The following is a 57671-nucleotide window of genomic DNA, read 5'->3' as shown; positions in this document are numbered from 1 at the left end:
CACGAATTTCACGACGGCCTTGAGCATCGACGCCAAACTCAAGCACGACATGACAGTCGCCGGTTTGGACACCCGCTTCTTCGGCAAGACGTGGCAGCTTATCAAGCGCTACCAAGCCTTCGATTCGTTCGTGGCGGGCTGCGAGCTTATAAGGCTCCACCCGACTGGGGAGTTGTGAGGTCAACATAGGCGCGCAATGATAGGCACTCCCCCTGCTGGTGTCAAAGCTGACGGTATATTTTTCATAGTCTCCTCAATAAATAAACAAAGCAGGCCTCCATAAACAGCCAACATAGGCACGTTTAGCAGCTTTCGCTACACTCTACTCCTTTGATGTTGCACTAGCGTAACCACGTAGCCAGGAGTTTTACTGTGACCCCATCATCCATGACCGAGCCATCGAGCACCCAGTCATCAACTGCTCAGTTATCAACTACTCAGTCATCAACTACAGGACTGGTGCTTGCCTCCAGTTCACGCTGGCGTCGCGAGCTGCTGGATCGCCTGCAACTTCCCTATCAATGCCATTCACCGGATATTGATGAAACGCCCCATAGTGGCGAAACGCCCCACGCCCTGGTGCATCGTCTAGCGCTTGGCAAAGCCAACGCCGTTGCGCACCAATTTCCCAACCACTGCATTATAGGCTCTGACCAGGTGGCGGTATTTGAAGGCGACATTCTTGGCAAACCGCATAGCGCCGAAAGAGCGTGCGCCAATCTTGCTCGTTTCTCTGGTCAGCGCGTCACCTTTCTGACCGGTTTAGCGCTACTGGATACTCGTCAGCAACGCCATCAAGTGCACGTCGAACCCTTCGAGGTAGTGTTTCGTACTCTCAGCACGCAAGAGATCGAAAACTATGTCGCCAAAGAACAGCCGCTAGATAGCGCAGGCAGTTTTCGAATGGAAGGCCTAGGCATTGCGCTGTTTGAAAAACTGGAAGGCCGTGATCCCAACGCCTTGATTGGACTTCCGCTAATTGCGCTCTGCGATATGCTTCGCCAAGCAGGCCTAGACCCGCTTGGCACCTCTTTATGATCAATGGCGGCATGAGGGCTCATCTGAAAAGACAGCAAGCGTAGGCAGGCTAGTTTTCAGGTATAGCCTAAAAGCGCAGCGGGGTATTGGGCGCATTCACGCCCATCACCTCGGCGACAACCTGGGTAAAACGCCTTGTGAAGCGCTCAAACGGATCAAGGCTCGGCGTATAGTCCACCCAGTGAGTGCCGCCTACCTGGTCGCGAGCCAACTGTTCAAGGCTACCCAACTGATCGACCAAGCCTAGCTCGATGCTCTGCTCGCCACTCCAGATCAGGCCGGAGAAAATTTCAGAGCTATCGCTGAGCCTTTCACCGCGACCGGCGCGCACATCATCGATAAACTGGCGATGGGTTTGACTCAGCACACCCTGCCAAAACTGCTCATCTTCGTCATCCAGCGGCTGGAATGGATCTAAAAACGCTTTATTCTCCCCTGCCGTAAGCACACGGCGCTCAACGCCGATACGCTCTAACGCCTCTTCAAAACCAAAACCTGCGTAGATAACACCAATCGAGCCCACCAGGCTCACCGGCGACGCAACAATCTCGTCCGCCGCCGCCGCGATATAATAAGCACCGCTGGCACCGACATCTTCAATCACCGCGATAATCGGTTTATCGCCCTGCCCGCGCAGGCGCATGATTTCCGCATAAATCCGCTGAGACTGCACCGGACTACCACCAGGACTATTAATATGCAGCACCACAGCAGCAGCGCTTTCCGCCTCCCAGGCACGATTTAACCCTAGGATGATGCGCTCCGCATTGGCTGGCGAATCGCTAGCAATCACCCCATTAACCTCAACGATGCCTAAGTGACGCTGAGTGGGTGCTGTGGCACTCGGCGAACCCCAGAACAGACTATAAAGCGCGGCAAACAGCGCAACCAACACAACAGCAAGAAACATCAAGCGGAAAAACAGCTTCCAGCGACGGTTACGTCGTTGTTCGGTTAAGACGCCACCTATCCAGTGATCCATCATTTCTAACTGTGCTAGCCGCTGGCGTTCGCGCAGGGTTTCAGCATCGTCGCCTAGCGCCCCAGATGATTGCTGAGCCCCCTTACCGGGCGGCAGCTCTGACCCCTCGGTCCATGGATCTTTGTTTAACTCGTTGCGCTGGTCGCCATTAACCGAGTCATTACGGTCAGCGTCGTTACGACGGTAGCCATCGGCCAGGCCGTCATGACCATCTTGAGTACCGCCTGGGCGGGTTGGATCGTCACTCATAAAATATCCTTATAACCGATCAAAAAGCTCGTCGATGCTATCGGCAATCCACTTCGGGCGGCTCAATGCCAAGCGTTCCGGCGCGTGAACCCCGTAACTGACTCCCACGCGATCCATACCGATTGCACGAGCCATTTCAAGGTCGTACTCGGTATCGCCGACCATCACCGCCCTCTCTACGGGCACTTCAAGCTCTATTAACAGTTCAGAAAGCATTTGCGGGTGAGGCTTTGAGCGGGTTTCATCCGCAGTACGGCTGGCATGAAACCACCCACCGCTGCCTGTTTCAGCAAAAATGCGATCCAAACCACGGCGGCTTTTGCCTGTCGCCACCGCTAAACGCTGCTGCTCACGCCCACGCAAACGCGCAATTTGCGCTTCAACACCGCCAAAAAAAGCCATCGGTGTGGCGTCAGCCTGCACAAAGTGGTGCGCGTAACGCTCACGAAGCCGCTCAGCCTGGGCAGGTAAAATACCTGGGCAAAGTTGTGCAATCGCCTCGGGCAGCCCCAGGCCAATAATATCTTCCACCTCAGCCGCTGAAAGCTCGCCCCACTCGGATTCCACAGCGGCCGCCTGCATGCAGGACACAATACGTGGCACGGAATCCATTAGGGTGCCGTCCCAATCAAATATAATCAGCTCGTACTGCATGGCAACTCCTTGCTCAAGGACACGTTGTTGAAGGACTCTCTTTATAAGGCCATATCAGCGAAGGGCATTTTGGCGGGCACGCTTAAGCGTCTCCTCCAAGGCCTCTGGCAGTGGCGCTTTAACGGTGACTGGACGTCCATTACCAGGCTCTGGAAAGGTCAACGCCCGCGCATGCAAAAACAACCGACCCAAGCCCAGCTGCTTGGTGAGAAAACCGCTTTCGCGGGTAGCGTACTTGTCGTCACCTAACAGAGCATGCCCGGCGTGGGCAGCATGAACGCGAATTTGGTGTGTTCGCCCGGTGACCGGCTCAGCCTCTATCAGCGTTACTTTTTCGAAGGTTTCGACCACCGAAAAATGGGTACGCGACACTTTACCATTAGGATCCACCCTTACCCGCCGCTCACCATTGCCCGCATCAAAGCGATCCAAACGCGCACTTTCATAGGTTTTACGCGCTGGCCAACGCCCGCTAACCAGGGCCAGATAACGCTTATCCATGCCATGCTTTTTCAGCGACTCGTTAAGGGTCACCAACGCATCGCGAGATTTGGCGAGCAGTAAACAGCCAGACGTATCGCGATCCAAGCGGTGAACCAGCTCTAGGAAGCTCAGATCATCGCGCACCTGGCGCAGCGCTTCTATTAAACCAATTTTAACCCCGCTGCCACCATGCACCGCCAAACCAGAGGGTTTGTTAAGCACCATCCAATCAGGGCCTTCCATAATAACGCTACCTACCAGCAGGTCGCGCAAATTATCACTGACTTCCTTCACCGCTTCGCGAGGCGCCAAACGCAGCGGCGGAACGCGTACTAAATCGCCAGCCTGCAAACGATAATCGACCTTCACACGCTTTTTATTAACGCGCACTTCTCCTTTACGCACGATGCGATAGATAAGCGCGCGAGGCGCACCTTTAAGACGCGTCATGAGAAAATTATCAATTCGCTGCCCTGCTTGCTCCGGGGCGATATCCACCCACTGCACTTCACGCCCTTCGGACATTACCGCTTACTCCTGCTGTGATTCTGTGACATCAGCTTAAAAACGGCATTCTAGCGTAGACCCAAGGGCATTGCGTCAATTGCTGGTCGTTGTCTTTACTGTTATATTCGAGATTGTTCACCAGCTAAGCGCAGAAAGCTTTCTCGTCTAGCGCTAGTGACTAGCTGATCGATAGCTAATTAATTAAATTTGTTAGCAGAGAGCATCACCGCTGAGCTTGGTTAATGCGCCTGCCCGTCTAACACGCAGGCCTGAACACAAAAACGGCACCAGTGTACGCATTGCCCGTTTTTCCAGTATCGAAAGCTGATCTGAAAAATGCAGTATCTCTGCCGCCCGTTTTATATGCCGGCAGATGAAAGTAAGCCTAGCCCTCAACGGCAGGCAGTAACTAAACAACGCCACGCCCTGAGCAGCTCCTCCTTATTCGTCACAAGGTGCTGACTGACTCCGGGCGAAAAGTTCAACGCTGTGCCGGTGGCCGGCGTTGGTGAATCGATGAATGCCAGGTGTTGGCGGTGTCAGCAGGGCCGGATGGACGTGACAGCCACCGGAACACGTCCTGCCTCCGCCACGTACTCAACGCCCTATTAGCCGGGTTGGCGATCACGCCTTCCCGGCTTGACGCGTCAGCATTGCAATGCGCCGAGCACAAGCACGCAGCACCCAGCGATTCGCCTACGTCACCCAATAGGCAGTTCGCCGGCACGCAACGCTATGCGAGACACTATGAAACGGATGCTTATCAATGCGACCCAGCCCGAAGAGCTGCGCGTCGCTTTAGTTGATGGACAACGCCTTTACGATTTAGATATCGAATCCGGCGCAAGAGAACAGAAAAAAGCCAACATCTATCGCGGCAAAATCACCCGTGTTGAGCCCTCTCTGGAAGCCGCTTTTGTCGATTACGGTGCGGATCGCCACGGTTTCTTGCCCCTTAAAGAAATTTCCCGCGAGTACTTTGTCAAAGACGTTTCCGGGCGCCCGAGCATTAAAGAAGTGCTTAAAGAGGGCCAAGAGGTCATCGTCCAGGTCGATAAAGAGGAGCGAGGCAATAAAGGCGCCGCGCTGACCACTTTCGTTAGCTTGGCTGGCCGCTTTTTGGTATTGATGCCCAATAATCCGCGTGCGGGAGGCATTTCGCGCCGCATTGAAGGCGATGAACGCAGCCAGCTCAAAGATGCCATGGGTCAACTGACCGTACCGGATAAAATGGGCTTGATCGTGCGCACTGCTGGCATCGGCCGTAACCCGGAAGAGCTGCAGTGGGACTTGGATTATCTGGTTCAAGTGTGGGAGTCGATTACTACCGAAGCCGCCAAGCGCCCTGCTCCGTTCCTGATCTATCGTGAATCTAATGTCATCATCCGCGCGATGCGCGACTATCTACGCCAGGACATTGGCGAAGTATTGATCGATAGCCCTGAGATTCATGCCGAAGCGCTGGCGTTTATCCGTCAAGTAATGCCTTCGTATCAGCAAAAGATCAAACTCTACGCGGACGAAGTACCGCTGTTCTCGCGCTTCCAGATCGAATCGCAAATCGAAACCGCCTATCAGCGCGAAGTGAAGTTACCTTCTGGCGGCTCGATTGTGATCGATCACACCGAAGCGCTAGTCTCTATCGATATCAACTCCGCCCGCGCCACACGCGGCAGCGACATTGAAGAGACTGCACTACAGACTAACTCCGAAGCCGCCGACGAAATTGCTCGCCAGCTACGCCTGCGCGATATCGGCGGCCTGGTGGTGATCGACTTTATCGACATGGGCCCGGCGCGCAACCAGCGTGAAGTTGAAAACCGCATGCGAGATGCCCTAAAGCTGGATCGTGCGCGGGTACAGATTGGCCGTATCTCACGCTTCGGCCTGATGGAGATGTCCCGTCAGCGCCTGCGCCCCTCGCTGGGTGAAACCAGTGGTGTGGTTTGCCCGCGCTGTAATGGTCAGGGCACCATTCGTGACGTGCGCTCGCTGTCGCTCTCTATCATGCGCCTGATCGAAGAAGAGGCCATGAAAGAGAATAGCTCCCAAATTCGCGCCATTCTGCCGGTGCCGGTGGCCACTTACCTGCTCAATGAAAAGCGCAGCGTGTTAGCTGATCTTGAGTCGCGTCAGAACGTTCGCGTCGTGCTGCTGCCTAATCCTGAAATGGATACGCCCCACTACGACGTCCAACGCCTGCGCGATGACCATTTGGACGAGGATGACACCCAAAACCTATCGAGCTTTGAACTGTCGACCGATACCGAAGTAGGCAAAGAGCCGACACCCAGCTTTGTGCCGCCCGCTATGCGAGCAGAAGCGGCCGTAAAAAGCGTCACCCATAACGCCCCAGCACCGGCTTCGCTGCAAACTGAAGAGAAAGCGCCTGACGCTGCTCCAGCCCCCGTGGCCAAAGCAGCACCGGCGACCAGCGAGCAACCCAGCGTCATTGGTCGCTTTATGCGTGGTTTCGCCAAGCTACTAGGTAGCGACGAAAGCAGTGCCGAAGCCACGCCTGAGCCCAAGGTTGAAACCCCGGCGCCACGCAAGCCGAGCGAGCGCAAAACCCATCAGCGCAGCAACGAGTCGCGGCAGAAGTCGTCGCGTGGCGACAGCAACGCCAGAACTGAACAAAAAGGCGAACAAAAAGCTGACCAAAAAACCGAGCAGCGCAGCAGTACGGCGCGCCCTGCCAGTGACGACAATAGCGATAAGCGCAACGGCCCCAGTCGTACCCGCAACCGCCGTCGCCACCCCCAGCAAGACGATGCAAACGGGCAAGAACCAGCCAACAAAGCTTCTCGCAAAGAGTCCCAGACTGATAGCCCTGGCAAAGATAGCGCGTTAAAAGACGCCTCTAAAGAGAGCAACAACGGCAAAAATGCAGCAAAGAAAGAACCCCGTCGCGATAGCGGTGGTGAAAAAAGCAGCGACAGTCAGCGCGATGAAGCGGCCAAGAACTCTGAGACTAAAAACTCTGAGACTAAGCAAGACGACGGCAAGCCGAAGCGCACGCGTAACAACCCGCGTAACCGCACACGCACCCAGGCGATTAATCCCCAGGCAGAAGCTGAGCAGTTAAAACTGCAGGCTGAAGTTCAGGATGAAGCGCCAGCAGCAACTCAAGAGCCGAGCGAAGCTCCTGCCACAGAAGAGCAGGCACAGGTGGCTAAAGCAGCGACAAGTGACGCACTGACTGCCCCAGAATCGGCATCGGACAGTCACACCGCTGCGCCAGCGCCGCCAGCCGATGCGCCTGAGCCCAACGCTAAGAGTGAGCCCGAGACTAAGCCGGAGCCAGAGCAAGCGGACGACGCAACGACCGCCGACCAGCCCGTGGCAGAGAACGCTAAAGCGAGCAAGTCAACGCACCAGCGCCGTCAGCCTAAAGCGGCACCAGAGGCAGCACAAGAAACAGCTATTGATAGCGCGGAGCAGACAGCACCAGCCGCTGATGCGAATCTGGCTGAAACGACCGAGGTGGAAACGACAGAGGGGGAAACAACCGGGCCCCAATCAGATGAGCGCGTGGCCAAACCAGCGCCAACTGATGTGACACCAGAAGCATCCGAGGCCAACTCAGAGCCTGCCAAGGCTGAGCAAACTGACGATAGTCAGTCCAGTGCCATCGAACTGCCTGTGGCCGATGCTGTCGATCCAGCAGCAACTGTAGAAGAGGCCGCCTCCCCTGCGCCTTTCAATAATGCTGATACGGATCAAAGCAGCGACGAGCGTCAGCCTGAAGCGTCAACTAACGCCCAGGAGACTGGCCAGGAAGCAGCAATTCCAAGCGTCTCTGAGAATGTCGCCGCAGACCCTTCATCTGAAGAGCAGTCCAGCAGCGAGAAGAAGCAAGACGCAGCAGAAAAAGGTGATGAGCCAAAGAGCGTTGAAGAGAGTAGCGCTGAAGCGAATAGCGCTGAAAAGAATAGCGGCGATCTAGGAGCGACTGAAGCCCCTTCGGCTGAAGCAGAGCCTCAGCCAGTCACCAGCGAAGCGCCAACTGAAGATATTGCAACTGAAGAAGCGCCCAAACCGCGTCGTCGTCGTACAAGAGCTCACAATGACCCGCGTGAGAAGCGCAAACAGGCTCAGCAAGACACCCACTCCGAGTAATTCGGTCGCGTGTTGCAAGCACAAAAAACCCCGCTTCGGCGGGGTTTTTGCGTTAGTGATACTAGGGATTAACTAACCTCGGTTCAGGTTCTAACCGTACCCCAAAGCGTGTGTCTACTTGGGCTGCAATATAGTTGGCTGTTTTCATCAGCCCCTGGCGATCACCGCCACCAAAGTGCACCAGTACCAGCGCTTGATGCTGGTGTACCCCGAAGGCGCCATCGCGCATCCCTTTCAAGCCACACTGGTCGATTAACCAACCCGCCGCCAGCTTTGTTTGCCCTCCCCTCTGGGGGAAATGGGGCATCGCGGGATATTGATGCAGCAACTCCGCTGCCTGCGCATCAGCCACCAGGGGATTCTTGAAGAAGCTCCCCGCATTGGCAAGCACCTGCGGGTCGGGCAACTTCTCGCGCCGAATTGCGCATACCGCTTCGGCGACGGCCAAGGGCGTGGGCGTGGGCGTGAGAGAAGAGCTCGCTAATCGTGCGGCGAGATCGCCGTAGCCAAGCCGAGGCGCTGGCGTGCGCGACAAACGCAACACCAACTGAGTGATCACCACACTACCCGCCAATGCGCCTTTAAATATACTGTCACGGTAACCAAAAGCGCACTGCTGGGCGTTTAACCACTCAACCCTCCCTGTGGCAAGCTCCATTACCTGCACCGCTAGCAGCGTATCGGCAAGTTCAACGCCGTAGGCGCCAATATTCTGCACCGGCGCGGCACCACAACTGCCGGGGATCAGCGCCAGATTTTCAATGCCCCACAGGCCACGTGCAGCAGTCGCCATTACCAGGGCGTGCCAACTAACCCCCGCTCCCACATGGGCAAACACTTGCTCTTGCTGCCCACCTAACTGATCAGTGAACAGCCACCACTGGTTCAACGCAGGCCGCACCACCAGCCCTGGGAGCGTTTCCGGCAGCAACACATTACTACCGCCACCCAGCAGTGTGACCGGCCACTCCTCGCAGCAAGCCTGCGCTAGTGTTTGGCGTAAGGCTGTTAATGTCGTGGGCGCCGCAAAGCGCTCTGCCTGGCAGGGAAGCCGAAGCGTGTTTGCGCAAGATAAGTCGACATTGCTGATAATATTCATCTTTACAGCCACACCATCAGCCCCATTACAACTCTCGCTTGAGTTGTCGAATCAGCCCTTCTGATGCAGCTTCAATCATATTCAGCACGTTCTCAAACCCCTCATCACCACCATAGTAAGGATCTGGCACTTCAGCACCGGGGGTACCAGCAAAATCCAAAAACAGCCCAACATGCGCCTGGCTATTGGCGGGTTTCAGGTCGCGCATGGCGCGTAAATTGTCTTGATCCATGCCCAGCACGTAGTCGAATTCACGGAAATCCTGCTCGTTTAGCTGGCGGGCACGCAGTCCGCTTAAATCGATACCGCGAAGCAGGGCTGCCTGCTGGGCTCGCGCGTCCGGCGCTTTGCCCACATGCCAACTGCCGACGCCGCAGGAGTCTATTTCAACCTCATCGGCCATCCCAGCTTGCTCAAGAGCACGACGAAAGACACCTTCGGCGGTGGGTGAGCGGCAAATATTTCCTAAACATACAAATAATACTTTCACAGCAGCGCTCCTTAACGACTCATTAGCGTCACTCGTCATTAGCGACTGGGCTAGGCCAGCAGCGCCCGCACCCGCGCTAGATCTTCGGCCGTATCAACACCGGTAGGGTTTACTTCGCAGGCCAACGCCACCTGAATCACGTGGCCGTTCTGCAGCGCACGCAGCTGTTCGAGCTGTTCAAGCTGCTCAAGGCTTGAGGCCGGCCAGTCACGGTAGGCCGCTAGAAAACCGGCACGATACGCATACAGGCCGATATGGCGCAGCCAGGCATCAGTTGCCAGCATGGTCGGCGGCACTTTGAACTCCTCACGATCCCAGGGTATCGGTGCCCGTGAGAAATATAGCGCTCGCCCCTGTAGCGTACGCACCACCTTAACCACGTTGGGATTAAACAGCGTGTCCACATCATTGATAGGCTCCGCAAGCGTTGCTATCGATGCATCGGGGTCATCGGCTAAGCGCAGAGCCACCTGGTCGATTAGCGCTGGGGGAATCAGCGGCTCGTCGCCCTGCACATTCACCAGCAGCGCATCATCCGTCAACGCCAAAATATCAGCTACCTCGGCTAAGCGGTCAGTGCCCGATGGGTGATCGTCGCGGGTCATGATCACTTCGGCGCCGTAAGGCAGCATAGCATCACAAATGCGACTATCGTCTGTCGCTATGACCACTCGGCTGGCGTGGCTTTGGCAAGCGCGACGCCATACGTGAGCAACCATCGGCTCTCCAGCAATCTCAAGTAGCGGCTTGCCGGGTAACCGGGTGGAGCCATAGCGCGCGGGAACGACGACTGTGAAGTCAGGCACCTTGAAATCTGCCATGTCATCAAAGACGGCCATTAAGCGTCTCCTGAACGCTCTTGAGAACGTCCTGGAGAGCGCCCTGGTGACGTGTGCAGTTTTTCATCGGCATCCATGACGCGAGCCTCTTCCGGCAACATCACCGGAATGCCCTCTTGGATCGGATAGGCCAAGCCATCATAGTGGCAGCGCAGCTCTTGAGCTTCGCGATCATATTTCAGCTTGCCGTTACACAACGGGCAGACCAGCATTGCCAGCAGCTCCTTATCCATGCGCGTATCTCCTTTAGGAAAGTGCCGACAGCCGCGCTGCCAGCCAGTGCTCAAATTCGGGAGGAAGGGTCGCTTCCACGTCTAATACCCAGCTGTTAGGCGGCGCCAAGGCGTAACACTTAACGGCATCTTTGGCGGTCATAATTACTGGGCGGGTATCTGCAAAGCTTAGCGCGTCCGCATTAAAGTGCTGGTGATCGGCTAACGGGTGCCACTCACCTTCAACACCCAACGCGGAAAGTGTTTGAAAAAAACGCTCGGGATGTCCGATACCGGCCACCGCGTGCACAGGCAACGTAAACGGCAGTGGCGCTAGCGGAAAACGCGCACCATCTTCAAGGCGTCGCCAGCACAGCGGCGCTAGCTGCATTATGGTGGCTGACTGCATAATAGTCGAAACTGAAAGCGACGGCTGAAAGTCACCGTTGACGATCACCGCATCAACCCGCTGCAACCGATTGGGCGACTCGCGCAGCGGCCCCGCAGGCAGGCAGCGCCCGTTACCCAGCCCTCGGGCGCCATCAATGACGACCAGTTCAATATCCCGGGCCAGTACCAGGTGCTGCAGACCGTCGTCGCTAAGGATAATATCGCAGCCCGCCGATACCAATGCCTGAACACCGCGCACACGCTGGGGATCCGCCACCACCGGCAGCCCTGTCTGCTGTGCCAGCATCAGCGGCTCATCGCCGGCTTCGGCAACGTTAGTGTCGGCGGTGACCAGTAGCGGATAACGCGGCGCTTTTCCACCATAGCCGCGGCTAACGATGCCTGGCGACCAGCCTCGGGCCACCAGCCAGCTAGCTAGCCACGCCACCAGCGGCGATTTACCTGTTCCTCCCAAGGTGATATTACCTACCACAATAACGGGCACCGGCGCCTTCCAGGTGGCTTTATTACCCGTTCGGTACGCCTGTTCTCGGCGAACCATAGCCCACTGGTACAACGCCCCTAACGGCCTTAGCGGCGATAGCCAGGGGCTTCCCTGGTAAGCGCCTTGCAGCCAGCGTTCTGCCAGCGTTCTTTTGGCTAAGCTCATATCAGTAGGCTCATGGCGCTTCTTGAAACTGTAGTTGATGCAGGGCCGTGTAGGCGCCATCGGCTTCCAGCAATGCCTGATGCGAGCCCTCTTCGATAATGCGCCCCTGGTCTATCACCACAATCCGGTCGGCCCGCTCAATGGTAGAGAGACGGTGGGCGATAACGAGCGTGGTACGCCCTTCGCAGACCCGCTCAAGGGCCTTTTGAATATAGCGCTCGGATTCAGTATCCAGCGCTGAAGTGGCCTCATCCAACACCAGCAGCGGTGCATCCTTGAAGATCGCCCGAGCAATCGCTAGCCGCTGGCGTTGTCCGCCCGAGAGCATCACGCCATTTTCTCCTACGGTAGTGGCATAGCCATTGGGAAGTTTATCGATAAACTCATGGGCATAGGCGGCTTCAGCCGCAACTTTAATAGCCTGAGGATCAGGGTTGGCCACCCCGTAGGCAATATTATCGGCGATTGAGGCGTTAAATAGCGTTACCTGCTGTGATACCAGAGCAATCTGCTGGCGCAGCGGGCCAAGCGCGTAGTCATCAATATTAACGCCATCGATGGTGATACTGCCTTGGCTGGGTCGGTAGAAACGCGGCAGCAGGCTGACCAGGGTGGACTTGCCGCTCCCCGAACGCCCGACTATCGCCACCAGTTCGCCCGGCGCCAGGCGCAAATTAATATCGTGTAGGACTTCGGGCTGGTCGTCGGCGTAGCGGAAGCTAACATTATCAATCACTACATCACCGTTTAAACGGCTGGCGATGCGCTTACCGCTATCCTCTTCTGGGGCCATATCCAGCAGCCCGAAGAGCTCTGACGCGGCCGCCAGGCCTTTCTGAATTTCTCCGTTAATCTCGGTTAGTTGGCGCACTGGCTTAATCATCAGGGCGGCAGCAGTAATAAAGGCAACGAACTCACCGGGTGTCATGCTTGCCATCAGCGAAGGCGCCATGGCCAGCCAGACCAGTAGCGCCATGGAGATGGCTACCAGCATCAAAATCACCGGAGAACTGACCGCACGGGTCATGGCTTCTTTCATACTTTGGCGACGGTTCTCTTCACTAACGCGTTCAAAGCGCAGCTTTTCATACTCTTCAGCGCCATGGGTACGCACTACCCGGTAGCCCGACAGCGCTTCCGAGGCAATATGGGTGACGTCACCCATGGAGTGCTGAATGCGTTTTGAAATGCGTCTAAACCGCTTGCTGACGTAGCTAACCACCACGGCAATAATCGGCGTCACACCCAGAAACAGCAGCGTTAACATCCAGTTGGTCCAGAGCAAATAGAGCACCAAGCCGACGACGAACAGACCCTCCCGGAGAATAATTGTCACCGCTTTGGTGGCCGCCCCCGCGACTTGCTCAACGTGGTAGGTCACCCGCGATACCAGTTGGCCGCTGGAGTGATGGTCAAAAAACCAGCCTGGCAGATGCAGCAGATGAGCAAAGACGTCGCAACGCAGGGTATGAATCACATAGCGGCCCACATAAGCCATGAAGTAGGTGCTTAAAAAAGTACCTAGCCCCCTAGCGGAAAACATAATAATCACAAACAGCGGTAGAAATAGCCGAAAGGCTGCATCCGGATTTTGAATGCCATCAATCAAACGCTTCATCATTTCAGCTAGTGCGGTACTTGATGCGGCATAAATAACAAACCCCACCAGCGCCAGCGCAAAAGCCCGCCAATGCGGCCTCACATAACCCAACAACCGCTTATAGATACCCCAACCTGAATCAGTCACACGCGCTCCTAGCCTAGACCCTAGGGCCTATAGTATGCAGTGCGAGGGATTCTACCTGATGGCGACGCGCTTCAACACTGGTTGTGTCGTCTTGGTAGTGGCCGCGTCGTTTCGACCTCAATGGGATGGGCCGCGTTTAGCCAAAAACGCAGGGCTCCGTCCTGAGCAGTACTCCATAGACAGCTTCCCTGCTGGCGAAAACGGCGCACAACGGAATCTACCGGATGCTGAAAAGCATTGCTCTGCCCGGCGCTAAATATCACATGCTCAGGTGCGGTATGACGCACAAACTGAATACCCGAACTGGTGCCGCTGCCATGGTGCCCTGCCACCAATACACTAACGGGTAGCGTTACATCACGCAGAAAGCGTCGCTCTACCTCTGTGCCCACATCCCCCGTAATCAGCAGTCGCTGCTCACCAACGTTCACCTCGAGTACGCAGGAGCGATCATTGGCAGAAAACGCGCTATCGCCTTCTGGTGGCCAGAGAATACGGTAATTCACTCCGTCACGCTGCCAGCTTTGACCACGCTGGCAGTCAATACTTGAAACTGGCAGCGTCTCACCCGTAGGGGCCAACCACCGCCTAACCTGATGATCAGCTAGCAACGCGCCAATGCCACCCGCATGATCATTATCAGCGTGGCTAACAATCACTTGATCAAACTGCTGCCCCGGCGACCAAAGCGTCTCCAGCGGCATAAAACCACTACGAAAGCGCGGTCCGGTGTCGTAGAGCAGGCGATAATGTTCACTACGCAATTCTATCAACTGCCCCTGCCCCACGTCGTGCACGCTAACTCTAAGCGTATTTTGGGGAATCGATGTTGAAAGCGACCACCACGGGAGCGCTAAGGCCAGCGCAGTGGCAGAATACCGTAGACCAGGTAAAACGGCAGGTAGCCCCCAGCATAACGACAGCAGTAGCAATGCGAAGGCGAGCGGATAAGTTAACGACCGATCAGGTTCCCACAGTGGCCAGTGCTGCATAGCAAGTGTCAGTAATAAGTGGAAAACGCTAAGCGCCTGCTCAAACAGCAACCACATCGCCTCGCCTACTAAGGGAATAAGTGAGAGCAACCATCCCAGCAGCGCCATGGGCACCATCACCGAGCTCACCCAGGGCACGGCGACTAAATTGATCAATGGAGCGGCTGGAGCCACCCGCCCAAAGGCTACCAATACGGCGGCGGCCATTAGCGGGGCTAGCAGCAGCTGCGATCTAACCAGCGCCCAGCACCAGCCCTTTATACCCTGAGGGCGCCGCCGTCCCTGCCAAATAATAATCAGCCATGCCACCGCAACAAAAGACAACCACATCCCCGGCCGCCACAGCGCTAGAGGATCAGATATCAGCACCAGCGCAAGTGCTAGCCACCAAGCCTGCCAAGGACCCGGCGCATGCCGACCACTCAGTACCCACAGCCCGATCAACGTCATAATCATCGCTCGCATGGCTGGCGGCGCCATTCCGGCAAGGGTGGCGTAACTCACACAGGCTAGCGCTGCCAGCCACCATGGCCAGGTGCGCATGCGCCAGTTGGTGGGCGTTGCAAAACGAGCACCTAGCTTGGCGAGTAGCAGCACAAACGACGCCACCAGCCCGACATGCAAGCCTGAAATCACCACCAGATGAGTGGTGCCGGTGGCATTCAGCAGTGACCAGTCATCTTGGGTTAGCTGTTCGCTATCGCCTAACGTCAGCGCTGCCAGCCAGCGCTTGGTTCGCTCGTCGAGCGGCTGACGAGTCAAAAAATCCAGCGCTAGCTGGCGCAGCGAAGGGCTGGCAGAAGAGAGCCTAACCGGCGCAGGCTCCTGGCGCAGATAGCCAGTGGCGTGGATCCCCTCGCGCCACAGCCACTGCTCATAATTGAAGGTATCAGGGTTGGCAAAGCCGCTTGGGGGGCGCAAACGCAGCGTCATTTGCCACTGCTCACCGGGCTTAAATCGCTCATCGCTATAAGCGCTTATGCGCACCTTGGCGAGCGCGGAACAACTGGGCCGTTGTACTGGGCTATTTGAAGAGTTTTGACACTTATCAATGTTTAACAACAAGCGCGTCGCATGACCCAGTGGCTGGGCGGTCAACACGGTCGCCTCAACGGTAATATCTTCACCACTTAGCCCCGCCGCTAAGCGACTTCCCCATTCATTTTGTACGCCAATGAAGACCCATACGCCGATTAGCAGCCATATGCCTGCGCGCAGGCGCCATCCCATTACCAGCAAAGCGACTACAAACACCCACCCAAAGGCGTTTGGGGTCACCCCTGCGGCGTGGCAATACCAGGCAAAAACACCTCCTGCGAATGCCGCAAGCGCCGCAGGCATGGCAACACCTAACCGCATAGAACCCTCCCTGGCGACACTTCATTGATGGCCTAGCATAGCCGAAAGGCAGCTCGATATGGATAATAGGCCACATCAATAGGTAAGAGTATCCATCATGCCGCGCCGGTTCCTGCAGCGCTACATGCCCAAACCCGACACTATCAGGAAACAGCGCTCGCTACGCTTTATGGCACCGCTGATTGCAGATCCGGGTTTGTGGCTTTTAACTCGCCGAAGCGTTGCCAATGCATTTAGCGTGGGCGTGTTTTGCGCGATGCTGCCCATCCCCTTTCAGATGGTGGTCGCAGCGTTGGGCGCTCGCATTACACGCTGCAACTTAGCCCTCTCGGTGGGCTTGGTATGGATTACCAACCCCTTGACGATGCCGCTAATTTTTTACGGCAACTACTGGATTGGCACTTTTATACTCGGCGCGCCCGTGCGGGAAGCCCCTTCGCGTATTTCAACGCGCTGGATCGCCGAACAGATGCACGACATTATGCCGCCACTGATCATCGGCTCGTTGGTAACAGCAGTCATTTTAGCCATCGTCGTCAATATTGGCATTCGCTTAATCTGGCGCTGGCACGTCTCCCATAACTGGAAACGCCGCCGCCAGAAACGTCGGCAGCGGCGCGCACAGATTGAAGCAGAATTTGATGACTAGGCTTTAGTGACTAGGCTTAGCCACTAAGCCTGGCGATTAAGCTTGAGGAGCTAGCCTACTTAACTAACAGGCTCGTCGATTAAAGCGCGGGAGCCTGCTCTACCAACTTGCCTGCATCCAGCTTAAGCACGCGATCTTGATGGGCCGCCAGGCTAACGTCGTGGGTCACTATCACAAAGGCACAGGCGCTCTCTTTGGCCAGTTCGTCCATCAGCGCCAAAATAGTCGCCGCCGTTGTTTGATCCAGATTGCCCGTGGGCTCATCCATTAGCACCAGGCTAGGGTCGGTGACCAGCGCCCGGGCAATCGCCACGCGCTGACGCTCCCCGCCGGAAAGCTCACCCGGCTTATGATCCGCCCTCGGCTGCATACCTACCCGCTCGAGTATCTGCATTGCCCGCTTCTCGGCTGCCTTTTTTGACTGGCCGCGAATAATCAGCGGCAACGCCGCATTTTCGACGGCGGTAAATTCCGCCAATAGATGGTGGAATTGATACACAAACCCAATGTAGCGGTTACGGAAGCTACCCAACGCCGCTTCATTTAAGCCCGACAGCGGCTCACCGGCGATAACCACACTGCCTTCGCTGGGACGATCGAGCCCTCCGAGCAAATTGAGCAGCGTCGTCTTGCCTGACCCAGAGCTACCTACGATGGCAACCCGTTCACCAGCACGCACCTGCAAATTGAGCTTATCCAGTACCGTCAGATCCTGGGGCCCCTCACTGTAGGTTCGTGTCAGCGCTTGACAATCGAGCATGACCGCGGCCTCTTGACCGGTATTTTGAGACGTCGAATTCATAGACATCGTGTCATCCTTGTTCCTGAAGCCATTATTCATAGCGCAACACATCCGCTGGCTGAACTTTTGCCGCCCGCCAAGCGGGATAAAGTGTCGACAGGAACGTCAGACCAAAGGCGGCCAAAACGATCCGAATAACATCATTCCACTGCAGTTGAGAGGGTAAATCGCTGATGAAGTAGACCCCAGCATCCAAGAACTGGATGCCCAGCGTTCCTTCCACCCAGCCAATCAGATCAGCAATGGTCAGCGCCAGCAGCACACCCACGGCCACCCCGATGGCGATACCGATAAGCCCGATGGCCATGCCCTGAACAATAAAAATGCCCATAATCGAGCTCGGTTTAGCACCTATCGTACGCAGAATGGCGATATCCGCGCGCTTGTCGGTGACAACCATGACCAGCGTCGAGACGATATTGAACGCCGCCACGGCGATAATCACGGTTAACAGCAGTGCGATCATGCGCTTTTCCATCTGTATCGCCTGGAAAAGATTGCCTTGAGAGAACGTCCAATCGCTCCCCCTATACTCCGGGCCAAGCTCATTGAGAATCGCCTGGGTTTCACTGCTGGCAGCAAATAGATCATCCAACTCTAGGCGAAGCCCGCCGACTGCATCGCCAAGACGGGCAAGCGTTTGCATATCTTCAATATTGGCGTAGGCCAAATTAGCATCTAGTTCGGCGCCGACGCTAAAAATACCGCTGACGGTAAAACGCTTTAAGCGCGGAAAGACTCCAGCCGGAGTAATCGATGCTTCAGGCACCAGCAGCGTCACTCGATCGCCCACGCCAACGCCCAAGTTTCGCGCCAGCATTGAGCCCAGTACCACGTGCCACTCGCCGGGAACCAGATCGGTTAGTTCGCCCTGGCGCATATGCTCACCAATAATCGACACGCGGTCTTCCCAATCAGGGTTAATACCATTAACCATGGCCCCCTGATTACGCCCACCCACGGAGAACATGCCCTGCTGCTCAACATAGGGCGCCGCACCGATAACGCGCTCCCGCTGCATTAATTCTTCAGCCAAAGACTCCCATTCGACCATCCCCACACGGGATTCGATTTTAGCGTGGGGCACCATGCCTAAAATACGCGTGCGCAGCTCATGGTCGAAGCCGTTCATCACCGACAACACCAAAATAAGTACCGCGACCCCCAGCATTAACCCCAGCATCGAGGTGAGCGAAATAAACGAAATAAAGTGATTCCGGCGTTTAGCGCGCACGTAGCGCAGCCCCACCAGAAAAGGCAAACGATCAAGCATGGCGTCATTCCTTATCAATAAGCGCTCATGGTACGGTTTTTTTAGTGTCTCTGCATGTTCAAACGGCCATTAGAGCGGTCTGCACCGTGAGCGTTCAGATTAACAACGTTACGCTTGCAACTTGCCCCGCCACGCCCTACATTGCGCCGATTTACTGCTGACCGTGGGGCTGCGCTTTTATGACGTATCGTTTGCTACCCGAATGGTATCCCCAGGATGGGATACAACTGACCTGGCCACGCCATGACGGCGATTGGGCACCACTACTTGCGTGCATCGAAGCCACTCTCGAACGCATTGTGATTGCCACCGCGCGCTATCAGCGCGTGCTGATTTGCGCACCCGACGAACTCACCAAACAGCGCTTGGCCGACACTTTTGACGCCTACGGCGTGCCCGCTGAGCGCCTGCTGCTTATTGTCGCACCCACCGACGATACCTGGGCGCGGGATCATGGGCCGGTCAGTGTGGTCGACGAAGATGGCCAATTAGTCATGCTCGATTACACCTTTACTGGCTGGGGTGGAAAATTTCCCGCCGAGCGTGATAATCGACTCACCCAGCGGCTTGCTAATGCAGGCGTATGGGCCTGCCCGGTGAGCTCGCGGGATCTGGTCCTGGAAGGCGGCGGCATAGAAACTGACGGTGAAGGCACCCTGCTGACCACTGAAGCATGCCTGCTGAACCCCAACCGTAACCCCACGCTATCCCGAGCAGCATTAGAAACGCAGCTTGGCGAGGACTTCGGGGTTGACCGCATATTGTGGCTGACCAACGGTCATTTAGAAGGCGACGATACCGACAGCCATATTGATACCCTGGCGCGCTTCTGCGACCCATCCACCATTGCCTACGTGCGCTGCGATGACCCCAACGACCCGCACTACCCGGCCTTAGCGGCAATGGAACGGGAGCTGCAGGCTTTCCGTCAGCGCAATGGTGAACCCTACCGGCTTATCGCCCTGCCCTGGCCCCAGGCTTGCTTTGACCCGGAAGATGGCCATCGCCTGCCCGCTACCTATGCCAATTTTCTGATCATTAATCAGGCCGTGCTGGTGCCCACTTACGGCGACCCGGCAGATGTCACCGTGCTAAACGCGCTAGCGGTTGCTTTTCCCGAGCACACGCTAATCCCTATTGAGTGCATCAGCGTTATTCGCCAACACGGCAGCCTGCATTGTTTAACCATGCAGCTTCCACAAGGCGCGCTTATTCGCGACACGCCTGCTCTGGGAAAGTCTATCCGGGGAACGCTTGCCCAGCACTCGGCTGGTACTGATTAAATAGTACTGACTGAATATAGTACTGAATGAATAAAGGAACCATTATGTCGATGACATCAAGTTCGACGCTAACCGTCGGTGTTGTGCAGCAACCCGCCTGGCCGGACAAAGCCCAAAGCCTGTCAGCTAGCGAAGAAGGTATCCGCAGTGCCGTTAAAAAAGGCGCGCAGCTGGTACTGCTTCAAGAACTGCACGCTACCCACTACTTTTGCCAATTTGAAGATCCCGCGCTGTTTGATCTAGCGGAGCCCCTCGACGGCCCTACCGGCCAGCGTCTGGCGGCGCTCGCCAAAGAGCTGGATATTGTACTGGTCGGATCGCTATTTGAACGCCGTGCAGCGGGGCTCTACCACAATACCGCCGTGGTCTATGACCGCGCCAAAGGGCGCGTTGGTCAGTATCGCAAGATGCATATCCCCGATGACCCTGGGTTTTATGAGAAGTTTTACTTCACGCCTGGGGATCACGACAGAGCCCGCGAAGAAGGCTTTACCCCGATCGAAACCTCGCTGGGCCGTCTCGGCGTGTTGGTCTGCTGGGATCAGTGGTATCCCGAAGCCGCCCGACTGATGGCTTTAGCCGGTGCCGATTTACTACTCTACCCCACTGCGATCGGCTGGGATCCCAACGACAACGGGGAAGAAAAGACCCGCCAAAAAGATGCCTGGACAGTGATTCAACGCGCCCATGGCGTCGCCAACGGCTTGCCCGTACTGGTAGCCAACCGGGTTGGCTTTGAGGCGGATCACTCTGGGGTCGGCGATGGCATTCAGTTCTGGGGCGGTAGTTTCGTCTGTGGGCCGCAAGGTGAGCTATTGGCCCATGCGGGGGAAGAGACCGAGCAGTTAGTCGTTGAGCTTGATATGGCGCGCAGTGAAAATACCCGCCGCATCTGGCCCTATCTGCGCGATCGCCGCGTGGATGCTTATGGGGATTTAACTCGCCGCTACCGCGACTAACTCTTATCAAAACCCCAAGAAAACAAAACGCCTGCCTGGGAGAAATATCCAGGCAGGCGTTTTCGATGACACACGGAGGGCTAACTCGACCGATTACTTCCAGAAGTCACGGATTGAGGCAATCCCTTGAGCGCCGACGGCACGGGCATGATTGGCATCAAAGCGCGTCATGCCGCCCAATGCAAACACCGGCATGCCTGCGCGCTCGACCAACTGCTGAAAATCATGCCAGCCGAGCGGGAACACTTCGGGGTGCGACGGCGTGGTGCGCAGCGGCGATAGACTCACAAAGTCGCAGCCTAACACCGCCGCCTGGGTAAGCTGCGTTTGATTGTGTGTCGATGCCGATAACCACTTGCTTTCGGCAATCGGACGGCGCTCAAGCTGCATCAAACGTTCGCTGGTCAAATGAATGCCATCGGCGTCAATGTGATCAAGCAGCGTCGGTTCACCATTGAGCAGCAGTCGTGCACCGTGCTCACGACACAGGCTCAATGCACGCTGGGCACGGGCCAGATAAGCCGCCTCATCCAACTGCTTGGCGCGCAGTTGCACCAGGCGAACCTTGTCTTCACGAAGTGCGCGCTCCAAATACGCATCGAAACGCGCCTCATCAGCCTCTTCGCCGGTGATCAAATACTCGGTAGGCAACCTTACCGCGCGCAGAATCGGTAAATTTGCCGCTGGGAAGGGGTACTTGGAGAGCTCACTCATAGGCACCCAGCGTACCGCCTGCCCTTCTCGCCCAAAGGGCTCGCCAGCAAACTCGTGCACCTGCCATACATCAAGCAGGATATGCTTGTCGGGATACTCATGGTGGACGCGAATCAGTGGCTGGGCACAGACAATCTCAACGCCCAGCTCTTCGTGCAGCTCACGCTTTAACCCTTCAAGACCGGTTTCATAAGGGGCCAACTTACCGCCCGGAAACTCCCACAATCCGCCATGATCAACGTTTGATGGCCGACGAGCGATCAGTACTTGCTTTTGATCGGCGCTAATAATCGCAGCTGCCGCGACGTGAACCCGCCGTTTTACCTTTATGCTCATAGACTCATATACTCGTTACGTCTTTATCCACTGCGTGCACCAACGTTGTTGATATCGGTGCTATCTCGCTGCGTATGCCCATTACCACGCCAGCTAATGCCCCAGCTAGCTGCGGTAATCCGCGTTAATAGATACATAGTCATGGGAGAGGTCGGAAGTCCATACCGTGGCACTTTCCTCACCGCGCCCCAAGTTAATGCGAATGGTAATTTCTGACTGCGCCATCACGGCGCTTCCCGCTGCTTCGGTGTAGCCTGAAGCTCGCCCGCCATTTTCAACTAGACGTACATCGCCTAAATCAATCACCACACGATTGACGTCAAAGTCATTCACAGGCGCTCGACCAACCGCCGCCAAAATACGCCCCCAATTAGCGTCTGAGGCGTAAAGCGCGGTTTTAACCAGCGGTGAGTGCGCAACGGTGAAGGCCACATCAAGCGCCTCTTGACGGCTTTTAGCTTCGCCCACTTGAAGAGTAACGAATTTCGTTGCACCTTCTGCGTCGCGAATAATCGCTTGCGCCAGCTCGGTCATTACTCGCTGCAGAGCATTGCTGAAAACGGCTATCTGCTCATCATCAGCGATGCGAGGACCTGCGCCGGTCGCCGCCAGCATACAGGCGTCATTGGTTGAGGTATCGCTATCCACCGTAATGCAGTTGAACGAGCGATCGACCGTTTCGCGCAGCAGGCGATCCAGTAGCGGTGCCTCGATAGCTGCATCAGTCACTACAAACCCTAACATGGTCGCCATATTGGGCTTGATCATGCCCGACCCTTTGGCGATACCGTTAATCGTCACCTGCTGGCCGCCCATTTCCAGCGTGACGGTGGCACCTTTGGCACGGGTATCGGTGGTTAAAATGCCTTGGCCTGCATGCTCCCAGGCAGCAGCGCCACTGGCCAGACTTTCAATCGCCGGTGCCAAGCCCGCTAATAGGCGGTCCATCGGCAACGGCTCACCAATCACGCCGGTTGAAAATGGCAGTACGTCCTGCTCAGACACGCCTGCCTGTTTGGCCAGTTCAGCACAGCTAGTACGTGCATCGCGCAAGCCTGCTTCGCCCGTACCCGCGTTGGCATTGCCGGTATTGATCAGCCAAAAGCGCGGCGAACGCTTTGCTGCCCGGCACTGTTCAAGGTGCTGCTTAGCGACTACCACGGGCGCTGCACAAAATGCATTACGGGTAAAAACTCCCGACACCGTCGCGGTCTCGGGCAGCTCAATCACGACTAGATCACGACGATCCGGCTTTTTGATACCCGCCATTGCAACCCCCAGGCGCACCCCTTTTAGGGGTGGCAACTCTGGAAAGGGAGTGTTTCCAACCGCCATGATTCTCTCCTTTAGACAAAGACCGTTTCGCAGACCTTCTAAAAAAACGGTCTCAAAAACGGGCGCCGTTAGCTTAGTTTTCCACAGCACTGCTTGTACTTTTTACCCGAGCCACAAGAACAGGGGTCGTTGCGACCAACTTTAGGGCCTTCGCGACGCACAGGACGTCCATCTACACCCGGTGCCTCCTGCTCGGTCTCGGACTGCTCCTGGGCCGGGGCGTCATGACGGCTAGCCGCCGTGGCAGTTTCCCGGGCCAGCGCTTCGCGACGTTGTTGCTCCAGTGCGTCTACTTCCTCGGGCTGACGAACCTGAACGTGGCTCAAAATGCGCGTTACATCGGCTTTAATATGCTCTAGCAAATGCTGGAAGAGCTCAAAGGATTCACGTTTGTACTCTTGCTTAGGGTTTTTCTGAGCATAGCCACGTAGGTGGATACCGCGACGCAGATGATCCATCGACTGAAGGTGTTCTTTCCAACGCGTGTCCAGAACTTGCAGCATGACCTGTTTCTCAAAGCGACGAATCAGTTTCTCACCAGCCGCTTCGATTTTGGCTGCATAGGCCTCGCGATGCATCGTCTGCAGCCGTTCGCGCAGCTGCTCTTCACTGAAGCGCTCATCCTCAGCAGCCCATTTAACCACGGGCGCATCAAGGTTGAACTCAGTTTTCAGGTACGCTTCCAAGCCAGGCAGATCCCACTGCTCGGGCAGGCTCTGGGGCGGCACATAGTCGCTGATGGCCGTCTCCATCACCTCTTCACGAATACCGATAACGGCATCAGCGACATCGTCCGCGGCAAGAATCTCATTGCGCTGGTCGTAGATCACACGGCGCTGATCGTTGGCAACGTCGTCGTACTCAAGCAACTGCTTACGAATGTCGAAGTTACGCCCTTCGACTTTTTTCTGGGCACGCTCAACGGCGTTAGAGACCATCTTATGCTCAATGGCTTCGCCATGCTCAAGGCCCAATGCCTGCATCAAGCGCTTGACGCGGTCGGAGCCAAACAGGCGCATCAGGCTATCTTCAAGCGAGAGGAAGAACCGTGTCGAGCCAGGGTCGCCCTGACGCCCAGCACGGCCACGCAGCTGATTGTCGATACGCCGGGACTCGTGGCGCTCAGAGCCGACCACGTGTAGACCACCTGCGGCCAGCACGCCATCGTGACGCGCTTGCCACTCGGCTTTCAGCGCATGAACCTGCTCTTGGCTGGGATTTTGTAGCTTGGCGACTTCGGCTTCCCAGTTGCCCCCCAGCACAATATCGGTACCCCGACCGGCCATATTGGTAGCGATGGTAATCGCTCCTGGGCGGCCCGCCTGGGCAATAATTTCGGCTTCGCTCTGGTGCTGCTTGGCGTTAAGTACGTTGAACGTCAGGCCCGCCTCACGCATTAGCTTGGCAAGGTACTCGGATGTTTCAATCGAAGCCGTACCTACCAGTACCGGTCGACCGGCTTCGGTCTCGGTTTTAACATCTTTGATGATCGCTTCGTACTTCTCTTCAGCACTCAAATAAACCAGATCGTTCAGGTCTTTACGGGCCAATGGCCGATTGGTGGGAATCACCACCACATCTAGGCCGTAAATCTGACGAAATTCAAAGGCTTCAGTATCCGCCGTACCGGTCATCCCGGCTAATTTTTCATACAGCCGGAAGTAGTTCTGGAAGGTCGTGGAAGCTAGCGTTTGGCTTTCGCGCTGCACCGTGACGCCCTCTTTGGCCTCAACAGCTTGGTGCAACCCTTCCGACCAGCGGCGCCCTGGCATGGAGCGACCGGTATGCTCGTCGACAATCACTACCTGACCTTCAGAGACGATGTAGTCGACATCACGATTATAAAGGTGGCGGGCACGCAGAGCCGAATGCATATGCTGAAGCAAGTTAAGATTTTGCGCGGCATACAGCGACTCTTCATCGCCCAATAAGCCTTCAGCGCGCATCAACTCTTCAACTTTATTATGCCCCTGCTCCGTTAGCTCTACCTGCTTCTGCTTTTCATCGACTAAAAAGTCACCGACTACCGTGGCATCGTCATCTTCAACCTCTTCGCCTTTCTCAAGTTGCTGGGCAAGTTGATTAACGACTTTATAAAGGTCGGTATTTTCATCTACCGCGCCGGAAATAATCAGCGGGGTGCGTGCTTCATCGATAAGAATCGAGTCAACTTCATCGACAATCGCGTAATGTAGCCCGCGCTGGACTTTATCTTCTAACGAAAATGCCATGTTATCGCGTAGATAATCGAAGCCGAACTCGTTGTTGGTACCGTAGGTAATATCGCAGTGGTACGCATGACGCTTCTCTTCGCCAGTCTGACCGGAGAAGATAACGCCAATAGACAAGCCTAGGAACTCATACAGCGGACGCATCCACTCGGCATCACGCCGGGCCAGGTAGTCATTCACTGTGACCACGTGCACGCCTTTACCCGGCAGCGCATTCAGATACACCGCCAGCGTCGCTACCAGCGTTTTACCCTCACCGGTTTTCATTTCAGCGATACGACCACGGTGCAGGGTCATGCCACCTACCATCTGCACATCAAAGTGGCGCATGCCCATAACGCGCTTACTGGCTTCTCGAACGATTGCAAAGGCGGGCGCTAGCAGCGCATCAAGAGACTCACCGGCTTCTAAACGCTGGCGCAGCTCAGCGGTTTTGCCTTGCAGCTCAGCATCGCCAATGGCCTCAAGTTCTACTTCTAATGCATTAATCTGCGGTACATTTTTATGCATGCGTTTAACATCGCGGTCATTTTTAGAACCCACGACTTTACGTAATAAATTATTAAGCATGAAATATCCAAGTATTCACGAGCGTCCCATCGGACTTTGCCCTTTCACTGCATGCTCTTTATCTGCAGAGCATGCACAAAGTAGGTGTATTAACGACAGACTCGGTGGGAAGGCGGGCCACGCTGGGTCAAGACATCCCGCGCGGCGACCAGCATAGCAATCGGGGCTAGCCAGTGACATAGGCGTCGTACAGGAGCAAAGTGCAGGGGGCTTTGAGCCCAGCGTTGGAGCGCGCGCCGTCGCTTAGCAATCCAGTAGGACTGCGCGCGCAAAATCGCGGGCACCCAGAAACAGATAGTGACGCTACGCTCGCCGCTACGCAACGCATCCGCAGGGCCTAAACTGGCGGGCAAAAGGCAGCTCACTAGCAGACCGGCCAGCCACCAACGCGCTAAACCGTAACGGCGATGGCGCCGCGGCAAAGCTGATTGGACATCAAGCGTAGGTGACATGCTGTAGACCGGCTCCTGAGCGTGGTAAAATCTACTAAAGTGAAATCGGCTAATATTTGCGACCTCATCATTAGCGGTACCCTAGGATAGCGGTACCCTAGGAATTAAGCGTATGAGTATAAAGGTTAAGCGTTCTCGCGCACAGCCCATCGCCCGTCTGCTCTCAAAGTCGGGCGATATTAATAAGTTAATGCGCTTGTCTCGCTTAATCGATCAGGCTCAACGACACCTGCGCGCTCATCTACCTGAAGAGATGCGTGAGCATATTTTTGTTGGCGGCTTTAGCGAAGGTCGCTTAACCCTAATTAGTGGGCAGGCGGGCTGGCTGACGTGGTTGCGCTTTGAACAACGGCGCTTATTAGAACTGCTTCATCAGTTGCCCGGCTTTGAAGGGGTAAGCGGTTTTACCTTTAAAGTGCGCCCTGTGCGCCCTATTGTGGCCCCGCCGCGCAATACACGTATCCTTTCGGCCGATGCAGGCAAAACGCTAGCCGAGTGTGCGGAAGACACTACCAATCCTGCGCTAAAACGCGCCTTGGAACGGCTTGCATCTCATGCCCGCCCACCCAAGTAACGGGCACACTGTTTTCTCATCCAAACAGGCTCCACTATACCGCCATAGTCTTAAAAGCATAAAGCACCGCCTAGGCGATGCTTTATTAATCAAGACAAAGTACTAATATAAAATAATAGGCCAGTGCTAAATCAGGCCATGGCGGGCGCAGCATAAGAGATCGGCGCCACCGCTTTGTCTTCTTCAAAGGTGATAATTTCATAAGCATCGGGCTGCGCCATCAATTCGCGACACAGCTGGTTGTTGAGCGCGTGACCAGACTTCACCCCACGGAACTCCCCGATCAGGCTATAACCCAATTGATACAGATCTCCGATAGCATCTAACACTTTATGCTTAACAAACTCATCTTCGTAGCGTAGTCCGCCTTCATTAACAATGCGGTAATCATCCACCACAATGGCGTTATCTAAACTTCCGCCTAGCGCTAGGTTGTTAGAGCGTAAAAACTCTAAATCACGCATAAATCCAAAGGTACGCGCGCGGGAGACTTCTTTGACGAAAGACGTGGTCGAGAAATCGATTAGTGCGGTCTGCTTTTGCTGCTCAAAAACAGGGTGATCAAAGTCGATTGCAAAGGAGACTTTGAACCCTTGATGGGGTAAGAAAACAGCCTCTTTGTCACCATCGGTCACCGCCACACGATGCTTGATACGAATAAATTTCTTCGCAGCATCCTGCTCCAAAATACCCGCTGACTGAATCAAGAAAACAAACGGACTCGCGCTACCATCCATAATGGGCACTTCAGGTTCGCTTACATCCACATAGGCGTTGTCGATACCCAGCCCAGCAAATGCTGACATCAGGTGCTCAACGGTAGCTACTTTGACCCCGTTAAAGACTAGAGCAGTGCATAATTTGGTATCTTCGACCAATTCTGCCCGTGCAGGTACGTGCACAACGGGATCCAGATCGGTTCTAACAAACACAATCCCAGTATTGGCCGGCGCCGGACGCAGAGCTAGATGGACTTTTTTGCCTGAATGCAGGCCCACTCCGGTGGCACGAATGACGTTTTGTAGGGTGCGTTGTCTGATCATGAATAGTAGCCGAGCTCTTATGACGGTAATAACCGCAGGGGAAAAGTTATCAAACAGTGTTCACTTTAACAGCAAGCGAGCGTTTTAGCCAATAAAACGCTCGCTCGCTGTTGCAATGAGCCTGATTTCGAGAATCAATCCGCCTGGCGGCGTAGAAACGCGGGGATGTCCAGATAGTCATCGGCTTCAGAAGCGCGACGCTTTTCAGGACGAGGTTTAGCGGCTGTTTCAGGTGCTTCAGCGCGTGCGGTTGCCTGCTGACGCATCACTGTTGGCTGTTGCAACTTGCGGTAATCAGAGGATTCCGCCGCTGAACGACGCGCTGGCTCACGCGCGGCTGCTTTAGGTTTTTGCCCATCTAAGCCAGCGGCAACAACGGTGACACGCAGTTCGTCGGACATTTCCATATCAATGGAGGTGCCTACTACGATAGTGGCATCCGGAGAAGCAAACTCTTGAACTGTAGCCCCCACATCATTGAACTCACCGATCGACAAATCTGGACCAGCAGTGATATTGACCAAGATACCGCGTGCGCCGTGAAGATCAATATCTTCCAGCAGCGGGCTGCGGATGGCCTTCTCAGCCGCTTCACGAGCACGATTTTCGCCCGTCGCCCCACCGGTACCCATCATCGCCATGCCCATTTCAGACATGACGGTTCGCACGTCAGCAAAGTCAACGTTGATGATACCCGGGCTGGTAATCAGCTCTGCGATACCTTGAACTGCACCCAGCAGCACATCGTTAGCCGCACTGAAGGCCGTCAGTAACGTTGCGTTCTTACCCAACACGGAAAGCAGCTTTTCGTTGGGGATAGTGATCAGCGAATCAACGTGCTCAGAGAGCTCTTTCATACCCTCTTCAGCAGCGCGCATACGCTTTGGCCCTTCAAAGGGGAAGGGGCGTGTTACCACGGCAACGGTGAGTATCCCCAGCTCTTTGGCGACCTGAGCGACAACTGGCGCACCTCCGGTGCCCGTACCACCGCCCATACCGGCAGTAATGAATACCATGTCAGCACCCACCAACAACTCAGCAATACGCTCACGGTCTTCCATTGCCGCCTGGCGACCCACGTCGGGATTGGCACCTGCGCCTAATCCTTTAGTGATTTCAGCGCCTAGCTGCAATATCGTTTTCGCCGATACGCGCTTTAATGCCTGGGCATCCGTGTTGGCGCAGATAAACTCAACGCCTTCAATATTGCTTTCGACCATGTGGTTAACAGCATTGCCGCCACCGCCGCCAACGCCAACCACTTTGATGACCGCACTGCTCGAGGGTGCGTTATCTACCAATTCGAACATAAGCCCCGTCTCCTGAACCGCGCTTGCGGCCCTGTCAGAAATTTCCTTTGAACCAGCCTTTAATTCTTGCCAGCGCCGAATGGTCTTCCTTGATATCACGCCGGGCAAGCTCGTTGCGGCCCTTATGGGCTGCAACCACTCCCCCGTGGCTTCTTAGACCTTGCCCATGACGCGTTTCCTGCAAGGCATAATGCAGCAGACCAACGCCTGTCGCATAAATGGGGTTACAAACGACGTCCGCCAAACCTCTTACATTCTGCGGACATGCGATACGAACGGGCATATGGAAAATCTCTTCTGCCAATTCGCTAACCCCCTCCATGCGCGAGGTACCACCGGTAAGTACTATCCCAGCAGCCACCATGTCTTCATAGCCACTACGGCGCAATTCGTCTCTCACTAGCGTAAATAGCTCTTCATAGCGTGGTTCTACCACTTCAGCGAGCGCTTGACGCGATAGATCCCGCGCAGGACGATCACCTACGCTAGGTACTTTAATCATTTCATCGCTTGCCGCTAAATGCGTTAGCGCGCAGGCGTATTTAACTTTAATCTCTTCAGCATGCTGCGTGGGTGTTCGCAGCGCCATGGCAATATCGTTAGTGACTTGGTCTCCCGCGATAGGAATGACTGCCGTGTGGCGTATGGCGCCTTCGCTGAAAATAGCCATATCAGTAGTTCCGCCACCGATATCTACCATGCAGACGCCTAGCTCACGCTCATCTTCAGTAAGCACGGCCATGCTTGAGGCTAGCTGCTCTAAGATAATAGCATCAACTTCTAAACCACAGCGGCGCACACACTTTTCGATATTTTGCACCGCGTTTAATGCCGCTGTCACTAAGTGCACCTGTGCTTCCAAGCGCACTCCGGACATGCCCAGGGGCTCACGTATGCCGCCTTGAGCATCAATGGAGAACTCCTGCGGCAGCACATGCAGGACACGCTGGCCTTCTGAAATGGCGCGCGCTCGTGCGGAATCAATCACGCGTTCAATATCGGAGGACGTTACTTCGCGCTCTTTGATAGCCACAACGCCATCAGAGTTCATTGAACTAATATGACTGCCTGCAACGCCAACGTATACCGAGTGAATATCACAGCCAGCCATCAATTCGGCTTCTTCAACGGCGCGCTGGATAGACTGCACCGTTGATTCAATATTGATCACCACGCCACGCTTCATGCCACGCGAAGGATGTGAACCAATACCCGCAATTTCAATTCCGCCATCATCGGTAGGTTGACCGACTATCGCGACGACCTTGGACGTTCCAATGTCCAGCCCGACCACCATATTGGATGCGTTGGGTGAGCCTGCCATGAGTCGGGAAATCTCCTTGCGTCATTGTTAAAAATAAATATAAATAGGGTAACGCTTAATCCAACGCTTAACATTGAAAGCGTGCTACCCAAAATAATCAGTGCTGTTTCTGAGATACTCACTAAGTGCTAATAGTCGAAATTAATAACTATTTAACTCGTGTCAGGCCCATAGTATAGAAACAATAGCCGCAATACGACTAGTACATACTCACAATAATAGGCTTTGGAAGCAATTTAAAGCCGATTACTGGCTTTTTTCAACGCTGGCAGACACTCACTTTTACACCTTATTTGCATCAAGTAATAGAACAGTTACTCATCTTGCACCGCAAATTCACTTTCTCCATGCCACGCAACAGCAACACCATTAGGGTAGCGTAGATCAATATAGCGAATCTGCTCGCCAAGAGTAGACAGCTCCCGTTGCCATGAAGCCGATAAACGCGCCAAGCGTACTTCATGCTGCCGCCGACCTAACATCACCCAAGCGCCATCATTTAATTGCAGCCGCCAGGCACCACGTGGTTCTAAACGAAGCTGGGTAAGATTTAGTGATAACTGTTCAAAGTGATGTTTTAGCCGATGGTAATAGTCCAACACTTCTTCACTGCTACCTCCAGGGCCTGCTAGATCAGGTAAACCAGAAGGTGGTGATAATGGCGCAAAAGCAAAAGGTTCGCCTTCAGGGTTCAGTAGAAAATCATCATTCCAGCGCGCGACAGGCTGCTGTTCGATGAGCTCAAACACCAGTGCGTTGGGCCACTCACGGGAAATACGAACTTCGTTTAACCAGCCCACCTGCAGTGCCCGGTCACGCAGATCACCAAGATCTGCCGACAGCCAAGTAGCATTGACCACTAGAGGTGCCAACTGTGTACGCAGGTAATCAGCGCTGACGTACTCCCATTCGCCGCGAATAGACACCCGCTCAATCGGACGATCTAGCCACAGCCAAAGCGCACGCCCACCTGCTCCCATGAGCAGCGCCAGCAGGAGAATTCCCAACCAAGCATTACGCCTTTTCATAAGACACTTTTTAAAAAGCCACTTTTAAATAAGTCATTAGTCATGCTGTGAACTGCTCGCCTGCTGTATTGAGTATTTGCAGCACCAGTTCATCAAAGCTTATGCCCGCATGAGCCGCCGCTTGAGGTACTAAACTATGATCGGTCATGCCAGGCACCGTATTGACTTCCAACAGCCAAAAACGCCCTTCGTTATCGCGCATGACATCAACCCGACCCCAGCCTACTCCGCCGATAGCGGCAAACGCCTGCTGGCAGAGCAATGCAAGCTCAGCCTCCTCTTGCGCCGACAAGCCACAGGGCAAATGGTACTGGGTAGTATTAGCGATGTATTTGGCTTCGTAGTCATAGAAACCTCCGGGCACTTCAACTCGAATCGCTGGTAGCACCTGATCGCCTAGCAGCGCAACGGTATATTCGTCACCCACGACAAAGCGCTCTGCCATAACGCGGGCATCGAATTGGGCGGCCTCATGATAGGCCGCTTCAAGCGCTGCCTGGCTTTTCACGATGCTAATGCCCAGCGTCGAACCCTCATGCACAGGCTTCACAATCAGCGGCAGGCCAAGTTGCTCAACCACGGCTGACCACTCCGCCGTCGCCTCTAACATAATGCTTTCGGGGGTGGGGAGCCCAACCGCGCTCCATACCTGCTTGGTGCGTTGCTTATCCATCCCCAACGCCGAAGCGAGCACCCCACTGCCGGTATAAGGAATACCGAGCAATTCCAAAGCTCCCTGCAAGGTGCCGTCTTCACCGCCGCGGCCATGCAGGGCAACAAAAACCACGGTGGGAGCCATTTTCTCTAAACCTACCAAGCCGTTGTCACGGGGATCATAGCCACTGGCATTGACACCTTTACGCTGCAGCGCTTCAAGCACAGCCGCACCGCTTTTAAGCGACACCTCGCGTTCAGCGGAGGTGCCGCCGTAAACGACAACGACTTTGCCAACAGGCTGGGGGGGGGTGACGTCAACGCTCACAGGTCCACCTCGTTCATCGCTAGCTTTGCCTGTGCCAGGCGCAGGGAAATCCCCCCCACATCACCGGCGCCCTGGGTAATTAAAATATCGCCTGGACGTAATACGTTGGTTAACAGCGCAGGCAATTCATGTTTGTGCTCGACAAACAGCGGATCGACTTCGCCGCGTTGACGAATAGAACCCGCCAAGGTGCGCCCCTCTGCACCAGGAATAACCGCTTCACCGGCGCTGTATACATCTAGCAGCACAAGCGTATCAACTTGAGAAAGCACTCTTACAAAATCTTCGTACAAATCACGGGTTCGGCTATAGCGATGGGGCTGATAAAGCATAACCAAACGACGATCCGGCCATCCGGCGCGAATCGCCTGAATAACCATGTCAACTTCACGGGGATGATGACCATAATCATCCACTAGCATGATGTCGTCGCCCCCATGGGGTGCAGGGAAATTACCATGCACCTGGAAACGGCGACCAACACCGGCGAAACCTGCCAGACCGCTCAGGATAGCGCTATCACTCACGCCTGCATCGGTAGCCACCACAATCGCCGCCATGGCGTTCAAGGCATTGTGGCGACCCGGCATGGCCAAACGTACGTCTAACGGCACGGCGCCACCAGGGCGTAACGCGGTGAACGACACTTCACCGCCACGCTGGGCAAAATCAACAATCCGGTAATCGGCATCGCTATCAAACCCATAGGTCACGAACTGTCGCTTCACTTGGTCGCAAAGCACGCGCACATGGGGGTCATCGATACACAGCACCGCTAAGCCATAAAATGGCAAGTTGTGCAGAAATTCGATAAAGGTACTTTTTAGCCGCTCAAAGTCACCGCCATAGGTCGCCATATGGTCAGCATCGATATTGGTAACAATCGACACCATCGGCTGTAAGTGCAAAAACGATGCATCGGACTCATCGGCTTCGGCAACTAAATAATCGCCTTCACCTAAGCGGGCATTGGCACCGGCACTAGTCAGCTTGCCGCCAATCACAAAGGTGGGATCAAGCCCTCCTTCGGCCAGCAGTGTTGCCGTCAAGCTGGTCGTCGTGGTTTTGCCATGAGTGCCAGCTACGGCGATGCCGTGACGAAAACGCATTAGCTCAGCGAGCATCTCAGCCCGACGTACCACCGGTACACGATGCTCATGGGCCCAGCGTATTTCTGGATTGGTTTCATCAATCGCACTGGACACCACCACCACATCGGCACCTTCCACATTAACCTCGGCATGGCCGATCGCTACACAGACGCCGCATTGACGCAGCCGCTCCACAACCGAAGAGCTTTTGACATCACTGCCACTAACGGTATAGCCCTGGTTAGCCAGCACCTCTGCAATACCACACATACCAGCGCCACCAATACCGACAAAATGGAGCCGCCGAATCCGACGCATGCCAGGGCCAACGGTAGTACGTGAGGGTGTCATGGTTTTATCTGAATCGATCACGCAGAGTCTCCTAACGGCACCATCGCCAAACACCCATCAGCCAATCGCTTCGTCGCGTCTAAATGGGCGGCCTGGCGTGCTTTAGACGCCATTAAAGCCAGGGTGGTTGGGACGAGCAATTGATTTAAATATTCACTTAACCGCTCAACGGTCAGCTCAGATTGAACAACGCACTGGGCAGCCCCCGCCCTGACTAGCACCTGGGCGTTGACGCGCTGATGGTCATCGACAGCAAAGGGAAACGGCACCAGCAGCGCTGGCTTAGCCGCAGCTGCCAACTCCGCGACTGTCAGCGCGCCGGAGCGGCACACCACTAAGTCGGCCCACTCGTAGGCGGCGGCCATATCGTCAATAAAGGGGCTAACCTCAGCGCTGACGCCGTGCTGCTGATAATTTTCAATAGTGGTCTCTTCACGAGACTTACCCGCCTGATGGCGCACCAGGGGTCGCCGCTCAATGGGCAGTGCAGCCAGTGCAGGGGCCAAGCGTTCGTTAAGCGCGACAGCGCCTAGCGAACCGCCCACCACCAACAAACGTAGAGGCCGGGAAGAGAGCGTTTCCTCATCTCGCGGCGAGCTCCCCAAGGCGGCGATATCATCACGCACTGGGTTGCCGATGACGTCGGCACGCGCCCCAAAGGCCTCTGGAAAAGCGGCATAGGTACGCTTGGCCAGTCGCGACAGCACTCGATTGGTCAGGCCTGCCACGGCGTTCTGCTCATGGATAACCAAAGGAATGCGCGTCAACCATGCAGCCAACCCGCCGGGGCCACTGGCAAAGCCACCCAAGCCGACCACAACTTGAGGATTGAAGTCGAGAATGACGGCACGCGCCTGCAAGATCGCACGACTAAGGTTCAGCGGCGCTTTGAGCCAGCCCGTTAAACCGTTGCCGCGCAGCCCGCTAACGGCAATCGTATGTAATCTAATCCCCGCCTCAGGCACCAGGCGATTTTCAATACCTCTAGGGCTGCCCAACCACTCAACGTCGACCTGTTCCGCCTGCAAAGCTTTGGCGAGTGACAATGCTGGAAATACATGGCCCCCAGTGCCACCCGCCATAATAAGTACTCGTCGGCTAACGTTAGTCGTCACATCAAACTCCTGATAACACCAAGCGGCATAGCGTTACGATAAACGCGGCTCATGTCGGGATTTATACGGGGTGGACGCGCGTCGAGGTCGATGACGTGTTTCGGCATCTGTGCGCAACAGCAGCCCGACCATAATGCCAGTGACTAGCAGGCTGGCGCCGCCATAGCTCATTAACGGCAGCGTTAGCCCTTTGGTCGGCAACAGTCCAGAACTTACCGCCATATTAATAAACGCCTGCGCAGCCACAACAAAGCCAATGCCGTAGCTTACATAAGCGCCAAACAGGTGCCCTGCCAGCTCCGCTTTACGCCCTACCCACATAGCACGCGCAATAAACAGAGTGAACAGCAGCACGACGATAATCGCGCCGATCATGCCCAGCTCTTCAGCGATCACCGCAAAGATAAAGTCAGTATGCGCCTCGGGCAGATAGTGTAATTTTTGCACACTGTTACCCAGGCCAGTACCCGTGACATGCCCCCGCCCGAAGGCTATTAACGCCTGGGTTAACTGGTAGCCGGTCGCGAATTGATCGGCCCAGGGGTCTAGAAAACTGGTCCAGCGCGCCAGCCGATAGGGCTCAATCACTACCATCATCACGGCCCCAGTACCCAGCAGCGCACCGCTTCCCCCCAACAGCACGAGCGAAGCACCGCTCATCATCAACATTCCAATGACACAAATAGTAAAGACCACCATACCGCCGAAATCAGGCGCTAGAAAAAGCAGCCCGGCAGGCACCGCCAGCACGGCCAATGGGCGCCACATGCTGAATGCTCGGCGACGCAAATCGTAGGTAAAACGCGACATAAATGCCGCCATGTAGAAAATCAGCCCGACTTTGGCAAATTCCGAGACCTGTAAACTCGGCAATGGCCCCGGCAGCGCTATCCAGCGCTTACTGCCATTGATCTCTTGGCCAACCATCAGCACTAAAACCAATAGAAAAATGGAAACGAGCAGTATCAGGGCTGCATTCTGGCGCCAAACTTCAAGCGGCACGCAGAGCATAAATATGCAGGCCATGATGGCTAGCACCAGGAATATGCCGTGCTGGCGCGAGTAGTGATAGGTATCTTCCAACAAACCAATCGACGCCGAACTGACCATCACCCAACCTAAACCCGCCAAGGCAACCGCCGCTATGATCAGCCAAATATCGCAGGGCAGATCGCGCGTGGTAAGCACCGTACGAAGACGCTGAAGTCGACTCATAGCGCCTCCCCGGCAGTAGGAGATGCTTTGCCCTGCACCCAACGGCGAAATACTTCGCCACGCTGTTGGTAGTTGGCAAACTGATCTAGGCTCGCGCATGCGGGCGAGAGCAGCACACAATCTCCTGGCTGTGCGAGTGCAAAAGCTGCCTGCATCGCCTGGGTTAAGCCCTCTACCTGCTGAATACTGACGTGTGCAATCAATGCGTCGGCTAGCCGCGGAGCATCCAACCCGAATAGCAGCACGTGTCGTGCGCACTTAGAAAGAGGCTCGGCCAAAGGGGAAAAATCGGCGCCCTTACCTACCCCACCCGCCAGTAGAATTAAACGTCCTTCCAGCGTTGCGGCAATACCATTGATGGCCGCTAAGGTAGCGCCGACGTTGGTACCCTTGGTGTCGTTGACCCAGGTGACGCCGTTAATTTGCGCAATGACTTCACTGCGGTGTTCCAAGCCTTTAAATTCGCGCAACACGCTGCACATGGGCGCAGCCAAAAAGCCCAACGCCTGCCCCATGGCCAGGGCGGCCAATGCATTCAGATAGTTGTGCTGACCGGTCATTTTTAACTCATCGATGGCCAACCAAGGGCTGGAGCCCTGCATTAACGTCAGCTTATCGTGGTGAAGCGCCAGCCCCCACTCGTCCTCCTTAGGGGCTGCTTGAGTAAAGTAAGCCACTTGCTCAACGGGATGTTCAGGCCACGTGAGGGGATCATCGGCATTCACCACGGCATTCTCAGCACCGATAAAAATACGCTGTTTTGCGGTGCGATAGCCGTGCATATCCCCATGACGATCGAGGTGGTCTTCGGATAAGTTCAGGAAGGCCGCACAGCTCGCACCGAGATAAGGAGTCGTCTCAAGCTGAAAACTTGAAAGCTCAAGAATGTAGAGCGCTGCGTCGGGATGGCTGGCCAACAGATCCAGCGCGGGGGTGCCTAGATTTCCGCCCACCGCCGCATCAATACCGGCGGCAGCGGCCATTTCTCCCAGCAGCGTAGTGACCGTTGATTTGGCATTAGAACCGGTAATAGCAGCAATAGGGGCATTAGCGGCACGCATGAACAGGGCAATTTCGCCCACTACCATCGGCTCGCCTGTACGAGGATTTAGCTGATCCGCCAGCTCTTTTAAGCCTGGCATTCTCGGATCAAGCCCGGGGCTAATCACCACCTCTTCAACATCACGCAGGTTCAGCGACGTTAACGAGCCGCAGTGAATCTCTATCCCCGGATGAGCGGCTTTAAAGTCATCCAAGCCTGGTGGTTCGGCACGCGTATCCGCCACCATGTAAGGCACATTTAAGCGGCTTAAATGGCGGCAGATCGCACGACCCGATAACCCTAACCCCACCACCAGCGTTAAACCTTTAGCAACTCGAACCATCACAGGCTCCCTCTCGCCTCATACCCATGACCAACAAGTGCACTCATGGCCACATGCATTAACGAATTTTGAGCGTCGCGAGGCCAAGCAGCACCAGCACCACGGTAATAATCCAAAAGCGCACGATTACCCGCGGCTCAGGCCAGCCTTTTAACTCATAATGATGATGCAAAGGCGCCATACGGAAGATGCGTCGCCCAGTGAGTTTATAGGAACCCACTTGAAGAATGACCGATATTGTCTCCATGACAAAAATACCGCCCATGATAAACAGCACGATTTCCTGACGCACGATCACTGCCACCACACCCAACGCAGCCCCTAGCGCTAAGGCGCCCACGTCGCCCATAAAAACCTGGGCGGGGTAGGTGTTAAACCATAAGAAGCCAAGCCCGGCACCAGCAATGGTGGCACAAAAAACCGCCAACTCGCCGGTACCGGCAATAAACGGAATATGCAGGTACTCGGCAAACACGGTATTGCCACTGGCATACGCAAACACCGACAAGCCCATGGCCACCAGTACTGTGGGCATAATCGCCAAGCCATCAAGACCATCGGTCAAATTAACCGCATTGGAACTGCCCACAATCACAAAGTAGGTAAGCACAATATAGAAAACACCCAGCGGCAGTGCGACCTCTTTGAACAGCGGTACTAACAAACTGGTTTCAACCGGCGTTGAAGCAGTTAAATAGAGCAACACGGCCGCGCCAAGGCCTACTACCGACTGCCAGAAATACTTCCAGCGAGCGGGTAAGCCGCGCGGATTTTTCTCCACTACTTTGCGGTAGTCATCGACCCAGCCGATGGCACCAAAGCCTATGGTTACACCCAGCACCACCCAGACATAAAGATTGGTTAAGTCACCCCAAAGCAAGGTACTAATGGCAATAGCCAATATAATCATCGCGCCCCCCATGGTCGGGGTGCCCGCCTTGGAAAGGTGGGACTGCGGGCCATCGTCACGCACGGATTGCCCGATTTGCCCTTCGACCAGACGCCGAATCATCCATGGACCCAGCCACAAGCAGAGCATTAACGACGTCAGAGCGCTTAAAATCACGCGCAGAGTTAAATAGTTGACTACCTGAAAAACAGATTGGTACTGCGACAGAAAATTCGCCAAGTGAAGTAACATGAACGGCGCTTACCTTAATTATCCGAACGCAGTGCATTGACGACATGTTCCATGCCCGCGCTGCGCGACCCTTTCACCAGCAAAGTGGTGTCCGGCGGCAAAGTATTAGTGACATGACGCGTTAGCGCCTCGTGATCGTTAAAATGCAGCCCACGACTAAAGGCCTCGCTGGCAGCGCGTGCGGCGTCGCCCAACGTCAACAGTTCATCAATGCCAAGCTCTGCAGCGTAGCGACCAATATCCGCGTGCAGCGCTGCCGACTCGTCTCCCAGCTCGCCCATGGCGCCTAACGCACACCAGCGTGGAGCCGGGAAACTCGCCAGAGTATCCAGGGCCGCTTTGACCGCCCCCGGGTTGGCATTGTAAGTGTCATCCAGCAGCTTAGCTCCTCGCAAACCGGGCACCACGGTTAGCCTACCCGCTAGCGCTTGCAACGATTCCAAGCGCGCAATGAGCTGCTCTGGCGACACACCTAGCGCTAATGCCGCAGCGGCGGCGGCTAAGGCATTACTGACATTATGCTTGCCGAGCAGCGGTAAACGCACTTGGCCCAGCGCTTGGCCATGCTGCAGTAGCGTGAAAGCATACCGCCCTTGAGGATCACAGGAAAGCGCTGAGGCGCTCACATCGGCCTGGGGATGAAAGCCAAAGCTGACAACTCGCCGCGGGGCCGCACGAGATGCCCAGAAGGAGTAGTAGTCATCATCGCGGTTCAATATAGCCGCACCCTGCTCACACAGTCCGGCTAGCAGTTCACTTTTCGCCTGGGCGATCTGCCCCATGCCGCCAAACTCGCCCACATGGGCACCAGTCACATTGGTAATAATCGCAATATCTGGCCGTGCCAGTGGCGCAGTCCACGCAATCTCACCCAAATGGTTAGCGCCTAGCTCTATCACGGCGGCTTTATGCTGCTGGCACAATCGCAATAAGGTCAGCGGCGCGCCGAAATCGTTGTTCAGATTCGCCTCGGTCGCTAACACCTCGCCTAAAGGCGTCAGCAGTGCAGCGCACATCTCCTTCACGGTAGTTTTACCGCTATTGCCGGTGACTGCCACCAAGGGGCCGTGCCATGCGCTTCGATGTGCACCAGCGAGTAGCCCTAGGGCCAAGCGCGTATCGGGGCACACCAGCTGGGGTAAGTCGCTGGCAACCGGGGCCTCTACCAGTGCCGCTACAGCGCCCAACTCTCGAGCGCGCTCGACAAACTCATGGCCGTCAAAATTAATCCCTTTTAAGGCAATAAACAGGCAACCAGGTTCAATCTTACGGCTATCGGTAACGACTGAAGTGACGGCTATTTGAGCATTGCCAGACGGCGTATCAATACACAGCGCTGCGGCCACTTGCTTAAGTGTCCAATGCATTATTGGGCTCTCCGCAGGGCAAATGCGCGCCGGATCTCATCACTATCGTCATAGGGGTGGCGCACCCCCTGGATTTCCTGATACGCCTCGTGGCCTTTACCGGCGATCAGTACTACATCCTGAGGGGCCGCTTGTTGGATAGCCGTTGCCACGGCCTCGCGGCGATCGGCGATTTCGATGGGACGCGCAGCAGCAGAGAAGCCGGTCAATATCTGCGCACGGATATGCGCGGCGGACTCGTGGCGCGGATTGTCGTCGGTGACCACAATGTGATCCGCCAGTTGCTCGGCGACCTTGGCCATTTCGGCTCGCTTGCCCGTATCGCGGTCACCGCCACAGCCAAACACGCACCATAACTTACCCACATCGCCCAAGTGTGCCCGTAGCGCTTGCAGAGCACTCTGTAGGGCATCCGGTGTGTGGGCGTAATCCACTATCACACTAGGAGCGTCAACATCACCATACAGCTCCATACGCCCCGGTACCGGCGTAAGTGACATCGCTGCATCGAACAGCGCATCGAGCGGTTCGCCCAACCCGTATAGCACTGCCATGGCGAGCAGAACATTATCTAAATTAAAGCGCCCGATTAAATTTAAGCGCAGCATTTTCTCACCGTTGGGCGTCGCAATCATCGCCTGCTGCCCCTGCTCAAACGCCTGCCAGTCCAGCACCCGCAGCGTAACGGCTTCATCTTGCCCGGTGGCCAGCACTCGGACGCGACTACTGCAGCCAGCCAGCATTAAGCGCGCCAAGGGGTCATCACCATTCACCACCGCTAAGGTAAGTTCAGAACGGCGAAACAGCTTGGCTTTTGAGGCGGCGTAGGCCGCCATGCTGCCGTGGTAATCCAAATGGTCGCGAGTCAGATTGGTAAAAACACCCACGCTGACGTTGACCGCTTCCAAACGGTACTGATCCAGGGCGTGGGAAGAGGCTTCCAGGGCGACACGTGTTACGCCCTGCTGTGCCAGCTCACCCAGTGTCGCCTGCAGCGCCAGGGGGCCAGGTGTAGTTAAGCCACTATCACTCAACTCGCCAGGGCGCCCCACACCTAAGGTGCCGACGAGGCCCGCGGGTGTTCCCAACGCTTCACTGAGGGCAGCAATATACTGAGTGACTGAGCTTTTACCGTTAGTACCGGTCACCGCAATCACTTCCAGCTCACGGGGCACCTTAAACAGTGCCCGCCCTAGCTCCCCTAAACGCGACGACAAATGCGGCAGCTTCAGCACACGCCCCTCAAGCTGTACATCGCTGTCCGCCCCTTGCGCTAAAACAAGCGCAGCGCCGACTTCAAGCGCTTGCTCGATAAAGTCGCGGCCGTCACGCTGACTGCCCGGCACGGCCACGAAAATGTCACCCTTCGTCAGCTTGCGGGAGTTCATTTCAATGCGCACCTGATCCGGCAGCTTGGGCAGGTCGGCGGGCAGGGGTGACTTGGGCCATACTTTCGCCAGCGCCGTCAATACATCGCCTGGACTCAGCGTCATGCAACCTCCTTAAAAAGCTACTCCGCCTCGTGATCCGGCGGAACATCCAACAAGCGTAAAGCATTCCCTGTCACACTGGAAAAAACCGGTGCAGCGACAGCGCCGCCGTAAAATTCGCCGGCTTTGGGGTGATCAATCATTACCACAGTGACAATACGCGGATCAGAGATGGGCGCAATCCCAGCAAAAACGCTGCGGTAAGCATCGGTGGTATAGCCTTGCTGACCTATTTTACGCACCGTGCCCGTTTTACCTCCCACGCGATAGCCTTCTACACGGGCCCGCCGTCCGCCGGTATAGGCGGCGACAGAGGTTTCGAGAATATTCAGCAGGTCATTGGCAACCGACGGCGATATAGCGGGGGTGCCCTGGGGCGGCTCAGAAAGACGCAGAAGAGAGGGTGGCAAACGCACGCCATCATTGGCTAATGCCGTGTAAGCACTGGCCAGTTGCACCGCTGAAACAGACAGGCCGTAACCATAGGAAAGTGTCGCCCGCTCGCTACGCGACCAGCGAACGGGCGCCGGCAGGCTACCCGTTGACTCACCAGGGAAACCGGTTCCGAGTGCTTGCCCCAGCCCCAACTGATGATATTTTTCCCAAATTTCCGTATCGCTTAGTTGCAGTGCTAGGCGGGACATACCCACATTCGACGATTTCTCCAAAATGCCGGGGAGATCCAGTTCGCCATAATTACGGAAATCGCGAATGGTGAACTGATCCAGCCGCATCCAACCCGGCGAGGTGTCAACGACAGCGTTACGATCCACCACGCCACTTTCCAACACGGCGGCCATGGCCAGCGGTTTCATAACCGAACCTGGTTCAAACACATCCACCAGCGCCTGGTTACGTAATCCGCGCGGATCAAGCCCCGCCCGATTATTAGGGTTATAGGAAGGTAAGTTAGCCATTGCTAACACTTCTCCCGTGCGCGCATCCATCATCACCAAAACACCGCCGTCAGCCTCATTCTCAACCACCGCAGCGCGCAACTCACGATAGGCCATATATTGAATACGCTGATCAATAGATAAAGTGAGCTCTCCCCCCGGCTGGGCTTCATTAATCACACCCAGCTCGCGCACTAGGCGTCCGCGGCGATCTTTAATAACCCGGCGCTGGCCTGGGTGGCCCGCTAAGTAAGGCTGGTAAGAGAGCTCTAACCCCTCCTGGCCGACATCATCAACATTGGTCACCCCCAGCAGTTGGGCGGCGACCTCACCGGCCGGATAGTAGCGTTTATATTCACGCTGCGGGTAAACGCCAGGCGTGCGCAGGTTAAGTATCTGCTGGGCCACCGCAGGGGTCAATTGGCGGCGCAAATACATAAACTCATGCTCGCTAAAGCGCGCCACCCGGGACTCAAAGTCGCTCAATGTCATACCCAGTGCCTGGGCTAACATAACGCGCTGAATAGCATCCTCGGGAAGTTCTTGTGGATTGGCCCAGATGGTCACCACTGGCGTGGAAATCGCCAACGGCTCGCCATTTCGGTCAGTAATCATGCCGCGGTGGGCAGGGATTGCTTCGTGGCGAAGAGTACGCGCGTCGCCTTGGCTTTGCAGAAAGGGGCGGTCAATTACCTGAAGCAAAGTAATGCGGCCAATCAAAATAGCCAATGCCAACCCAACCGCGAGCAGAATAAACAAAAACCGCCCGCCTCCGAGAGGGGGCGCAATCGGAGCTTGGCGAGAGGTACCGCCTCGACGCTCGATCCTCATGGCCGAATCACCTCAACATCATGGACATCGGGGATTCGCATACCCAGTCGGTCAGTAGCGATTTGTTCAATGCGGGCAGGCGTTGACCATGCGCCCTCCTCAAGCAATAGCTGCCCCCACTCCGTTTGCAGCTGGTTCTCTTCCTGCTCCAGCTGTTGCAACTGAGCAAATTGAACCCGCGTCTTATGGGTAGTGACGACCACGCCTAGCCCTGAAGCCATACAGAGTAGAAACAACAGTACAATAACTACCGGCCAGGTACGTAGACGCAGCCTGAAAGGCCACTCGGCGCGTAGCGTGGTTGCCCACTGCTCAATCCGATCCATGCTCATGATGACATTTACATCCGTTTGCGTGCAGCCCGCATGACGGCACTGCGTGCGCGAGGATTCGCATCAACCTCCTCCTCGCTTGGCCGCACGCCTTTGCCTAGCGCTTCAAGACGCCGATTCAATTGATCGTCGCGAATAGGCACACCACGTGGTAGGTCGGTATCGCCGCGGACATGGTGGCGAATAAAGCGCTTCACACGGCGATCTTCTAGCGAGTGAAAGCTGATAACGACTAAGTGACCACCAGGCGCCAGCGCCTCAAGCGCAGCATCTAAGGCACTATCTAACTGCTCCAGTTCGCCGTTGACGAAAATACGCAGTCCTTGAAATGCTTTGGTGGCGGGGTGGCGCCCTTTTTCCCAGGCGGGGTGGGCAACTTTTAACACTTCGGCTAAATCGACCGTATGGGTAAACGGCCGCTCAACCCGGCGCGTCACTACGGCTCGAGCGAGGCGCTTGGCATAGCGCTCTTCCCCATAGGTTTTAAACACGTAGGCAATATCTGCTTCATTGGCTCGGGCCAGGAAGTCAGCGACGCTCTGCCCTTGGGTAGGATCCATACGCATATCTAGGGGGCCGTCGCGCATAAAGCTGAAACCGCGCTCGGGGTCATCCAACTGAGGCGATGACACGCCAACATCGAGCAGCACCCCGGAAAGCTTACCGAACACGCCCTGTTCACGAGCAAACTCAGCTAGCCGGGCAAATTCGCGCTGGGTAATCAGGAAGCGTGGATCGGCTATTTCAGCGGCAGCGGCAATCGCCTGGGGGTCACGATCCATAGCCAGCAGCTGGCCTTGGGCGCCCAGGCGATCAAGGATAACCCGTGAGTGACCGCCTCTCCCGAAAGTACCGTCTAAATAGACGCCCTGCGCATTATGAACCAGGGCATCGACAGCACCCTCCAGTAATACGCTGGTATGGCGAAAGCGGGAAGCAACCTGTTCAGCGTCAGGAGAAGGCATGTTTTTCTCACACAAGATGTTAGAGACAGCGTAATAAAGAGCGTGCGGGCACGCTCTGGTACGTAAATGGGGGAGTCGGCCGATAAGCCGGGTTCTGTCGTGGACAGCCATTCCTCTAGGCGCTGCGTTACCACAGCGCTCAAGCAACCTACCCGGATCCAGCGCGGGCCACGCCATTGGATCCCTATTTGGTCTTGCTCCGAGTGGGGTTTACCATGCCACGCACTGTTACCAGGCGCGCGGTGCGCTCTTACCGCACCCTTTCACCCTTACCGGCCCCAGAGATTTACTTCAGGGGCTTAGGCGGTCTACTCTCTGCTGCACTTTCCGTCGGCTCGCGCCGCCCAGGCGTTACCTGGCACTCTGCCCTATGGAGCCCGGACTTTCCTCCCCCAACACCTTTTGAGGGGTATTAGCGGCGACTGTCTGGCCAACTCCGGCGGCAAGCATACCAGCGCCCTCGACTTGCCTCAATGCTCACCTTTAATTGCTTGCAAACGAGCGTACCAGACTTGCTTACGACCACCGAGCATTCGCGCGGCAATCGCAGCGCTCTGCTTCACACCAACGCCCTCTGCCAACAGTGCCTCCAACAAGGCATCTGCTGATATATCCTGATGCTCACTCTGTTCAACCGGAGGGGCGCCGGCGACAATCACCACGAATTCGCCGCGGGCTTGATTAGGGTCGGCGGCTAATTGCTCCAATAACGATGCAGGCGTACCGTGCAAAAAAGTTTCGAAGGTCTTGGTTAGCTCACGTGCCAGCACTACATCGCGCCCCTCCATTTGCTCCTGCAACGCCTCAAGGGTGTGCACGATACGGTGGGGGGATTCATAAAACACCAGCGTCTCTTCGCGAGTTTTCCAACCGTCTAACGCTTGGCGGCGCGCGCCAGGCTTGGCAGGCAGAAAACCAGCAAACACAAAACGGTCTGTCGGCAGGCCCGCCCCTGACAGTGCAGTAATCAGCGCACAGGGGCCCGGAATTGGCACAATATGGCGATTGCGCGCCCGCAACTCGCGCACCAGCACAAAGCCTGGATCGCTTATTAGCGGTGTTCCTGCGTCGCTGATTAAGGCAATATCTTCACCTGCGGCGAGATAACTATCCAAGGTATCCACACGGCGCGCTTCATTGTGCTCATGTAAAGAGAGCATGGGCTTATTCAGCCCCAAGTGTGTCAACAGGCGTCCACTATGGCGGGTATCTTCAGCCGCAATCCGCGTAACTTGCCCTAACACCCGAGCGGCACGCGCGGTTAAGTCGTCCAAATTCCCAATTGGCGTGGCAACCACGTACAATGTGCCCGGATTATGGTCTGTCATTGTTGACTCTCAATTCGTTGATGATTCTCGATTCATTGATGGCTTGCTCTGCCGGTGCGCTATGCTTGTGCAGTGGCCTCATCACTGGCAAACAGCGACAGCGCAAATGGAAACTTAAGGAAGGATACATGAAACAGTCATTACGTGGCTTATTCGCCGCCGCCCTCACAGCATTTCTCGTTGCGGGCTGTGCGATGCAGCCGCCTAGCGTGGTGGATCGCGTGCCTACAGGAGACGCTGGCCAGCTACTCAGTCAGGCGGAACAGCAAGCGCCAGAACAAGCCGCCAAAACACGCCTTGAAGCGGCCAACATTCTCGCTCGGCAAGGTGAGCGCGACAGAGCCTTTGAAACTGCCGACGCGATCGATGAAAGCCTGTTATCAGAACCTGACCGGGTGCGCTGGGCGCTGCTATTTTCCGAACTTGCACGCGCCTTGAATGAGCCGCGTGCCGTGCTACGCGCCACCCAGGTACTCGATGACGAACTGCCGATGCAGGCCAATCAGCAAGAGAGGCTCGCAGAGCGCCAGCGCTGGGCCCGTGAAGCGCTTGATCAGCCCAGCGGCGCAGTTAGTATTGCGCTGCCCGAGCTTGAGGGTCAGGAAATACGCCGTATCGTGGTTGCCTTGCCCGAATCAGGCCCGCTCAGTAGCGTCGCCAGTACCATCGCCACTGCCATGCGTCAGCACCATAGTGTCAAAGGTAGCAGTGTCGAGCTGAACTTCTTGGACGCCTCACGCTACTCGATGGATGAGCTTTATGACCGCGCGCAGCAGATGAATGCTCAGTTAATTATTGGCCCACTAGACAAGGAGCAAGTCACCCAGCTAGAACAGCGCAACAGCGTGCCGCTACCGACATTGGCGCTTAACTATGGCAGCGGCGACAGCAACCAAGCACAGCGCCTGTTCCAGTACGGCCTTTCAGCTGAAGACGAAGCTCGCCAGGCCGCCCGCCGCGCTTGGCAGGATGGTCATCGCCAAATGTCCATGATGGTGCCTGATAACGGCTGGGGCCGACGCGTAGGCGAGGCCTTTTGGAATGAGTGGCACAGTCAAGGCGGTGAAATCACTAACGCCGTGCGCTATAACCCCGAGAGCTCGGTTTCCAATGCCGTTCAAACTGCTCTCAATGTCAGCGGTGATCGCGCTCGCCTAAGCAATATCGACGCACTCTTCCTACTCGCCCTACCTGAGTATGCGCGCCAGGTGCCGCCAACCATGGATTATTACTACGCCCCTAATCTGCCGATCTATGCCACGTCTCACTTGCACGAAGGGCGTCTGCAGACTCGCCTTGATCAAGATTTAAACGATGTCATGTTTGTTGATATTCCCTGGCAGATTCCCGATGCCGCTGTCGGCGGCGAAGAAGCCCTACCCTTTGCAGCGACCTACCAGAGCTTACGCGACGAGTCTGACGCTTCCATGTTTCGCCTAATGGCAATGGGCGTGGATGCTTACGAACTGGCCATCCGCTTTTCCAATCTTGGCGAGCTTAACGGCCTGAATGGCAGCACCGGCACTCTCTACCTGAGTGGCGATGGACGCATTTACCGCGAGCTACCCTGGGCCAAATTCCAGAATGGTGTCCCATCACCAATTTTAATTCCTAACCTGGTCGACAGTGACGATTAACGCCCACACTGCCCGTGCCCGCGGCGCCGCCATTGAGCAAACTGCCGCTCAATGGCTGTGCCAACAGGGGCTCACCCTCGTCGCGCAGAATCATTACGTGAAAGGGGGTGAGCTTGACTTGGTAATGCGTGATGGCGATATTCTCGTCTTTATTGAGGTCAAACACCGTACAACGACGCGCTATGGGCACCCGCTGGAAACCGTCACTTACCAGAAACAGCAACGTTTGGTGCGTGCGGCGCGACTTTATATCGCTCGCAGCGGACTTTCATCACCTTGCCGCTTTGATATCCTGGCAATCACAGGCAAGCCACCCAACCTCGAATTTGACTGGGTAAAAGCTGCCTTTGATGCCTTTTGACGATTTTTAAAAGCTGTTTTTAAAGCTTAGAACTGCTTGTAACGAATCATCTTTAAAAGTCGCCTTTAAAAACACTCATTAACACGCTCATTTAACCAGGAAGCCCCTGATGGACTTTCAATCTCGGATACTCGGCCACTTCAACGCCAGCATCGACACCAAGACCTACGCCAGCGAAGTACTTCCGCCGTTTATTGAAGTGGCCAGCCAAATGATGGTGCAGTGCCTTGTTAGCGAAGGGAAGATTCTCGCCTGCGGCAATGGTGGCAGCGCCGGCGATAGCCAACATTTTTCCTCAGAACTGCTCAACCGCTTTGAACGTGAACGCCCTAGCCTGCCGGCACTGGCGCTGACTACCGACACCTCCACGCTTACCTCAATTGCTAACGACTATAGCTATAATGAGGTTTTCTCAAAGCAGATTCGCGCCTTAGGCCAGCCGGGTGATGTGCTGCTGGCTATATCCACCAGCGGTAACTCAGGCAATATTGTACAAGCCATTCAAGCAGCGCATGATCGTGACATGACCGTGGTCGCCCTCACTGGTCGTGACGGTGGCGATATGGCGTCGCTTTTAGGCCAGGATGACTGTGAAATTCGCGTACCTGCTACATCGACGGCCCGTATTCAGGAGGTTCATCTGCTGGTGATTCACTGTCTATGCGATCTTATCGATGAACAGCTGTTTGGCAGCGCTTAATAGACTTTACTATAGCGCTACCACGCGCAATTCTTTAAATCAATGCGTTAACCGCTAGCTTCAAGGAGTCATACCGATGACCCAACGTTTCTCCCCTCGCGGCCTCATGGCCGCTGCGCTTTGCGCGACAATCTTCATCACTGGCTGCGCCAATAATTCAGCCTCTAACCAGTCTAACTATGCCCAGCGTAGCGACGATGTTGAAGCCATTGATACCACCATTGAGCGCGAAGTAGATTCCGCACTGAAGCGTGCCGATGCACGACTGGGCGATGCTCGCATTCGCGCCCACAGCTATAACGGGGTTGTGCTACTGGTAGGTCAAGTGCCTAGCGAAGAGCTTCACGACATGGCGGGCGAAGTCACTGGCAACCTTCGCGGCGTTACTGAAGTCCATAACGAACTCACCATTGCCGCCCGCCTACCGGCCAGCCAGCGCCTGACCGACACTTGGCTAACCACCAATGTAATCAGCCATCTGGCCACCAATGACCGCATTGACTCTTCAAAGTTAAAAGTCACCACTGAAAATGCCAGCGTATATCTTATGGGCCGCGTTTCTCGCGAAGAGGCAGACCGCATCGTCAATGCAGCCTCCTCTGTAGCCGGCGTACAGCGGATCGTAAAGGTATTTGATTACCTCGACTAACCATCCCAGCGCCTTCTAGTAGCCACAAAAAAGCCTCGCTTATTAAGCGAGGCTTTTTTGTGGGCGCACCACGGGGAGCTATTTAACAACCCGCAGGGTTGGCTTTTTCTTCGCCTTGCTCTTCGCTTGAGCCTTTTTATCAGTATCTTCGCTTGAAGGGTTAGATGCTCCACTGTCACTCTTTTCAGGAACTGGCTCCGTGACCGACAGCTCAGGCTTGGTAGAGGGCTTCTCCTCGTCCTCAATATCGCCAAAGGATTCTGCTCCATCACCCAGCTCAGGTTCATGACCAAAGACCATTCCAGCACCGTTCTCCCGGGCATAAATAGCAATTAAGGCCGGGGTCGGAATCATCACCTGCATGGGCTGCCCGCCAAAGCGCGCGTTAAAGCCTATCGCCTGATTCTCCATAAAAAGATCACGCACGGCGGTCGGTGCCACGTTCAATACGATCTGACCGTTCTGAACAAACTGACGGGGCACCTCCACGCCAGGCAAGGTAGCGTCAACTACCAGGTAAGGTGTTAGCTCGTTATCCAACAACCACTCATAGAGCGCTCGGGCGAGATAGGGGCGACTCGATTTCATCTAGACTCCCTCCTCCTTACAAGAAAGACTCCCTGCCCTTATTGAGGACAAAGGAGCCAAATGAATTCAAGCGCGCATCTCTTTTTCACGCTCACTTAAAGATGCCTTAAACGCCTCACGCTCGAATACTCTTGACATGTAGGACAGCAGCGGCTTGACCTGCTTTTCAGGCAACTCGATATTTAGTTCAGGCAAACGCCACAGTACAGGCGCCAAGCAGCAATCCACCAGCGTAAACTCTTCGCTCATGAAATAAGGCATGTCCTCAAAAATCGGCGATATACCAATCAGGCTTTCACGCAGCTCTTTACGCGCCTTATCTGCTTCTTTCTTTCCACCGCTGCGGATTAGGTCGACCATTGGGCACCACTCACGCTCAATGCGATGCATCCATAGGCGGCTTTGCGCGCGCGCTACTGGATAAACAGGCAACAGCGGAGGATGCGGAAAACGCTCATCCAAGTACTCCATCATGACCTTGGATTCATACAGCACCAAGTCACGATCTAACAGCGTCGGCACGCTGTTGTACGGGTTGAGGTCTGCTAGCTCTTCCGGTGGTTTTTCGTCGAGCACATCGACGATATCGACGGCAACCCCCTTTTCGGCCAACACAATGCGCACACGATGACTGAAATGATCATCACTACCTGAGTAAAAGATCATCGACGACCGCTTGGCCACAACACCCATGAAAGCATCCTCACATCAAAACAATCTTGGATAATAACACGCCAGCGCTACCTCAGGGGAAGCTAGCCTGCTTTGCATTATTGCCATGCCGACAAGCAAAAGGCGCACGGCTTACGCCGTGCGCCCTACTGACCATCAGCTACTGCTAATTAGTGGATGTCTCGCCAGTACTCACGCTTGAGCAGGTAAGCAATCACACCAAAAATAAAAATAAAGATCAGTACTTTAGGCGCCAGCGCCTGGGCCTGAAGCTTGGAAGGCTCGCCTACATAAGCCAGGAAGTTAGTAAGATCATACATGGCTTCCTCAAACTCAGCAGGTTCGAGCTGACCCGGCTCGGTCACTTGCAGCACATCACAAGACTGGTACCTGCCCGATAGCGCATCCGGCTCTTGGCCTTTTACCGGATGGTCTGTTTCAGCACACACCAGCTCTTGTACGCCCTGCAGAGGCTCCAACACGTTAGGCATCGCTACCAAGTCAAAGACCGTGTTGTTAACACCCGTGGGACGACTAGGATCTTTATAGAAACCGAGCAGATAAGAGTAGATCCAATCGGTTCCCCGCACACGGGTTTTTAGCGACAGATCGGGCGGCGGCGCACCAAACCAACTTTCTGCATCACCACTGTTCATGGCGTTATGCATCTGATCGTTATAGGCCAACTCAGGTGAGAAAATCAGATTCTCTTCAACCAGATCCTGAGGCATTCCCAAGTCGTCAGCCGCACGGGCAAAGCGTTGATACTGAAGCGAGTGGCAACCCATGCAGTAGTTAACATAGAGCTTCATGCCATTTTGCAGCGAGGCTTGATCGTGCAGATCAGGATCCATCGAGTGAGGCACGCTTGCGCCTCCTGCAGCCATCGCGGTTACTGGCACTAAGGCGAAAAGGAGTCCAAATAGATACTTTTTCATTAGCCAGTCACCCTTTCCGGAACGGGTTTAGTCTTCTCCAGCTTGGTGTAGAACGGCATCAAGACAAAGAAGGCGAAATAAATCACGGTGCACGCCTGAGCTAGAAGCGTCCTACCCTCTGTCGATGGCAGCACACCCAACACACCCAGAATGACAAAGCTGATGGCAAACAGCAGCAGCATCACTTTAGACATCCAGCCTTTGTAACGCATAGAGCGCACCGGACTGCGATCCAACCAGGGCAGAACAAACAGTATGGCAATCGCCGCACCCATAAATATAACGCCCAGGAACTTAGCGTCTAAGCCAAATATCGAGAAGGTTATCGCCCGAAGAATGGCGTAAAAAGGCGTCATATACCAAACGGGCGCAATGTGATCAGGCGTTTGCAGGGGGTTCGCTTGATCAAAGTTTGGCTTTTCAATAAAGTAGCCACCGCCTTCTGGGAAGTAGAACACCACCACACAGAAAACAAACAGGAACACAGCCACACCAACAAGATCTTTCACCGTGTAGTAGGGGTGGAAAGGAATCCCGTCCAACGGTATCCCGGCCTCATCTTTTTTCTGCTTGATATCAATGCCGTCTGGGTTGTTAGAACCCACCTCATGTAGGGCAATGATGTGCAGCACAACGAGCGCAAGAATGACGATTGGCAATGCGACCACATGCAGCGCAAAGAAACGGTTAAGGGTAATACCTGAAATCAGGAAGTCACCACGCACCCACTGAGCCAGGTCGGGGCCGATAGCCGGAATAGCCGAAAATAGCGAGATAATAACCTGCGCGCCCCAGTAGGACATCTGCCCCCACGGCAGCAGGTAGCCCATAAAGGCTTCCGCCATTAGCACCAGATAAATAGTCATACCAAAGACCCACACCAACTCGCGGGGCGCTTTGTAAGAACCGTATAAAAGGCCACGGAACATATGCAGATAGACGACAAGGAAGAAAGCAGACGCACCGGTGGTGTGCATATAGCGAATCAACCAACCCCACTCCACATCGCGCATTATGTATTCGACGGAATCGAACGCACCTTCAGCAGAGGGGTTAAAGCTCATGGTCAGCCAAACCCCGGTCAGGATTTGATTAACCAGCGCGAGTAGCGCTAACGAGCCAAAGAAGTACCAAAAGTTGAAGTTTTTCGGCGCGTAATATTTGGAGAGATGCTCTTGCCACATTTGTGTAGCAGGAAAGCGGTCATCCACCCACCGCATGATGCCTTTTTCCGCCTTGGCTTTATTCGGATTACCCATTAGGCAGTCTCCTCATCTTCGCCGATGACAATAATGTCATCATTCTCAAAGCGGTAGGGCGGCACCTCAAGGTTAGTCGGGGCGGGTACATTACTGAATACGCGACCAGCCAAGTCAAAGCGCGAACCATGGCAAGGACAGAAGAAACCACCCGGCCAGTTATCAACCCCTACACCCTCTGCGTCGGGCTCTGGCCGGAAAAGCGGCGAACAGCCCAAATGCGTACAGATACCGATCAGCACCCCAATCTCAGGTTTGATAGAGCGCATATGCCCTTCAATATAAGCAGGCTGCTGCGGCACTGTTGATTCTGGATCAGCGAGCACACCCTCTCCAAGCGACCCAGTGCGCTCAATCATTTCAGGTGTGCGATGGATGATCCAAATCGGACGTCCCCGCCATTCAACGGTCATCCGCTGCCCAAGTTCAAGCTTGGATATATCTGCTTGAACGGGAGCACCCGCCGCTCTTGCCCTGGCACTAGGCTGCCAAGAAGCCACAAAGGGAACCGCAACCCCGACAGCACCAACCGCACCCACTACAGAGGTGGCGCCTACGAGGAAACGGCGTCGGCCTTTGTTTACGCCGTTATCTGCCATTTCAGGTTTCTCCCATCAGCTTACCCGTTCCGCCGCAAAGGCGTCTTGCGACGACGAATATTAATTACGCTCTATGGTAAAAAAACAAAGCGCTGTGCACAAGAACAAACGCTCGTGACCATAGTGGTACGAGCAATATAATTTTTTGATATTCCAATAAAAAACGCCCAGGTCGATGACCTGGGCGTTTTGCCGCATAGCGTATATATTAACGCTTAGAGAACTGCGGACGACGACGTGCTTTGCGCAGGCCGACTTTCTTACGCTCAACTTGACGTGCATCACGCGTTACGTAACCAGCGGCACGTAGCGAAGGACGTAGATCTTCGTTGTAGTTCATCAGGGCACGGGTAATACCGTGACGAATAGCGCCTGCTTGAGAAGAGCCACCGCCACCAGCGACAGTCACGAAGATGTCGAACTGGTTGAGGGTTTCAGTCAATTCAAGCGGCTGGCGAACAACCATACGACCAGTGACGCGACCAAAGTAGAGGTCGAGGTCTTGGTTATTGACCGTAATTTTGCCAGAGCCCGGCTTCATAAACACGCGAGCGGTGGAAGTCTTGCGGCGCCCGGTACCGTAATACTGCTGTGTCATGGCGAAGATTTCCTCAGAGGTTCAGTTCAAGCGGCTGTTGGGCAGCATGCGGATGCTCGGCGCCAGCGTACACTTTCAACTTAGTGTACATGGCACGGCCCAAAGGACCTTTCGGCAACATGCCTTTAACGGCAGACTCAATGATACGCTCGGGCGCATGATCAAGCATTTTGTCGAATGTCATAGAGCGCAGACCGCCCGGATAACCAGTGTGGCGGTAGTAGGTTTTAGCCTTCGCCTTATTACCGGTTACATGGACTTTCTCTGCATTGATCACGACGATATAGTCGCCAGTATCAACGTGAGGCGTAAATTCGGGCTTATGCTTGCCACGTAGGCGGCGAGCAATCTCGGTTGCCAGACGACCGAGCGTTTTGTCCGTAGCGTCGACTACATACCAGTCGCGCTGGACGGACTGCGGCTTAGCACTGAACGTCTTCATGGATGAAATCACCAGATTAAATGTATTGGGTGACTTACGCCGTTGCATGGCGAAGCACCATCCCTATTCTTTTTGGTTGCTGGTTTACGCCAGCAACATGCAGCGAGGCGGCATTCTACATTAAGGCCACTGACAAGTTAAGCCGTATCATAATTTTTTTACTTGCCTTGCACTGAGTAAGACTAGGGCTTGTGCGCCAACGCCAAGTACTCCTTAGACTGCATTTCTTGCAGGCGAGAGAGAGTTCGCTGGAACTCGAACGTCAGCTTGCCATCGCTATATAGCTCTTCAATCGGCGCTTCCGCCGACATTAGCAGCTTCACTCCGCGGTCATAAAACTCATCGACCATGTTAATAAAGCGCCGCGCTTGGTCATCCTGCTTGGCGTCCATACGCCTCACATTGGAAACCAAGACCGTATGAAACTCTCGAGCCAGCTCAATATAATCGTTTTGACTACGCGGCCCATCGCAGAGCTCAAGAAATTCAAACCAAGCGACGTCATCGTGCAATCGACGAGTTTTCAGTACGCGGTGATTCACCTCTAGCGACGCCTCTGACTCCCCTTCATGCCCGGCGATTTCCCTAAAGCTGCGCGCAAGCTCACGCTCAGCGGCCGCATCCAGCGGTGAGTAAAAGATGGCGGCTCGCTCCAGGGCGCGCAGTCGATAGTCAACCCCAGAGTCGACATTAACCACTTCACAGTGGCGGTTCACAAGCTCGATAGCTGGCAAAAAGCGCGCCCGCTGTAGGCCGTCTTTGTATAAATCATCAGGCACAATGTTTGAGGTTGCCACCAGCACGACCCCACGCTCGAACAGCGCTTCCAGCAAATTGGCGAGAATCATTGCATCGGTAATATCTTTGACAAAAAACTCATCAAAGCAAATAACCCGCGCCTCAGTGGCAAATTTACCAGCGATTAGCGTGAGCGGATTCTTTTCACCCCTGTAGTGGGTTAGCTCGTTATGAACCCGTTGCATAAAGCGATGAAAATGGGTCCGCATTTTGTCGGAAAAGGGCAAGGCTTCATAAAAGGTATCGACCAAGTAGGTCTTACCACGCCCTACCCCACCCCAAAAATAGAGCCCCTTAACGCGAGGCAAAACAGGCTCGTCAGGCGATGAGGCTTTCTTGCCCATGAAGCCAGCCATCTTAGCTTTTAGGCCTTTATTAGCGACCAGGGCTTTCGGGACGGTTGTGGGCGCGGCGACAAGCTCATCGTAAAGCCGCTGCAGATGCTTTACCGCCAACTCCTGGGCTGCATCGTATTGAAAATCATCGCGCTCCAAGTCTGCCCGATAGCGCTCTATAGGCGATGTAGGGCGCATTTTTGCCGTTGCCCTACCCGCAGATGTTGATGACATGCACTCGCCTCCTACAGCATGTAAGGCAGCAGCCAGTACAACCACTGACAACCTTAAGAAGACTGTGATTATACCTGCAGAGACATCTAAGCGCATGAGCGGATTGACCCAAACGGCTGACTGGCGCCTATAATGGCAACCTATTCGATTCCTAAGCTGCTAGCAAATGCAGCCTAACTATTATATTTAAGGCGCCAGGGAGAACACTGTGGACGCGAGCTCACCATTAACTTATGCCGTAATCGGTTTTATCGTCGGCCTGATCGTTGGAGTGGTCGCTTTTCGCCTCTTCAGCAAAAGCCAGCGCGAGGCTGCTTCCATGCACCAAAAGCTACTCGAACGCGAGCACCAGATTGCCGAGATGAAGAGCAGCGTAGGCAGCCATTTAACAGCTATTTATCGACGCCTTAGCAATATTCGCGATGAAGCTAACCAGCTAGAACTTCAGCTCAAAGAGGACGCCGAGGAGTGGAATATTCGCGACGCTGCCATTCAGACTAGCCTTGACCTCTCGGGCATCGACTCAACACAAGAGCAGCAGATAACAGCGGACGCCACCCCTCCTGCTACACCCCGCGACTACGCGGATGGGAAAGGCGGCACGCTGTCTGAAGACTTTGGTTTGAAGGGCAATGAGGCGGCGACACCCCAGCCCCCGCGCTACTAATTATGATTAATCAGCCCCGGCACTTGTTTCGATTACCCGGGGCGCTTAATGCGTTATGCAGGATTATCAATATCCACAAAGCGGTGCTCAACGTCGTACTCATCGCTTAGCCACTCGCCCAGCGCCTGAATCCCATAGCGCTCGGTGGCATGATGCCCGGCGGCGATATAGTGGATACCCATTTCCCTCGCCAAGTGAGTGGTTCGCTCGGATATCTCACCCGATACGAATGCTTGCGCGCCAGCTTCAAAGGCGGCGGTGATCATGTCCTGTGCACCACCGGTGCACCAGGCAATGCGCTCAATATCACCCACCTGTGGGGCTTCAATGACCAAAGGCTCACGCTGCAAGGTTTGCGCTATTTGCGCTGCCAGCTCGCGGATCGAATGTGGCTGCAATAAACGCCCTGACCACAAAAGCCCTTCCCCCAGCTCGCCATCAATACACCCCTCTACTTTCCAGCCAAGGCGTCGGGCCAATTCCGCGTTATTTCCCATCTCTGCATGAGCATCCAGAGGCAGGTGATACGCGAGCAGGTTAATATCATGATCCAGCAGCGTTTTAATCCGTCTCTGCTTCATGCCAGTAATCGCCACGGACTCGTTTTTCCAAAAGTAGCCGTGATGCACCAGCACCATATCCGCCTGCCAGGCGACCGCATCGTCCAGTAGCGCCTGACAGGCAGTAACACCCGTCATGATGCGCTTAACTTGCTCGCTGCCCGCCACCTGTAAACCGTTAATCGTAAAATCTTTAAATTCTGCTGCACGTAACTGATGGTCACAGGCCGCCACTAATTGGTCACGATGAATCATATTGAGTCCTTTATTGATTTAACTGCACCCGTGAGGAAGTTGCTAGGGCCTGTTGACGTTTCATCGCGAACCGCGTTGCCCCACAAAGCGCGCCAGACAAGGCGCAAAACGCAGGGAAGGGTGGTTCCCTTTTCAAGTTTTGCAACGCCGTATGGCGCGCTTTGTGGCGCAACCCGC

The 57671-nt window shown here is 55.2% G+C and carries 54 protein-coding genes and 1 other RNA gene (1 of these 55 only partly in view); 11 read left to right on the top strand and 44 right to left on the bottom strand.

The genetic code is table 11. The features are described from left to right. Positions 1 to 187: the 5' end (the start) of a YceD family protein gene (locus KUC_RS18340; protein WP_040481610.1), read on the bottom strand. Its footprint begins 344 nt before the window's first position; the window shows 187 of its 531 coding nt (coding positions 1–187); it begins with the start codon at positions 185 to 187; the stop codon falls past the left edge of the window. Positions 188 to 459: 272 nt separating this feature from the next. On the opposite strand from KUC_RS18340, the gene KUC_RS18335 reads away from it, so the two are divergent. Then, positions 460 to 1038: a Maf family protein gene (locus tag KUC_RS18335; RefSeq protein WP_007114755.1), complete on the top strand. Its 579-nt coding sequence runs from the start codon at positions 460 to 462 to the stop codon at positions 1036 to 1038. Between the two features lie 67 nt (positions 1039 to 1105). Here KUC_RS18335 and sppA read toward each other — a convergent pair whose 3' ends face one another. The 3 genes from sppA to KUC_RS18320 are packed head-to-tail and all read right to left on the bottom strand — an operon-like array spanning position 1106 to position 3931. After that, positions 1106 to 2269 carry a signal peptide peptidase SppA gene (gene sppA / locus KUC_RS18330; RefSeq protein ID WP_007114754.1) on the bottom strand — a complete coding sequence of 388 codons (1164 nt, stop codon included), beginning with the start codon at positions 2267 to 2269 and terminating at the stop codon, positions 1106 to 1108. Between the two features lie 9 nt (positions 2270 to 2278). Further along, positions 2279 to 2923, bottom strand: a complete 645-nt coding sequence (locus tag KUC_RS18325; protein WP_007114753.1) for an HAD family hydrolase — start codon at positions 2921 to 2923, stop codon at positions 2279 to 2281. A 54-nt stretch (positions 2924 to 2977) separates the two neighbouring features. Beyond that, positions 2978 to 3931 carry an RluA family pseudouridine synthase gene (locus KUC_RS18320; protein WP_007114752.1) on the bottom strand — a complete coding sequence of 318 codons (954 nt, stop codon included), beginning with the start codon at positions 3929 to 3931 and terminating at the stop codon, positions 2978 to 2980. Between the two features lie 729 nt (positions 3932 to 4660). Here KUC_RS18320 and rne point away from each other — a divergent pair. Next, positions 4661 to 8032, top strand: coding sequence for a ribonuclease E (gene rne / locus KUC_RS18315; protein ID WP_040481608.1), 3372 nt, complete (start codon positions 4661 to 4663; stop codon positions 8030 to 8032). Positions 8033 to 8093: 61 nt separating this feature from the next. Here rne and murB read toward each other — a convergent pair whose 3' ends face one another. The 7 genes from murB to KUC_RS18280 form a co-directional block, all read right to left on the bottom strand. Then, entirely contained in the window at positions 8094 to 9131 is a 1038-nt protein-coding gene (gene murB / locus KUC_RS18310) for a UDP-N-acetylmuramate dehydrogenase (RefSeq protein WP_007114750.1), read from the bottom strand. Positions 9132 to 9156: 25 nt separating this feature from the next. Beyond that, on the bottom strand, positions 9157 to 9621 hold the full coding sequence (locus KUC_RS18305; RefSeq protein WP_007114749.1) for a low molecular weight protein-tyrosine-phosphatase: 465 nt from the start codon (positions 9619 to 9621) through the stop codon (positions 9157 to 9159). Positions 9622 to 9671: 50 nt separating this feature from the next. Continuing rightward, on the bottom strand, positions 9672 to 10460 hold the full coding sequence (gene kdsB / locus KUC_RS18300) for a 3-deoxy-manno-octulosonate cytidylyltransferase (protein WP_007114748.1): 789 nt from the start codon (positions 10458 to 10460) through the stop codon (positions 9672 to 9674). After that, on the bottom strand, positions 10460 to 10693 hold the full coding sequence (locus tag KUC_RS18295) for a Trm112 family protein (RefSeq protein WP_007114747.1): 234 nt from the start codon (positions 10691 to 10693) through the stop codon (positions 10460 to 10462). The genes kdsB and KUC_RS18295 overlap by 1 nt, the downstream gene beginning before the upstream one ends. A 13-nt stretch (positions 10694 to 10706) precedes the next feature. After that, positions 10707 to 11732: a tetraacyldisaccharide 4'-kinase gene (gene lpxK, locus KUC_RS18290; RefSeq protein WP_007114746.1), complete on the bottom strand. Its 1026-nt coding sequence runs from the start codon at positions 11730 to 11732 to the stop codon at positions 10707 to 10709. A 10-nt stretch (positions 11733 to 11742) separates the two neighbouring features. Next, positions 11743 to 13479, bottom strand: a complete 1737-nt coding sequence (msbA, locus tag KUC_RS18285; RefSeq protein WP_007114745.1) for a lipid A export permease/ATP-binding protein MsbA — start codon at positions 13477 to 13479, stop codon at positions 11743 to 11745. Between the two features lie 71 nt (positions 13480 to 13550). After that, the gene (locus KUC_RS18280; protein ID WP_007114744.1) at positions 13551 to 15830 is read right to left on the bottom strand and encodes a DNA internalization-related competence protein ComEC/Rec2; all 2280 of its coding nucleotides are present in this window, start codon (positions 15828 to 15830) and stop codon (positions 13551 to 13553) included. Positions 15831 to 15927: 97 nt separating this feature from the next. On the opposite strand from KUC_RS18280, the gene KUC_RS18275 reads away from it, so the two are divergent. Next, positions 15928 to 16479 carry a DUF2062 domain-containing protein gene (locus KUC_RS18275; RefSeq protein WP_040481604.1) on the top strand — a complete coding sequence of 184 codons (552 nt, stop codon included), beginning with the start codon at positions 15928 to 15930 and terminating at the stop codon, positions 16477 to 16479. 79 nt (positions 16480 to 16558) lie between these two features. On the opposite strand, the gene KUC_RS18270 is transcribed toward KUC_RS18275, so the two are convergent. Next, positions 16559 to 17281, bottom strand: coding sequence for an ABC transporter ATP-binding protein (locus tag KUC_RS18270; protein ID WP_007114742.1), 723 nt, complete (start codon positions 17279 to 17281; stop codon positions 16559 to 16561). A 31-nt stretch (positions 17282 to 17312) separates the two neighbouring features. Continuing rightward, positions 17313 to 18554, bottom strand: a complete 1242-nt coding sequence (locus KUC_RS18265) for a lipoprotein-releasing ABC transporter permease subunit (protein WP_007114741.1) — start codon at positions 18552 to 18554, stop codon at positions 17313 to 17315. 179 nt (positions 18555 to 18733) lie between these two features. On the opposite strand from KUC_RS18265, the gene KUC_RS18260 reads away from it, so the two are divergent. After that, complete coding sequence (locus KUC_RS18260) at positions 18734 to 19837, top strand: agmatine deiminase family protein (RefSeq protein ID WP_007114740.1); 1104 nt, start codon at positions 18734 to 18736, stop codon at positions 19835 to 19837. Positions 19838 to 19881: 44 nt separating this feature from the next. After that, positions 19882 to 20796 (top strand): carbon-nitrogen hydrolase, encoded by a 915-nt coding sequence (locus KUC_RS18255; protein ID WP_176459031.1) that lies wholly within the window; start codon positions 19882 to 19884, stop codon positions 20794 to 20796. Between the two features lie 93 nt (positions 20797 to 20889). On the opposite strand, the gene KUC_RS18250 is transcribed toward KUC_RS18255, so the two are convergent. From KUC_RS18250 to KUC_RS18235, 4 genes are all read right to left on the bottom strand, one after another. Further along, positions 20890 to 21846, bottom strand: a complete 957-nt coding sequence (locus KUC_RS18250) for a Nudix family hydrolase (RefSeq protein ID WP_007114738.1) — start codon at positions 21844 to 21846, stop codon at positions 20890 to 20892. A gap of 105 nt (positions 21847 to 21951) precedes the next feature. Then, entirely contained in the window at positions 21952 to 23181 is a 1230-nt protein-coding gene (gene argJ / locus KUC_RS18245) for a bifunctional glutamate N-acetyltransferase/amino-acid acetyltransferase ArgJ (protein WP_040481601.1), read from the bottom strand. 68 nt (positions 23182 to 23249) lie between these two features. Continuing rightward, a complete protein-coding gene (gene secA, locus KUC_RS18240; protein ID WP_007114735.1) occupies positions 23250 to 25982 on the bottom strand; it encodes a preprotein translocase subunit SecA in 2733 nt (910 codons plus the stop codon). Positions 25983 to 26071: 89 nt separating this feature from the next. Continuing rightward, positions 26072 to 26434: a hypothetical protein gene (locus KUC_RS18235; protein ID WP_007114734.1), complete on the bottom strand. Its 363-nt coding sequence runs from the start codon at positions 26432 to 26434 to the stop codon at positions 26072 to 26074. A gap of 112 nt (positions 26435 to 26546) precedes the next feature. On the opposite strand from KUC_RS18235, the gene KUC_RS18230 reads away from it, so the two are divergent. Next, entirely contained in the window at positions 26547 to 27008 is a 462-nt protein-coding gene (locus KUC_RS18230; protein WP_007114733.1) for a DUF721 domain-containing protein, read from the top strand. Between the two features lie 131 nt (positions 27009 to 27139). Here the strand turns inward: KUC_RS18230 and lpxC are convergent, their stop codons facing one another. The 17 genes from lpxC to rsmI all read right to left on the bottom strand — a co-directional run bounded on the left by lpxC (position 27140) and on the right by rsmI (position 46202). Further along, positions 27140 to 28051, bottom strand: coding sequence for a UDP-3-O-acyl-N-acetylglucosamine deacetylase (gene lpxC, locus KUC_RS18225; RefSeq protein WP_007114732.1), 912 nt, complete (start codon positions 28049 to 28051; stop codon positions 27140 to 27142). Between the two features lie 134 nt (positions 28052 to 28185). Beyond that, on the bottom strand, positions 28186 to 29361 hold the full coding sequence (ftsZ, locus tag KUC_RS18220; RefSeq protein WP_007114731.1) for a cell division protein FtsZ: 1176 nt from the start codon (positions 29359 to 29361) through the stop codon (positions 28186 to 28188). 34 nt (positions 29362 to 29395) lie between these two features. Next, positions 29396 to 30685 (bottom strand): cell division protein FtsA, encoded by a 1290-nt coding sequence (gene ftsA, locus KUC_RS18215; protein WP_007114730.1) that lies wholly within the window; start codon positions 30683 to 30685, stop codon positions 29396 to 29398. A gap of 314 nt (positions 30686 to 30999) precedes the next feature. Beyond that, positions 31000 to 31713: a cell division protein FtsQ/DivIB gene (locus KUC_RS18210; protein WP_007114729.1), complete on the bottom strand. Its 714-nt coding sequence runs from the start codon at positions 31711 to 31713 to the stop codon at positions 31000 to 31002. Positions 31714 to 31753: 40 nt separating this feature from the next. Then, entirely contained in the window at positions 31754 to 32695 is a 942-nt protein-coding gene (locus tag KUC_RS18205; RefSeq protein ID WP_007114728.1) for a D-alanine--D-alanine ligase, read from the bottom strand. Continuing rightward, positions 32692 to 34137, bottom strand: a complete 1446-nt coding sequence (murC, locus tag KUC_RS18200) for a UDP-N-acetylmuramate--L-alanine ligase (RefSeq protein ID WP_050804888.1) — start codon at positions 34135 to 34137, stop codon at positions 32692 to 32694. The genes KUC_RS18205 and murC overlap by 4 nt, the downstream gene beginning before the upstream one ends. A gap of 17 nt (positions 34138 to 34154) precedes the next feature. Then, on the bottom strand, positions 34155 to 35252 hold the full coding sequence (gene murG, locus KUC_RS18195) for an undecaprenyldiphospho-muramoylpentapeptide beta-N-acetylglucosaminyltransferase (protein ID WP_083825795.1): 1098 nt from the start codon (positions 35250 to 35252) through the stop codon (positions 34155 to 34157). Between the two features lie 33 nt (positions 35253 to 35285). Further along, complete coding sequence (gene ftsW / locus KUC_RS18190; protein ID WP_040481596.1) at positions 35286 to 36467, bottom strand: putative lipid II flippase FtsW; 1182 nt, start codon at positions 36465 to 36467, stop codon at positions 35286 to 35288. Continuing rightward, complete coding sequence (gene murD / locus KUC_RS18185; protein ID WP_007114724.1) at positions 36464 to 37852, bottom strand: UDP-N-acetylmuramoyl-L-alanine--D-glutamate ligase; 1389 nt, start codon at positions 37850 to 37852, stop codon at positions 36464 to 36466. Before murD ends, ftsW begins: the two co-directional genes overlap by 4 nt. Positions 37853 to 37910: 58 nt before the next feature. Further along, positions 37911 to 38993, bottom strand: a complete 1083-nt coding sequence (gene mraY / locus KUC_RS18180) for a phospho-N-acetylmuramoyl-pentapeptide-transferase (protein WP_007114723.1) — start codon at positions 38991 to 38993, stop codon at positions 37911 to 37913. 14 nt (positions 38994 to 39007) lie between these two features. Then, complete coding sequence (locus tag KUC_RS18175; RefSeq protein ID WP_007114722.1) at positions 39008 to 40360, bottom strand: UDP-N-acetylmuramoyl-tripeptide--D-alanyl-D-alanine ligase; 1353 nt, start codon at positions 40358 to 40360, stop codon at positions 39008 to 39010. Then, complete coding sequence (locus KUC_RS18170; protein ID WP_007114721.1) at positions 40360 to 41853, bottom strand: UDP-N-acetylmuramoyl-L-alanyl-D-glutamate--2,6-diaminopimelate ligase; 1494 nt, start codon at positions 41851 to 41853, stop codon at positions 40360 to 40362. The genes KUC_RS18175 and KUC_RS18170 overlap by 1 nt, the downstream gene beginning before the upstream one ends. 17 nt (positions 41854 to 41870) lie before the next feature. Next, positions 41871 to 43577 carry a peptidoglycan D,D-transpeptidase FtsI family protein gene (locus KUC_RS18165; protein WP_040481594.1) on the bottom strand — a complete coding sequence of 569 codons (1707 nt, stop codon included), beginning with the start codon at positions 43575 to 43577 and terminating at the stop codon, positions 41871 to 41873. Continuing rightward, positions 43574 to 43909, bottom strand: a complete 336-nt coding sequence (ftsL, locus tag KUC_RS18160; protein WP_007114719.1) for a cell division protein FtsL — start codon at positions 43907 to 43909, stop codon at positions 43574 to 43576. The genes KUC_RS18165 and ftsL overlap by 4 nt, the downstream gene beginning before the upstream one ends. Positions 43910 to 43917: 8 nt before the next feature. Then, the gene (gene rsmH / locus KUC_RS18155) at positions 43918 to 44874 is read right to left on the bottom strand and encodes a 16S rRNA (cytosine(1402)-N(4))-methyltransferase RsmH (RefSeq protein ID WP_007114718.1); all 957 of its coding nucleotides are present in this window, start codon (positions 44872 to 44874) and stop codon (positions 43918 to 43920) included. A 67-nt stretch (positions 44875 to 44941) separates the two neighbouring features. Then, positions 44942 to 45312, bottom strand: an RNA gene (rnpB, locus tag KUC_RS19170) — RNase P RNA component class A. 32 nt (positions 45313 to 45344) lie between these two features. Continuing rightward, positions 45345 to 46202 (bottom strand): 16S rRNA (cytidine(1402)-2'-O)-methyltransferase, encoded by an 858-nt coding sequence (gene rsmI, locus KUC_RS18150; protein ID WP_040481592.1) that lies wholly within the window; start codon positions 46200 to 46202, stop codon positions 45345 to 45347. Positions 46203 to 46330: 128 nt separating this feature from the next. On the opposite strand from rsmI, the gene KUC_RS18145 reads away from it, so the two are divergent. From KUC_RS18145 to KUC_RS18130, 4 genes are all read left to right on the top strand, one after another. Then, on the top strand, positions 46331 to 47839 hold the full coding sequence (locus KUC_RS18145) for a penicillin-binding protein activator (RefSeq protein ID WP_040481590.1): 1509 nt from the start codon (positions 46331 to 46333) through the stop codon (positions 47837 to 47839). Continuing rightward, positions 47829 to 48200: a YraN family protein gene (locus KUC_RS18140; protein ID WP_007114715.1), complete on the top strand. Its 372-nt coding sequence runs from the start codon at positions 47829 to 47831 to the stop codon at positions 48198 to 48200. Before KUC_RS18145 ends, KUC_RS18140 begins: the two co-directional genes overlap by 11 nt. Before the next feature lie 109 nt (positions 48201 to 48309). Next, a complete protein-coding gene (locus KUC_RS18135) occupies positions 48310 to 48900 on the top strand; it encodes a phosphoheptose isomerase (protein ID WP_007114714.1) in 591 nt (196 codons plus the stop codon). A gap of 76 nt (positions 48901 to 48976) precedes the next feature. Then, on the top strand, positions 48977 to 49549 hold the full coding sequence (locus KUC_RS18130; protein WP_040481588.1) for a BON domain-containing protein: 573 nt from the start codon (positions 48977 to 48979) through the stop codon (positions 49547 to 49549). Between the two features lie 78 nt (positions 49550 to 49627). On the opposite strand, the gene KUC_RS18125 is transcribed toward KUC_RS18130, so the two are convergent. From KUC_RS18125 to zapE, 8 genes are all read right to left on the bottom strand, one after another. Beyond that, on the bottom strand, positions 49628 to 50137 hold the full coding sequence (locus tag KUC_RS18125; RefSeq protein ID WP_007114712.1) for a ClpXP protease specificity-enhancing factor: 510 nt from the start codon (positions 50135 to 50137) through the stop codon (positions 49628 to 49630). A gap of 66 nt (positions 50138 to 50203) precedes the next feature. Further along, the gene (gene sspA, locus KUC_RS18120; RefSeq protein ID WP_007114711.1) at positions 50204 to 50830 is read right to left on the bottom strand and encodes a stringent starvation protein SspA; all 627 of its coding nucleotides are present in this window, start codon (positions 50828 to 50830) and stop codon (positions 50204 to 50206) included. Between the two features lie 149 nt (positions 50831 to 50979). Then, positions 50980 to 51747: a cytochrome c1 gene (locus KUC_RS18115; RefSeq protein ID WP_040481586.1), complete on the bottom strand. Its 768-nt coding sequence runs from the start codon at positions 51745 to 51747 to the stop codon at positions 50980 to 50982. Beyond that, complete coding sequence (locus tag KUC_RS18110; protein ID WP_007114709.1) at positions 51747 to 53006, bottom strand: cytochrome b; 1260 nt, start codon at positions 53004 to 53006, stop codon at positions 51747 to 51749. The genes KUC_RS18115 and KUC_RS18110 overlap by 1 nt, the downstream gene beginning before the upstream one ends. Further along, positions 53006 to 53605, bottom strand: a complete 600-nt coding sequence (gene petA, locus KUC_RS18105) for a ubiquinol-cytochrome c reductase iron-sulfur subunit (protein ID WP_040481585.1) — start codon at positions 53603 to 53605, stop codon at positions 53006 to 53008. The genes KUC_RS18110 and petA overlap by 1 nt, the downstream gene beginning before the upstream one ends. A 208-nt stretch (positions 53606 to 53813) precedes the next feature. After that, on the bottom strand, positions 53814 to 54203 hold the full coding sequence (rpsI, locus tag KUC_RS18100) for a 30S ribosomal protein S9 (protein WP_022523918.1): 390 nt from the start codon (positions 54201 to 54203) through the stop codon (positions 53814 to 53816). 13 nt (positions 54204 to 54216) lie between these two features. Continuing rightward, positions 54217 to 54645: a 50S ribosomal protein L13 gene (gene rplM / locus KUC_RS18095; protein WP_007114705.1), complete on the bottom strand. Its 429-nt coding sequence runs from the start codon at positions 54643 to 54645 to the stop codon at positions 54217 to 54219. A 182-nt stretch (positions 54646 to 54827) separates the two neighbouring features. Next, the gene (gene zapE / locus KUC_RS18090; RefSeq protein ID WP_040481579.1) at positions 54828 to 56012 is read right to left on the bottom strand and encodes a cell division protein ZapE; all 1185 of its coding nucleotides are present in this window, start codon (positions 56010 to 56012) and stop codon (positions 54828 to 54830) included. A gap of 208 nt (positions 56013 to 56220) precedes the next feature. Here zapE and KUC_RS18085 point away from each other — a divergent pair, with 208 nt between their 5' ends. Continuing rightward, positions 56221 to 56679 carry a ZapG family protein gene (locus KUC_RS18085; RefSeq protein ID WP_007114702.1) on the top strand — a complete coding sequence of 153 codons (459 nt, stop codon included), beginning with the start codon at positions 56221 to 56223 and terminating at the stop codon, positions 56677 to 56679. Positions 56680 to 56732: 53 nt separating this feature from the next. Here the strand turns inward: KUC_RS18085 and KUC_RS18080 are convergent, their stop codons facing one another. Both KUC_RS18080 and KUC_RS19830 read right to left on the bottom strand, forming a co-directional pair. Beyond that, positions 56733 to 57494: a Nif3-like dinuclear metal center hexameric protein gene (locus KUC_RS18080; RefSeq protein WP_007114701.1), complete on the bottom strand. Its 762-nt coding sequence runs from the start codon at positions 57492 to 57494 to the stop codon at positions 56733 to 56735. Next, the coding region (locus KUC_RS19830) for a hypothetical protein (protein WP_208854504.1) at positions 57491 to 57671 on the bottom strand (181 nt) is incomplete at its 5' end. The genes KUC_RS19830 and KUC_RS18080, both read right to left, overlap by 4 nt.

Source organism: Vreelandella boliviensis LC1 (assembly GCF_000236035.1).
GTDB classification, from domain to species: domain Bacteria; phylum Pseudomonadota; class Gammaproteobacteria; order Pseudomonadales; family Halomonadaceae; genus Vreelandella; species Vreelandella boliviensis.
The sequence above is the reverse complement of the archived record's forward strand: the minus strand, read 5'-3'. Positions and strand labels throughout refer to the sequence as shown.

Coding starts and splice junctions, on each gene's coding strand:
- ftsA (WP_007114730.1), bottom strand. CDS start 30,685: ATGGCAGGCTCACCCAACGCATCCAATATGGTGGTCGGGCTGGACATT.
- KUC_RS18110 (WP_007114709.1), bottom strand. CDS start 53,006: ATGGGTAATCCGAATAAAGCCAAGGCGGAAAAAGGCATCATGCGGTGG.
- KUC_RS18170 (WP_007114721.1), bottom strand. CDS start 41,853: ATGACGCTGAGTCCAGGCGATGTATTGACGGCGCTGGCGAAAGTATGG.
- murC (WP_050804888.1), bottom strand. CDS start 34,137: ATGACACCCTCACGTACTACCGTTGGCCCTGGCATGCGTCGGATTCGG.
- rsmH (WP_007114718.1), bottom strand. CDS start 44,874: ATGCCTTCTCCTGACGCTGAACAGGTTGCTTCCCGCTTTCGCCATACC.
- KUC_RS18145 (WP_040481590.1), top strand. CDS start 46,331: ATGAAACAGTCATTACGTGGCTTATTCGCCGCCGCCCTCACAGCATTT.
- lpxC (WP_007114732.1), bottom strand. CDS start 28,051: ATGATCAGACAACGCACCCTACAAAACGTCATTCGTGCCACCGGAGTG.
- rpsI (WP_022523918.1), bottom strand. CDS start 54,203: ATGACACAGCAGTATTACGGTACCGGGCGCCGCAAGACTTCCACCGCT.
- rsmI (WP_040481592.1), bottom strand. CDS start 46,202: ATGACAGACCATAATCCGGGCACATTGTACGTGGTTGCCACGCCAATT.
- secA (WP_007114735.1), bottom strand. CDS start 25,982: ATGCTTAATAATTTATTACGTAAAGTCGTGGGTTCTAAAAATGACCGC.
- murD (WP_007114724.1), bottom strand. CDS start 37,852: ATGGTTCGAGTTGCTAAAGGTTTAACGCTGGTGGTGGGGTTAGGGTTA.
- KUC_RS18115 (WP_040481586.1), bottom strand. CDS start 51,747: ATGAAAAAGTATCTATTTGGACTCCTTTTCGCCTTAGTGCCAGTAACC.
- KUC_RS18280 (WP_007114744.1), bottom strand. CDS start 15,830: ATGCGGTTAGGTGTTGCCATGCCTGCGGCGCTTGCGGCATTCGCAGGA.
- KUC_RS18175 (WP_007114722.1), bottom strand. CDS start 40,360: ATGCATTGGACACTTAAGCAAGTGGCCGCAGCGCTGTGTATTGATACG.
- KUC_RS18250 (WP_007114738.1), bottom strand. CDS start 21,846: ATGAGCATAAAGGTAAAACGGCGGGTTCACGTCGCGGCAGCTGCGATT.
- KUC_RS18235 (WP_007114734.1), bottom strand. CDS start 26,434: ATGTCACCTACGCTTGATGTCCAATCAGCTTTGCCGCGGCGCCATCGC.
- KUC_RS18230 (WP_007114733.1), top strand. CDS start 26,547: ATGAGTATAAAGGTTAAGCGTTCTCGCGCACAGCCCATCGCCCGTCTG.
- argJ (WP_040481601.1), bottom strand. CDS start 23,181: ATGGCGGTTGGAAACACTCCCTTTCCAGAGTTGCCACCCCTAAAAGGG.
- KUC_RS18295 (WP_007114747.1), bottom strand. CDS start 10,693: ATGGATAAGGAGCTGCTGGCAATGCTGGTCTGCCCGTTGTGTAACGGC.
- lpxK (WP_007114746.1), bottom strand. CDS start 11,732: ATGAGCTTAGCCAAAAGAACGCTGGCAGAACGCTGGCTGCAAGGCGCT.
- sppA (WP_007114754.1), bottom strand. CDS start 2,269: ATGAGTGACGATCCAACCCGCCCAGGCGGTACTCAAGATGGTCATGAC.
- KUC_RS18325 (WP_007114753.1), bottom strand. CDS start 2,923: ATGCAGTACGAGCTGATTATATTTGATTGGGACGGCACCCTAATGGAT.
- rne (WP_040481608.1), top strand. CDS start 4,661: ATGAAACGGATGCTTATCAATGCGACCCAGCCCGAAGAGCTGCGCGTC.
- KUC_RS18135 (WP_007114714.1), top strand. CDS start 48,310: ATGGACTTTCAATCTCGGATACTCGGCCACTTCAACGCCAGCATCGAC.
- rplM (WP_007114705.1), bottom strand. CDS start 54,645: ATGAAGACGTTCAGTGCTAAGCCGCAGTCCGTCCAGCGCGACTGGTAT.
- ftsL (WP_007114719.1), bottom strand. CDS start 43,909: ATGAGCATGGATCGGATTGAGCAGTGGGCAACCACGCTACGCGCCGAG.
- ftsW (WP_040481596.1), bottom strand. CDS start 36,467: ATGAGTCGACTTCAGCGTCTTCGTACGGTGCTTACCACGCGCGATCTG.
- KUC_RS18270 (WP_007114742.1), bottom strand. CDS start 17,281: ATGAATTCGACGTCTCAAAATACCGGTCAAGAGGCCGCGGTCATGCTC.
- murB (WP_007114750.1), bottom strand. CDS start 9,131: ATGAATATTATCAGCAATGTCGACTTATCTTGCGCAAACACGCTTCGG.
- kdsB (WP_007114748.1), bottom strand. CDS start 10,460: ATGGCCGTCTTTGATGACATGGCAGATTTCAAGGTGCCTGACTTCACA.
- KUC_RS18165 (WP_040481594.1), bottom strand. CDS start 43,577: ATGAGGATCGAGCGTCGAGGCGGTACCTCTCGCCAAGCTCCGATTGCG.
- KUC_RS18260 (WP_007114740.1), top strand. CDS start 18,734: ATGACGTATCGTTTGCTACCCGAATGGTATCCCCAGGATGGGATACAA.
- KUC_RS18320 (WP_007114752.1), bottom strand. CDS start 3,931: ATGTCCGAAGGGCGTGAAGTGCAGTGGGTGGATATCGCCCCGGAGCAA.
- petA (WP_040481585.1), bottom strand. CDS start 53,605: ATGGCAGATAACGGCGTAAACAAAGGCCGACGCCGTTTCCTCGTAGGC.
- KUC_RS18130 (WP_040481588.1), top strand. CDS start 48,977: ATGACCCAACGTTTCTCCCCTCGCGGCCTCATGGCCGCTGCGCTTTGC.
- KUC_RS18275 (WP_040481604.1), top strand. CDS start 15,928: ATGCCGCGCCGGTTCCTGCAGCGCTACATGCCCAAACCCGACACTATC.
- ftsZ (WP_007114731.1), bottom strand. CDS start 29,361: ATGTTCGAATTGGTAGATAACGCACCCTCGAGCAGTGCGGTCATCAAA.
- mraY (WP_007114723.1), bottom strand. CDS start 38,993: ATGTTACTTCACTTGGCGAATTTTCTGTCGCAGTACCAATCTGTTTTT.
- KUC_RS18265 (WP_007114741.1), bottom strand. CDS start 18,554: ATGCTTGATCGTTTGCCTTTTCTGGTGGGGCTGCGCTACGTGCGCGCT.
- sspA (WP_007114711.1), bottom strand. CDS start 50,830: ATGGGTGTTGTGGCCAAGCGGTCGTCGATGATCTTTTACTCAGGTAGT.
- zapE (WP_040481579.1), bottom strand. CDS start 56,012: ATGTCATCAACATCTGCGGGTAGGGCAACGGCAAAAATGCGCCCTACA.
- KUC_RS18080 (WP_007114701.1), bottom strand. CDS start 57,494: ATGATTCATCGTGACCAATTAGTGGCGGCCTGTGACCATCAGTTACGT.
- KUC_RS18210 (WP_007114729.1), bottom strand. CDS start 31,713: ATGAAAAGGCGTAATGCTTGGTTGGGAATTCTCCTGCTGGCGCTGCTC.
- KUC_RS18255 (WP_176459031.1), top strand. CDS start 19,882: ATGTCGATGACATCAAGTTCGACGCTAACCGTCGGTGTTGTGCAGCAA.
- KUC_RS18125 (WP_007114712.1), bottom strand. CDS start 50,137: ATGAAATCGAGTCGCCCCTATCTCGCCCGAGCGCTCTATGAGTGGTTG.